The sequence below is a fragment of the Providencia sp. PROV174 genome (assembly GCF_028480685.1).
In the GTDB taxonomy this organism is placed as follows: Bacteria; Pseudomonadota; Gammaproteobacteria; order Enterobacterales; family Enterobacteriaceae; genus Providencia; species Providencia rettgeri.
Genome location: NZ_JAMPOT010000007.1, coordinates 343,940 through 401,610 on the forward strand (window position 1 = coordinate 343,940; position 57,671 = coordinate 401,610).

General features: G+C 41.6%; 45 protein-coding genes and 2 pseudogenes (2 of these 47 running past the window's edge). 18 read left to right on the top strand and 29 right to left on the bottom strand.

Annotated features, from left to right (window positions below):
- The 13 genes and pseudogenes from trhP to purM all read right to left on the bottom strand — a co-directional run.
- Positions 1-1,265: the 5' portion of a prephenate-dependent tRNA uridine(34) hydroxylase TrhP gene (gene trhP / locus PSE60_RS05325; RefSeq protein WP_272664741.1), read on the bottom strand. 121 nt of this gene lie to the left of the window's left edge; 1,265 of the gene's 1,386 nt are visible here — the first part of the coding sequence; its start codon is at positions 1,263-1,265; the stop codon falls past the left edge of the window.
- A 128-nt stretch (positions 1,266-1,393) separates the two neighbouring features.
- Entirely contained in the window at positions 1,394-2,089 is a 696-nt protein-coding gene (gene baeR / locus PSE60_RS05330) for a two-component system response regulator BaeR (protein WP_210836330.1), read from the bottom strand.
- On the bottom strand, positions 2,086-3,474 hold the full coding sequence (gene baeS / locus PSE60_RS05335) for a two-component system sensor histidine kinase BaeS (RefSeq protein ID WP_272664742.1): 1,389 nt from the start codon (positions 3,472-3,474) through the stop codon (positions 2,086-2,088). The genes baeR and baeS overlap by 4 nt, the downstream gene beginning before the upstream one ends.
- Positions 3,464-6,565, bottom strand: coding sequence for a multidrug efflux RND transporter permease subunit MdtC (mdtC, locus tag PSE60_RS05340; protein WP_210836326.1), 3,102 nt, complete (start codon positions 6,563-6,565; stop codon positions 3,464-3,466). The genes baeS and mdtC overlap by 11 nt, the downstream gene beginning before the upstream one ends.
- Positions 6,565-9,687 carry an MdtB/MuxB family multidrug efflux RND transporter permease subunit gene (locus PSE60_RS05345; RefSeq protein ID WP_272664743.1) on the bottom strand — a complete coding sequence of 1,041 codons (3,123 nt, stop codon included), beginning with the start codon at positions 9,685-9,687 and terminating at the stop codon, positions 6,565-6,567. Before PSE60_RS05345 ends, mdtC begins: the two co-directional genes overlap by 1 nt.
- Positions 9,687-10,931, bottom strand: a complete 1,245-nt coding sequence (locus PSE60_RS05350; protein ID WP_210836324.1) for an MdtA/MuxA family multidrug efflux RND transporter periplasmic adaptor subunit — start codon at positions 10,929-10,931, stop codon at positions 9,687-9,689. Before PSE60_RS05350 ends, PSE60_RS05345 begins: the two co-directional genes overlap by 1 nt.
- Positions 10,932-11,177: 246 nt before the next feature.
- Positions 11,178-12,530 (bottom strand): MFS transporter, encoded by a 1,353-nt coding sequence (locus PSE60_RS05355; protein WP_272664744.1) that lies wholly within the window; start codon positions 12,528-12,530, stop codon positions 11,178-11,180.
- Between the two features lie 584 nt (positions 12,531-13,114).
- Positions 13,115-14,401: pseudogene (gene mgtE, locus PSE60_RS05360) on the bottom strand (magnesium transporter); the annotation flags it as partial.
- 360 nt (positions 14,402-14,761) lie between these two features.
- Positions 14,762-16,291, bottom strand: coding sequence for an exopolyphosphatase (locus PSE60_RS05365; protein WP_272664745.1), 1,530 nt, complete (start codon positions 16,289-16,291; stop codon positions 14,762-14,764).
- 4 nt (positions 16,292-16,295) lie between these two features.
- Positions 16,296-18,365 carry a polyphosphate kinase 1 gene (gene ppk1 / locus PSE60_RS05370; RefSeq protein ID WP_210836319.1) on the bottom strand — a complete coding sequence of 690 codons (2,070 nt, stop codon included), beginning with the start codon at positions 18,363-18,365 and terminating at the stop codon, positions 16,296-16,298.
- 54 nt (positions 18,366-18,419) lie between these two features.
- A complete protein-coding gene (gene speG, locus PSE60_RS05375) occupies positions 18,420-19,007 on the bottom strand; it encodes a spermidine N1-acetyltransferase (RefSeq protein WP_272664746.1) in 588 nt (195 codons plus the stop codon).
- Between the two features lie 234 nt (positions 19,008-19,241).
- On the bottom strand, positions 19,242-19,880 hold the full coding sequence (gene purN / locus PSE60_RS05380; protein WP_272664747.1) for a phosphoribosylglycinamide formyltransferase: 639 nt from the start codon (positions 19,878-19,880) through the stop codon (positions 19,242-19,244).
- A complete protein-coding gene (gene purM, locus PSE60_RS05385; protein ID WP_272664748.1) occupies positions 19,880-20,920 on the bottom strand; it encodes a phosphoribosylformylglycinamidine cyclo-ligase in 1,041 nt (346 codons plus the stop codon). Before purM ends, purN begins: the two co-directional genes overlap by 1 nt.
- A 353-nt stretch (positions 20,921-21,273) precedes the next feature.
- Here purM and upp point away from each other — a divergent pair, with 353 nt between their 5' ends.
- From upp to hda, 3 genes are all read left to right on the top strand, one after another.
- Positions 21,274-21,900 carry a uracil phosphoribosyltransferase gene (upp, locus tag PSE60_RS05390; RefSeq protein ID WP_004253541.1) on the top strand — a complete coding sequence of 209 codons (627 nt, stop codon included), beginning with the start codon at positions 21,274-21,276 and terminating at the stop codon, positions 21,898-21,900.
- 98 nt (positions 21,901-21,998) lie between these two features.
- On the top strand, positions 21,999-23,294 hold the full coding sequence (uraA, locus tag PSE60_RS05395; RefSeq protein ID WP_272664749.1) for a uracil permease: 1,296 nt from the start codon (positions 21,999-22,001) through the stop codon (positions 23,292-23,294).
- Between the two features lie 127 nt (positions 23,295-23,421).
- Positions 23,422-24,123, top strand: a complete 702-nt coding sequence (hda, locus tag PSE60_RS05400; RefSeq protein WP_036957653.1) for a DnaA inactivator Hda — start codon at positions 23,422-23,424, stop codon at positions 24,121-24,123.
- A gap of 43 nt (positions 24,124-24,166) precedes the next feature.
- Here hda and arsC read toward each other — a convergent pair whose 3' ends face one another.
- Together arsC and PSE60_RS05410 are read right to left on the bottom strand one after the other, a co-directional pair.
- A complete protein-coding gene (gene arsC, locus PSE60_RS05405; protein WP_272664750.1) occupies positions 24,167-24,523 on the bottom strand; it encodes an arsenate reductase (glutaredoxin) in 357 nt (118 codons plus the stop codon).
- A 12-nt stretch (positions 24,524-24,535) separates the two neighbouring features.
- On the bottom strand, positions 24,536-25,999 hold the full coding sequence (locus PSE60_RS05410; RefSeq protein WP_272664751.1) for a beta-barrel assembly-enhancing protease: 1,464 nt from the start codon (positions 25,997-25,999) through the stop codon (positions 24,536-24,538).
- Positions 26,000-26,194: 195 nt separating this feature from the next.
- Here PSE60_RS05410 and PSE60_RS05415 point away from each other — a divergent pair, with 195 nt between their 5' ends.
- The gene (locus tag PSE60_RS05415) at positions 26,195-27,259 is read left to right on the top strand and encodes an AI-2E family transporter (protein WP_272664752.1); all 1,065 of its coding nucleotides are present in this window, start codon (positions 26,195-26,197) and stop codon (positions 27,257-27,259) included.
- A gap of 47 nt (positions 27,260-27,306) precedes the next feature.
- On the opposite strand, the gene bcp is transcribed toward PSE60_RS05415, so the two are convergent.
- Positions 27,307-27,777, bottom strand: a complete 471-nt coding sequence (gene bcp, locus PSE60_RS05420) for a thioredoxin-dependent thiol peroxidase (RefSeq protein WP_004253548.1) — start codon at positions 27,775-27,777, stop codon at positions 27,307-27,309.
- Positions 27,778-27,791: 14 nt separating this feature from the next.
- Positions 27,792-28,349 (bottom strand): glycine cleavage system transcriptional repressor, encoded by a 558-nt coding sequence (locus PSE60_RS05425; RefSeq protein WP_004253549.1) that lies wholly within the window; start codon positions 28,347-28,349, stop codon positions 27,792-27,794.
- A gap of 287 nt (positions 28,350-28,636) precedes the next feature.
- On the opposite strand from PSE60_RS05425, the gene dapA reads away from it, so the two are divergent.
- From dapA to purC, 3 genes are all read left to right on the top strand, one after another.
- Positions 28,637-29,545, top strand: coding sequence for a 4-hydroxy-tetrahydrodipicolinate synthase (gene dapA, locus PSE60_RS05430; protein WP_004911368.1), 909 nt, complete (start codon positions 28,637-28,639; stop codon positions 29,543-29,545).
- A 16-nt stretch (positions 29,546-29,561) separates the two neighbouring features.
- The gene (bamC, locus tag PSE60_RS05435; protein WP_004911365.1) at positions 29,562-30,614 is read left to right on the top strand and encodes an outer membrane protein assembly factor BamC; all 1,053 of its coding nucleotides are present in this window, start codon (positions 29,562-29,564) and stop codon (positions 30,612-30,614) included.
- 526 nt (positions 30,615-31,140) lie between these two features.
- Entirely contained in the window at positions 31,141-31,854 is a 714-nt protein-coding gene (purC, locus tag PSE60_RS05440; RefSeq protein WP_004911363.1) for a phosphoribosylaminoimidazolesuccinocarboxamide synthase, read from the top strand.
- A gap of 232 nt (positions 31,855-32,086) precedes the next feature.
- Here the strand turns inward: purC and PSE60_RS05445 are convergent.
- From PSE60_RS05445 to PSE60_RS05465, 5 genes and pseudogenes are all read right to left on the bottom strand, one after another.
- Positions 32,087-32,728 (bottom strand): annotated as a pseudogene (locus PSE60_RS05445) (energy-coupling factor ABC transporter ATP-binding protein); the annotation flags it as partial.
- Positions 32,715-33,578: an energy-coupling factor ABC transporter ATP-binding protein gene (locus tag PSE60_RS05450; RefSeq protein WP_272664754.1), complete on the bottom strand. Its 864-nt coding sequence runs from the start codon at positions 33,576-33,578 to the stop codon at positions 32,715-32,717. The gene PSE60_RS05450 and the pseudogene PSE60_RS05445, both read right to left, overlap by 14 nt.
- Positions 33,569-34,273, bottom strand: coding sequence for an energy-coupling factor transporter transmembrane component T (locus PSE60_RS05455; protein WP_272664755.1), 705 nt, complete (start codon positions 34,271-34,273; stop codon positions 33,569-33,571). The genes PSE60_RS05450 and PSE60_RS05455 overlap by 10 nt, the downstream gene beginning before the upstream one ends.
- On the bottom strand, positions 34,274-34,855 hold the full coding sequence (locus PSE60_RS05460) for an ECF transporter S component (RefSeq protein WP_272664756.1): 582 nt from the start codon (positions 34,853-34,855) through the stop codon (positions 34,274-34,276).
- A 36-nt stretch (positions 34,856-34,891) separates the two neighbouring features.
- On the bottom strand, positions 34,892-35,317 hold the full coding sequence (locus tag PSE60_RS05465; protein WP_210836291.1) for a PPC domain-containing DNA-binding protein: 426 nt from the start codon (positions 35,315-35,317) through the stop codon (positions 34,892-34,894).
- 583 nt (positions 35,318-35,900) lie between these two features.
- Here PSE60_RS05465 and PSE60_RS05470 point away from each other — a divergent pair.
- On the top strand, positions 35,901-36,353 hold the full coding sequence (locus PSE60_RS05470; RefSeq protein WP_004911348.1) for a DUF441 domain-containing protein: 453 nt from the start codon (positions 35,901-35,903) through the stop codon (positions 36,351-36,353).
- A gap of 7 nt (positions 36,354-36,360) precedes the next feature.
- Positions 36,361-38,382 (top strand): tRNA(Met) cytidine acetyltransferase TmcA, encoded by a 2,022-nt coding sequence (locus PSE60_RS05475; RefSeq protein WP_272664757.1) that lies wholly within the window; start codon positions 36,361-36,363, stop codon positions 38,380-38,382.
- On the opposite strand, the gene PSE60_RS05480 is transcribed toward PSE60_RS05475, so the two are convergent.
- Together PSE60_RS05480 and PSE60_RS05485 are read right to left on the bottom strand one after the other, a co-directional pair.
- On the bottom strand, positions 38,363-38,554 hold the full coding sequence (locus PSE60_RS05480; RefSeq protein WP_272664758.1) for a hypothetical protein: 192 nt from the start codon (positions 38,552-38,554) through the stop codon (positions 38,363-38,365). The genes PSE60_RS05475 and PSE60_RS05480 overlap by 20 nt on opposite strands.
- Before the next feature lie 147 nt (positions 38,555-38,701).
- Positions 38,702-38,953: a hypothetical protein gene (locus PSE60_RS05485; protein ID WP_272664759.1), complete on the bottom strand. Its 252-nt coding sequence runs from the start codon at positions 38,951-38,953 to the stop codon at positions 38,702-38,704.
- Between the two features lie 243 nt (positions 38,954-39,196).
- On the opposite strand from PSE60_RS05485, the gene PSE60_RS05490 reads away from it, so the two are divergent.
- Positions 39,197-39,589 carry a DUF454 family protein gene (locus PSE60_RS05490; RefSeq protein WP_272664760.1) on the top strand — a complete coding sequence of 131 codons (393 nt, stop codon included), beginning with the start codon at positions 39,197-39,199 and terminating at the stop codon, positions 39,587-39,589.
- Positions 39,590-39,649: 60 nt separating this feature from the next.
- On the opposite strand, the gene PSE60_RS05495 is transcribed toward PSE60_RS05490, so the two are convergent.
- The 4 genes from PSE60_RS05495 to PSE60_RS05510 form a co-directional block, all read right to left on the bottom strand.
- The gene (locus tag PSE60_RS05495) at positions 39,650-40,318 is read right to left on the bottom strand and encodes a M15 family metallopeptidase (RefSeq protein ID WP_272664761.1); all 669 of its coding nucleotides are present in this window, start codon (positions 40,316-40,318) and stop codon (positions 39,650-39,652) included.
- Positions 40,315-41,445 carry a succinyl-diaminopimelate desuccinylase gene (gene dapE / locus PSE60_RS05500; protein ID WP_272664802.1) on the bottom strand — a complete coding sequence of 377 codons (1,131 nt, stop codon included), beginning with the start codon at positions 41,443-41,445 and terminating at the stop codon, positions 40,315-40,317. The genes PSE60_RS05495 and dapE overlap by 4 nt, the downstream gene beginning before the upstream one ends.
- A gap of 13 nt (positions 41,446-41,458) precedes the next feature.
- Positions 41,459-41,830, bottom strand: a complete 372-nt coding sequence (locus PSE60_RS05505; protein WP_247605480.1) for an ArsC family reductase — start codon at positions 41,828-41,830, stop codon at positions 41,459-41,461.
- A gap of 146 nt (positions 41,831-41,976) precedes the next feature.
- Entirely contained in the window at positions 41,977-42,597 is a 621-nt protein-coding gene (locus tag PSE60_RS05510) for a LuxR C-terminal-related transcriptional regulator (RefSeq protein ID WP_210840249.1), read from the bottom strand.
- A 543-nt stretch (positions 42,598-43,140) separates the two neighbouring features.
- Here PSE60_RS05510 and maeB point away from each other — a divergent pair.
- The 5 genes from maeB (at position 43,141) to PSE60_RS05535 (ending at position 51,899) form a co-directional block, all read left to right on the top strand.
- Complete coding sequence (gene maeB / locus PSE60_RS05515) at positions 43,141-45,420, top strand: NADP-dependent oxaloacetate-decarboxylating malate dehydrogenase (RefSeq protein ID WP_272664762.1); 2,280 nt, start codon at positions 43,141-43,143, stop codon at positions 45,418-45,420.
- Positions 45,421-45,539: 119 nt separating this feature from the next.
- On the top strand, positions 45,540-46,406 hold the full coding sequence (locus PSE60_RS05520; RefSeq protein ID WP_272664763.1) for a ChaN family lipoprotein: 867 nt from the start codon (positions 45,540-45,542) through the stop codon (positions 46,404-46,406).
- A gap of 145 nt (positions 46,407-46,551) precedes the next feature.
- Positions 46,552-47,355, top strand: a complete 804-nt coding sequence (locus tag PSE60_RS05525; protein WP_272664764.1) for a cell envelope integrity protein TolA — start codon at positions 46,552-46,554, stop codon at positions 47,353-47,355.
- Positions 47,356-47,367: 12 nt separating this feature from the next.
- Positions 47,368-49,500 (top strand): S9 family peptidase, encoded by a 2,133-nt coding sequence (locus PSE60_RS05530; protein WP_272664765.1) that lies wholly within the window; start codon positions 47,368-47,370, stop codon positions 49,498-49,500.
- A 140-nt stretch (positions 49,501-49,640) separates the two neighbouring features.
- Positions 49,641-51,899, top strand: coding sequence for a TonB-dependent receptor domain-containing protein (locus PSE60_RS05535; protein ID WP_272664766.1), 2,259 nt, complete (start codon positions 49,641-49,643; stop codon positions 51,897-51,899).
- A 62-nt stretch (positions 51,900-51,961) separates the two neighbouring features.
- On the opposite strand, the gene xseA is transcribed toward PSE60_RS05535, so the two are convergent.
- Positions 51,962-53,329 (bottom strand): exodeoxyribonuclease VII large subunit, encoded by a 1,368-nt coding sequence (gene xseA, locus PSE60_RS05540; RefSeq protein WP_272664767.1) that lies wholly within the window; start codon positions 53,327-53,329, stop codon positions 51,962-51,964.
- 169 nt (positions 53,330-53,498) lie between these two features.
- On the opposite strand from xseA, the gene guaB reads away from it, so the two are divergent.
- The 3 genes from guaB to PSE60_RS05555 form a co-directional block, all read left to right on the top strand.
- Complete coding sequence (gene guaB / locus PSE60_RS05545) at positions 53,499-54,965, top strand: IMP dehydrogenase (RefSeq protein ID WP_272664768.1); 1,467 nt, start codon at positions 53,499-53,501, stop codon at positions 54,963-54,965.
- An 85-nt stretch (positions 54,966-55,050) separates the two neighbouring features.
- On the top strand, positions 55,051-56,628 hold the full coding sequence (gene guaA / locus PSE60_RS05550; protein WP_210838476.1) for a glutamine-hydrolyzing GMP synthase: 1,578 nt from the start codon (positions 55,051-55,053) through the stop codon (positions 56,626-56,628).
- A 310-nt stretch (positions 56,629-56,938) separates the two neighbouring features.
- Positions 56,939-57,671 carry the 5' portion of a tyrosine-type recombinase/integrase gene (locus PSE60_RS05555; protein WP_272664769.1) on the top strand. The gene runs 479 nt beyond the window's last position, so 733 of the gene's 1,212 nt are visible here — the first part of the coding sequence; its start codon is at positions 56,939-56,941; its stop codon lies beyond the right edge, outside the window.

Consider the following 57,671-nt stretch of genomic DNA (forward strand, 5'->3'; position numbering starts at 1 on the left):
ACATGGCCGTTGCCTGGTGCAACATCAATCGTTTCGCCTTTGCGGTTTGCTAAAGCGTCTAAGGTAAAGACAATATTACCCGCAGGTGTCATCATCTCTAAGCTATCTCCAACGCTAAATTTATTTTTTACATCAACTTCAGCCATACCATTGACACGTTTGCCGGTAAATTCACCCACAAATTGCTGAGTTTCAGAAACAGAGTAGCCATATTCATAGGTTTGGTAGGCATCGTGGGTATGGCGACGTAAGAAGCCTTCAGTATAACCACGGTGCGCTAATCCTTCTAAAGTGGAGAGTAACGTTGGGTCAAAGGGTTTTCCAGCGACAGCATCGTCAATTGCACGCCTATAGACTTGCGCAGTACGAGCACAGTAATAAAACGATTTTGTACGGCCTTCAATTTTTAATGAGTGAACACCCATTTTTGTTAAATTTTCTACGTGCTCGATTGCGCGTAAATCCTTTGAGTTCATGATATAAGTGCCATGTTCATCTTCAAAGGCAGTCATATATTCGCCAGGTCGTTTGGCTTCTTCTATCATAAAGACTTTATCTGTTGGCGCACCCGCACCTAAGGTTGGCGTCACATTTTGTACTGGGATGGGCTCATGGATATGGACAATGTTACCCACATCGTCTTCTTTACCTTCTTGTACGTTGTATTCCCAGCGGCAAGCATTGGTGCAAGTCCCTTGGTTAGGGTCGCGTTTATTAATATAACCGGAAAGTAAACAACGGCCGGAATAGGCCATACAGAGCGCACCGTGAACAAACACTTCAAGCTCAATTTCCGGTACTTGTTGGCGGATTTCCGCAATTTCTTCAAGAGATAATTCGCGAGATAAAATCACGCGTGTTAAGCCCATTTGTTTCCAGAACTTCACCGAAGCCCAGTTAACCGCATTGGCCTGTACAGATAAATGAATATCCATCTCAGGAAACGCTTCACGAACCATCATAATAAGGCCAGGATCAGACATAATCAGTGCATCTGGGCCCATTTCTATGACGGGGGTTAAATCACGAATAAAGGTTTTTAATTTTGCATTATGAGGGGCAATATTCACAACCACATAAAACTTTTTACCCAGCTCATGGGCTTCTTGAATGCCTTTGGCTAAGTTTTCGTGATTAAATTCGTTATTTCGTACGCGTAAGCTGTAACGAGGCTGGCCCGCATAAACAGCGTCTGCGCCATACGCAAAAGCGTAGCGCATATTTTTTAACGAACCGGCAGGGGATAAAAGCTCTGGTGTAAACATGGTTATTCTCTATCTGATGTCAAGTCAGCACTCACTCATACGAGAGAGTGTTTTTAAGGGATAGGGATTTTACTCCTATTTACTAAAAAAACCAAATATCCCACAAGAATAGTATGTCTATTGATTACTTAACATTCATCCCAGCGGTAGCCGAGGCCATAGATTGAACGGATAAAAGTTTTTTCGTTATCGAGGGACTCTAATTTACGGCGTAAATTTTTGACGTGGCTATCAATTGTGCGGTCCGTTACCACGCGGTGGTCGTCATACAAGATGTCCAGTAACTGGTCGCGAGAAAATACCATACCTGCATTATCAGACATAAATTTAAGCAATCGAAACTCAGCAGGTGTGAGTTCAAGTAACTGAGAGCCGTAACGTACTTGAAAGGCATTTTCATCGATAATAAGTTTGGTTTGATTATTGCTGGTCGTTATGTTTGGTTGGCAACGACGTAAAATCGTTTTGACACGAGCCACAACTTCTCGTGGGCTAAAAGGTTTACAAATATAGTCGTCAGCGCCGATTTCTAACCCTAATAAGCGATCAATCTCTTCAGTTTTTGCCGTCACCATAATAATGGGAACATCACTGAATTTTCGCAATTCACGACACACCGAAATGCCGTCCAGACCCGGTAACATTAAATCTAATAAAATGAGCGCAGGTTGGTGCTGTTTCACATAGTCAATGACTTCGTCTCCACGTGCAATTAATGCGGGTTGGTAGTTTGCAGCTTGTAAGTAATCAAACAGCAGTTGGCCTAGTTTAGGTTCATCCTCCACAACCAAAACAGGGGTGTTGCTTTGTTCAGCCATGATCATAACCCTTTATCTTTTAATTGAATCGGCAAATTGATGGTAATTTTGACACCTCCTAATGATGACGGTGCCGCAGAAATTGTACCATGGTGAGCTTCAACGATATTATAGCAAATGGCTAGCCCTAAACCAGAACCACCACTGGCGCGATTACGTGAGCCTTCAGCACGATAAAAACGCTCAAATAAATGTTGGCATTGCTCAGTTGTAAGCCCCGGGGCGCTATCTTGCCAAATTATACAGAGCTGGTCTTGGTCTTGTGTGACTTGGATGGCAATTTTACCTTGTGGATCCGTATAGCGTAAGCTGTTTTCCATTAAATTATAGAACAACTGGGTGATGCGATCTGGGTCTGCAAACACGTAACCTTGTGCAATAAATTGTCGTTCAACCGAAAGTTGTTGGTCTTCTAACCGCCAGCGAGCTTGGCCTATTGCCATTTCAATTAAAGGAATAATATCGGTAAGTTGCATGCGATAAACCAATGAGCCTCTATCCGATAATGAGAGCTGGTGGAGGTCATTAACTAGCTTAATTAAAGTTTGGGTTTCATTGAGTAGTGAATTGATTGTTCCGGGAGTAGCTTGGCGGACACCATCTTGCACGGCTTCTAATTCGCCTCGCAGAACTGACAACGGCGTGCGGAGTTCATGGGAAATGTCCGCCATATAGTCACGACGCATTTGTTCATTTTTTTCGAGGGTCGAGGCAAGATGGTTAAAATCTTTAGCCAGTTGCCCTAACTCATCGCGACCAGACTCGGGAACCCGTGTGGCAAAATCACCATTGGCGAGCCGGTTAGTGCCCTCGAGTAACCGCTTAATCGGTTTTAAAAAGCTACGAGCAAGGAACAATGTGGCAATCAGAGCCACAAACAAAGACAGCCCAGCGATGATCCAACTGGTATACATTTGCTTGGTATCAAAACGGCGGTCAAGGGCGCTGCTAATTCCTGTTTCATAACTGGCAACGAGCCAGCCGACGGTATCGCCATTGCTAGTCACAATAGGTTCACGAATAACTTTGCTCGGTAAGGGCGTGTCTTGCCCGAAAATCAGTCGGTCTTGTGTATCATAAACCCAGAAAATGGTTCGCCAGCGTTGGCGCATCGGGCCGCGATGTTGTTGATGTTCTACAGAGCGCAAAATGCGAAAGAAAATGCGCTCATTACCAATCAGAAAAGCCCAATTACCCATTTCTTCATATTGTTCCGCAAGGGCAGAAGAAACCAGCTCAACACGTTGTTGATCATTTTCTTTAATATAATCAATAAAACCGTGTTGAAAGCTCATGCGTACGCCTTGGTGCATAATCAACACGAGCAGCAAGCATGTCGCAAAAATAGCCAGAAAGAGCCGAGTACTTACGCTATTCAACCTAAGCTTCATGGGTATCCTCCGCAATTTGCTGTGTTACTGATTTCTTGCGCTGCCAACGTTGTCTCAAGCTATCAAAACTTAAATACACAACAGGAGTGGTAAATAAGGTCAGCAATTGGCTCATTATTAAGCCACCGACAATGGTGATCCCGAGAGGTTGACGCAATTCCGCGCCATCACCGCTACCTAACATTAACGGTAATGCACCAAAAATAGCGGCGAGTGTTGTCATTAAAATAGGGCGAAAACGTAATAAACTGGCACGGAAAATGGCTTCTTGGGCAGTTAAACCCGCGGTTCTTTGTGCTTGAATGGCGAAGTCGACCATAATAATCGCATTCTTCTTGACGATCCCAATTAACAGCATGATGCCTATTAAGGCGATTAAACTAAATGGCGTATCGAATAATTCAAGAGCTAATAATGCCCCGACACCTGCAGAGGGTAGGGTTGATAAAATAGTCAGTGGGTGAATATAACTTTCATATAATATACCTAGTACCAAATAAACGGTCACAATGGCGGCTAAAATTAAAAACAATTGTGACTGCAAGGTTTCTTGGAATATTTGTGCCGTTCCTGCAAAAGTGCCTCTCACTGTCGATGGCACGCCAAGTGCAGTCATGGTTTTTTCAATTTCGACAATGGCATCATTTAAGGTATAACCGTCCGCGACATTAAATGCGATAGTGGATGAAGCAGATAGCCCTTGGTGATTCACACTTAGCGGTGCATTTGCGGGTTGCCAACGTGCAAAATAAGACAGTGGGATAGCGTCGCCATCTTTGTTGATGACAAACATTTTGTCGAGAGCACTGACATCTTGCGTATATTCAGGAGCAACTTCCATTACGACTTTATATTGGTTCATTGCCTCATAAATAGTGGAAACTTGGCGTTGGCCAAATGCGTTGTTAAGCAAACTGTTAGCTTCACGGACATCGATACCTAGCTGGGCCATTAAGTCCCTATCGTAGGTGATCGCCATTTCCGCACCTTTGTCTTCCTTATCCGAGTTCACATCTGTCAGCTGTGGCAATTCACCGAGTGCTTTACGAATGGCGGGTTCCCAGTCACGCAATGCAGAAAGTTCATCTGCAAGCAGGGTAAACTGGTAACTGGCATTGGCCTGTCGACCGCCCACACGAATGTCTTGTACTGGCATCATAAACAGGTTAGCCCCAGGCTCATTGGCTAATTTCATGCGTAACCGATTGATGACTTCAGCTGAACTTTCAGTACGTTCACCCAGTGGTTTTAATGAGATATACATAAAACCGCTGTTGACCCGGCTACCGCCAGTAAAACCCGTGACATTATCCGTCGCTGGGTCGGCTTTAACTTGCTGCATAAAACGGGTCATTTTTTCTTTCATTGACTGGAATGAAATACTTTGGTCTGCGCGCACAAAGCCCAGCACTCGGCCAGTATCTTGTTCAGGAAAGAAAGTTTTCGGAACGGTGATATACAGGTAAACATTTAAGCCGATTGTGGCAAATAGCACTGCGAGAACACTCCGTCGATGTCCGAGCACCCAATTTAAAGCGACACCATAACTTTCTTGCAAACGCAGTAATACACGTCCAAATCCGCGATGCTTGGCTTTGACGTTGCGAGGGCGTTTCTTCAGTAAATAAGCACACATCATGGGGGTGAGCGTTAGCGAAATCACCAATGAAATACCGATAGCGGTTGCAAGGGTAATGGCAAATTCGCGAAATAAGCGCCCGACTAGCCCATCCATTAGCAATAGGGGAATAAAAACAGCCACTAAGGAAATGCTCATGGAAACGACGGTAAAGCCGACTTCATGCACGCCTTTAACCGCGGCAATAAACGGTTTTGTGCCATTTTCGATATGACGTGAGATATTTTCTAATACCACAATTGCATCATCGACCACAAAGCCAGTCGCAACCGTTAGTGCCATCAATGACAAGTTATTTAAACTAAAGCCACATAAATACATGGCCGTAAAAGTCCCAATCAATGAGACGGGGACGGCAACGGCAGGGATCAAAGTAGCGCGACCTGAACGTAAGAATAGCAGCACCACGAGGATCACCAAGGCAACGGCAATCAGTAGGGCGCGCTCAACTTCTGCTAAAGACGCGCGGATGGTCGGTGTTCTATCTTGTGCCACTTTTAACTCGATGGCGGCGGGGATCATGTCATTGAATTCAGGTAATTCATCACGAATACGGTTAACCGTTTCAATGATATTGGCACCCGCTTCACGACGAATGACAATCAAAATAGCCGGTTTACCGTCTGCCATACCTGCCGCACGCACGTTTTCAATGGAATCTTTAACATTGGCGACATCACTGAGTTTAACGGCATTGCCTTGGCTATAATGAACAATAATAGGCCGATAATCTGCGGCTTTTTTTAATTCATCATTGGTCTGTACCTGATAACGTTTTTCGTCATCATTGATATAGCCTTGCGGTTGGCGAACGTTAGCACTGCTGATGGCTGAGCGCACGGCATCAAGGGAAACCCCTTGGTTAAATAGGGCAGTTGGGTTGAGTTCAACGCGTACGGCTGGGAGCGAGCCTCCCCCCACAGAAACTTCGCTAACCCCTTCAATTTGGGCTATTCGTTGGGCTAAACGCGTCGAAGCAATATCATAAATTTCGCCAGTATTTAGGGTGTCTGAGGTCATGGTCAAAATCATAATTGGCGCATCAGACGGATTTGACTTGTAATAACGTGGACGGCTTGGCATACCGCTGGGTAGTAGGTTCTGTGCGGCATTAATTGCGGCTTGAACTTCCCGTGCAGCGTTATTAATGTCTTTGTCGAGATTGAACTCAAGGGTAATGGTGGTTCGCCCAAGCGCACTGCTTGAAGTCATTTCGCTGATCCCAGCAATACTGCCTAAAGAGCGTTCAAGTGGCGTCGCAACGGAGGACGCCATCGTTTCGGGTGATGCCCCTGGAAGTGACGCTGTCACGTTAATCACAGGGTAGTCTACTTGAGGCAACGGAGAAACGGGTAAAAACAGAAAGCTCAGGGCACCACACAAAGTAATCGCAACGCTGATAAGCGTCGTTGCTACCGGGCGGCTAATAAACAGAGCAAAGAAGCGCTTCATTATGACACCTTTGCCTTCTTCGCTTGGCGACGGTCTTTAAAGTAATGAGAAAGACGGTCGAACAATAAGTAAATAACCGGTGTGGTAAATAAAGTGAGGATTTGGCTCATAATTAAGCCACCAACCATACAAATCCCTAATGGTTGCCGTAATTCTGCACCTACACCAGTACTTAGCATCAATGGTAAGGCACCCAGCAAAGCCGCCATGGTGGTCATTAGAATTGGGCGAAAACGCAGTAAGCAAGCTTGATAGATGGCATCATAAGGGGACATTCCCTGTTCACGTTCCGCGGCAAGGGCAAAGTCAATCATCATAATGGCATTCTTTTTCACAATACCGATTAGTAAGATGATGCCGATGACCGCGATGACATCAAGGTCTTTCCCCGCCATCATTAAAGCAAGTAATGCACCAACCCCGGCTGTCGGTAGGGTAGATAAAATGGTAATCGGGTGGATAAAGCTCTCATATAAAATACCTAATACGATATACATCGCCACAATAGCAGCCGCAATTAACCAAATAGTGCTGCTCAGTGCAGCCTCAAAGGCTAAAGTCGCCCCTTGGAATTGCGTTGTAATAGATTTTGGCATCGCAATTTGTGATTCGGCTAATTTCACTGCATTGACAGCTGACTCTAGAGAAGCGCCATCCGCCACATTAAACGAAAAGGTTACAGCGGGAAATTGATCGAGGTGATTAATGGCTAATGGCCCATTACCTTCTTGAATATTCACTAAAGTACTCAGCGGTACAATGGCACCATCAGTTCCTTTTAGACGGATATCATTCAGCGCATCCATACCATCACGAGTTTGTGTGTCATGTTCTAATATCACACGATATTGATTTGACTGCGTATAGATAGTCGAAATCATTCGCTGCCCAAACGCATTATATAAGGCGTTATCAATAGCCGACATCGTGATACCAAAACGGCTTGCTGTATCACGGTTAACATTCACATAGGCAACTAACCCTTTATTTTGCCAATCACTACTGACATCGCTGAGTTCAGGTTGCTGTTTGAGCACATCTAATAACTGGGGAACCCAAGTGGTTAATTCTTCTAATGAACCAGCCTGTAAAGTAAATTGATACTGTGTGCGAGCGACTTGTGTATCGATGGTGAGATCTTGCATGGGTTGCAGATAGAGATTCACTCCAGCAATGTTATCCACGGATTGCTGGAGACGATCAATAATCGCCACCACTCTGTCTTCACGCTCATCAAGAGGTTTTAATGTAATTTGGAGGCGCGCATTGTTTAATGTCGGGTTGCTGCCATCAACACCCACATAGGTGGTGACATTGTCGACCGCAGGGTCTGCCAATAATTTTGACGCGACTTCTTGCTGCTTTTGCGCCATTGCCGCAAATGAAATAGATTGGCGGCTTTCAATTGAGCCCTGAATAATTCCACTGTCTTGCAAGGGGAAAAACCCTTTTGGGATCCACAGATACAGTATAACAGTCAGCACCATGGTACCTAGCGCCACAGAAAGGGTTAACCATTGGTGATTAAGAATACGTTTTAACCAAATTGCGTATCCAGCAACCATACGGTCAAAGAAGCGCTCACACGCTAGTTCAAAACGGTTATGTTTATGCTGCGACTCCGGTTTTAATAAACGCGCGCACATCATTGGCGTTAGCGTCAAAGAGACGACAGCAGAGATCAAAATAGCCACGGCTAGGGTAATGGCAAACTCGCGGAATAACCGGCCGACAATATCCCCCATAAACAACAGCGGGATTAATACCGCAACCAAAGAAAAGGTAAGGGAAATAATGGTAAATCCGATTTCACCAGCGCCTTTGAGTGCGGCGACTAGCGGCTTATCGCCTTGCTCTAAGTAGCGAGAAATATTTTCAATCACCACTATCGCATCATCGACCACAAAACCGGTGGCGATGGTTAAAGCCATTAGGGTGAGGTTATTGACAGAAAAACCACAAAAATACATCACTGCAAAGGTGCCAACAAGTGACAACGGTACGGCAATACCCGGTATTAAGGTGGCAATTCCATTGCGTAAAAATAAGTAAATCACCATCACTACGAGGGCGATGGCTAGCATTAATTCAAATTGGACATCATTAACAGATGCACGAATGGTACTGGTTCTATCGGTTAAAATTTCGACATTAACCGATTTAGGTAAGCTTTCAATCAATTCGGGCAATAGCGTACGAATGGTATCTGTGGTTTCAATCACGTTAGCGCCGGGCTGTCGCTGAACATTGATCACAATCGCTTGCTCATTATTGGCCCATGCACCTAAATAGGCATTTTCAGCACCTTGTGCAATCGTTGCTATATCGCCTAAACGCACAGGCGCACCATTTTGGAAGGCCACAATAAGTTGACGATAGTCGTCAAGTGACTTCATTTGGTCGTTAGCAGACAGCGTTACCGCACGTGTAGGGCCATCGAAACTCCCTTTTGCGGAGTTGACGTTCGCATTATTAATGGCAAGGCGAATTGTTTCGCTATCCAGTCCTTTAGCAGCCATGGCTTGTGGGTTGATATTCACACGAACAGCAGGGCGCTGGCCGCCAGCTAAGGTGACTAAGCCCACCCCATTCACTTGGGATATTTTCTGAGCAATTCGCGTTTCAATAATATCCTGTACTTGCGTTAACGGCATTGCATCAGAGGTGACCGCTAAGGTGAGTACAGGTGGATCTGCGGGGTTTACCTTATTATAAATTGGAGGATAGGGTAAATCCGAAGGTAGTAAGCTACTGGCGGAATTAATTGCTGCTTGAACTTCTTGTTCGGCAACCTCTAGAGGCAAGGTTAGTTGGAACATCAGCGTGATAACGGATGCCCCTCCTGAACTTTGCGATGACATCTGTTTAAGCCCCGACATTTGGCCGAACTGGGTTTCCAGTGGTGCCGTCACTGCCGAGGTCATCACATCAGGGCTAGCGCCTGGATAAAGGGTAACAACTTGAATCGTTGGGTAATCGACTTCGGGCAGGGCTGAAACAGGTAAGAAGCGATAACCGATGATCCCTGCGAGTAATATAGCCACCATGAATAATGTGGTTGCTACAGGGCGCAAAATAAATAAACGAGAAGGCCCACCGCCTTTTAACATTTCAGGCCGCATCACGCTTTCTCCGCGCTATTAGGTTTACCTTTGCGGGGCTCTTTTTTAGCGATGCCTTCAGGGGTAACGACTTCGACCGTTGTGCCATCGGTGAGTTTATCAACACCATCCGTGATGACTTTGGTATTTGCCGCGAGCCCACTTTCAATAACCACTTGTTGGCTATCTTGCATACCCACGGTTACATTGTGTTTACTGACTTTATTATCATCACTCAATATCCAAACATAATGGCCTTCATTGCCCATTTGTAGTGCAGCAGTTGGGATCACCACGGCATTCTGCAGTGTTTCAACTTGCATTTTTACGTTAACGAATTGATTAGGAAAAAGCTTTTCTTCTTCATTGGTAAAGCGGGCTTTTATTTTAAGAGTACCAGTCGCAGCATCAATTTGGTTATCAGTACTGAGTAGCTCACCACTTGCGATTAGCGCGATATTGTTTCTATCCCAAGCTTCAATCAATACTTTCTCACCAGAGGATTGTGCCTGCTGGATCGCGGGAATATCGCCTTCAGGTAAAGCAAAAAGCACATCTGCGGGTTGAGTTTGTGTGATGACGACAAGAGGGGTTGAGGTCCCGGAAGAGATAAAGTTTCCAACATCTACTTGTTTTAAACCCACGCGTCCTGAGATAGGCGCAGTAATTTTACTGTAGGTTAATTGCAGTTTGGCATTATCAACAGCCGCTTGGTCGACTTTAATACTGCCTTGCGCCTGTAATACCGCCGCTTTTTGGTTGTCTAACTCTTGTTGCGAAATCACTTTAGTGCCAGCAAGCTTTTGATAACGAGCTAAATCTAATTGTGCATTTGCTAATGTTGCTTTGTCTTTTGCCAATTGCCCCTCTGCTTGTGATAGCTGAACTTCAAATGGGCGAGGGTCAATTTGCGCCAATAAATCTCCCTTATTGACGTATTGCCCTTCAGTAAAATACAGCTGCATTAACTGGCCTTCAACACGGCTGGTTACGGTGACAACATTTGCGGCTTGGACTGTGCCTAAACCCGATAAAAAGCGCGGAACGACTTTCTGTTCAGCGACGGCAAATTGTACAGGGGCTAAAACACGTGGTGGGCGGCCCATTGCACTTCGCTGTGAATTTGGTTTTGCTACAGCATCAGTAGATTGTGTATCTGATTGTTTGTCTTGATGATAAAAATACCAAGAAGCGCCAGCTGCCGCAATAATGGCAATAAAAATGGCAGAGCGAATAAAAGGTTTACGTTGTTTTTGTTTATTCATTTTGGGTAATTCGCTTAACTCAAAAAAGTGGATGAGATCCGTCAGGCTGTATACTAAAAAACTAACAAAAAAGAGTCAGTTAGACATATTAGTAGTTTAACGTGATAGGTACAAAGAAAAATGGAGGAAATATGAATAAGTGTCAATTTCTGTACTGGTATGCTGTTGTGTGTGTAAAGGAGGGCGTGGGGGAAATTAACTTTTCTCGATGAGAATTGCACCCTAATAAATAGGGTGCAAGAGATTTTATAGACTAGAAGCGTTTAGAACCGCAGATTTTTCGTTTGAGGACTCAGAATTAACTGTCCAACCTTTCCAAGATAGTGGAATAAAGGCCACAGCAACTGCTAATAATGAGACGCCAGCGACATAATAGGCAGGTGCCATGTGAGACTGCTGTAACCAAGCACCGGTTAATATTGGTGTTAAACCACCAAAAATTGCATAAGCCACATTGTAAGCGAATGACAGGCCAGAATAGCGAATTTCAGGTGGAAATGCACGTGTACTAATAATTGGTGTCGTTGCAATCGCGCCAACAAAGAAGCCCATCAAGCCATAGTTAAAAATCAATGTACTCGCCGCAATATCACTGGATAATGACGAATAGAAGTAAATTGCTGTTACGGCTAACCCACCCCACGATAAAGTCATTGAAGCACGTGTTCCTGTTTTATCACCTAACCAACCCCAGAAGATACAGCCTAATGTTAAGGTTAATGTTGCGGCACAGTTGGCTTGCAATGCAATATTTCGGTCAATGTTATAGATCCCTTTTAACACCACATCTGGCGTCATCAAAATAGTGACAACGATAGCAGTTGATAATGACCATGTGAGTGCCGCCGTGATCATACAGGCTTGCTTATGAGATTTAATCACAGTTTTGACGGGTAATTCTTGTGACAAAGCCTTTTTCGCTGCCAGTTCTTTGAATATTGGGGTTTCTTGTAAAAAACGGCGTAAATACACAGAAATAAACCCGAAAATACCACCAAGAATAAATGGAATACGCCATGCGAAATCATGAATTTCAGTTGTGGTATAAGAGCGTTCAATAATAATAGCGACGATAGAGCCTAATAAAATACCGCCAGTGATCCCTGAAGTCAGTGTACCAACACCTAAGCCATAGCGTTGCTTTGGTGTATGCTCTGCAATAAACACCCATGCTCCTGGCATTTCACCACCAATCGCGGCACCTTGCATAATACGCATTAACAGCAGCAATAATGGGGCTGCAGCACCAATGGTTTCAAAAGTTGGCAAAAAACCAATGACAAATGTTGGGAATGCCATTAAGAAAATACTTAAGGTAAACATTTTCTTGCGGCCAATTTTATCCCCAAAGTGAGCCATAATAATGCCACCAAGAGGACGAGCAAGATAACCTGCTGCAAATAGACCCAGAGTTGCCATTAGCGCGAGAAATTCGTTATCCCCTGGAAAAAATAGTTGGGAAATAATTTTTGCGTAAAAAACAAAGATAACGAAGTCGTAAAACTCAAGGGTACCCCCTAAAGAGGATAAGCCTAATGTTTTATAGTCTTCTTTGCCCAAAGGCCTCGCAGAGGGCTGGCTGGCTGTTTGCGGTGTCATTATAGTTTCCTTCTAACTACCTGAAATACTAAATTGCATAAATTCAAAGTAATAAGCATTGGCTCATAATAATGAGCTAATCATTTTTATTGGTGCAGATAAGAGGTATAAAACGTTGGATGGGTATAACTTAGTTTAATACACAGTATCTTTTTTGCATGTGTATATTTATAGCAGGAAATTCTATATTCTGTAAACCTCAACCCTAAAAACAAGAATAACATTCCAATTAGTTTTGTTTGTCTGGATTATTGATTCGGCGTGATGATAAATAACCTTATATGATGTTAATAATATGAATTTTGCAGAATATCGTATATTTAAATTAGTCAGTTACAGTGTTAATTATATTTAATTTAATAAATTCTTACTGAAATATAGTAAACAAATATTACCTAATTATTTCTCGTTATAATTAACTTTACTCATCTCGATGAGCTAAATAACTATAAAAGCATTTAATTAATAGATAAATAATAAGTCTACTTGTGAAATTTTGGATTTTTAACGGGGTTTTGTTAGTACAGGGAGTGTTTTGTAAATGGCACGCGCCCGCCAAGAAGCAGGACGCGTGCAAAGTAAATTTAAACGAGGAACAGTGTGGCTAAGCCAAGGAAAATAAAGAATCCGCCAGTGTCTGTGATAGCGGTGATCATCACGCTAGAGCCGATAGCAGGGTCTTTGCCCATTTTCAGCATAATGAGTGGAATAAGTACCCCCATAATCGCTGCCATTAGTAGGTTCAAGATCATTGCTAATGTCATTACAGCGCCCATAGCGATATCGCCATACAGGAAGTAGGTAACGACACCCATAATTCCGCCCCAAACAACGCCATTAATAAAGGCGACGCCAAGCTCCCTTAACATTAAGAAAGAGAAACTATTATTTTGTATCTGGTGCAGGGCAATGGCGCGCACAATCATGGTGATGGTTTGGTTTCCCGTATTCCCCCCAATTCCTGCCACAATTGGCATTAATGTGGCTAACGCAACTAATTGGGAAATGGTATCTTCAAAGACGCCAATAACACGAGAAGCGACAAAAGCGGTACATAGGTTAATGGCTAACCATGTCCAACGGGTTTTAACGGCTTGGCCAACCGGGGCGAAAACGTCTTCTTCAGGGCTTAACCCCCCCATACGACGAATACTGTTATCGTTTTCTTCACTGATGTTATCAACGATATCTTCAACCGTCAGGCGGCCCATCAGTAGGCCGCTGTTATCAACAACAGCAGCAGAAATTAAGTCATAACGTTCGAACGCACTAGCGGCGTCTTCGCCTTTTTCATCGGGCAAGAAGGTCACAGTGTCAGTTTTCATGACATCGGCCACTATTTTTTCAGGGGATTGCGTCAAAATAGTGGTTAGTGGCAATTCACCTTGCAGATAATTATTGTTATCGACAACGAAAATTTTATCGGTGGCTTCTGGGATTTTGCCTCGTTGGCGTAAATAACGTTGAACCGTTTTCAGCGTCACATTTGGGCGTACGGTGACGAATTCAAAATCCATCATTTGCCCGACGCTATCTTTCGCATATTGTAAAACTTCGCGAATGCGGCTACGTAGGCTAGGCTCTAAATAGGTGAGGAGTCGGCGCATGGTGTCACGAGGTAAATGCTCAGCAATATAAGCTTGTTCGTCAACATGCAAATTAGCAACGGCGCGAAGCAGTTCTCTGTCCGACATATCCTTAATGAGGCTATCCCAAACAGACACGGAGGCCTCAACTAAGACTTCACCACGTTCGTTATTATCAACAAGACGCCATAACGCGAGACGCTCATCATAAGGGAGCATTTCTAAGATATCGGCGATATCCGCAGTATGTAAATCAAGCAGCAATTCTTTTACAAGACTAATTTTTTCACTAATTGCTTTGTCATCAATACTGACGTGTTGATCATTTTCAACAAGCGCATGGACGAACTCTTCGTCATCTAAAAATAGCGTCAGGATTTGCTGGCGAATATGTGCCAGCTTTTGAGAGTGCGGATTGACTGTTGGCACCGCATCGATTGAAAAAGCAGGTTGTGACATTTTAATCCTTAAAGCAATAGCAGCGCAAAAGCGCTTTTTATGAATTCGTCTGCGAGCGGACGAAATTTATTATCATTATTGTCGCCTATTTAAATAATATATCAAATAGTTGAGTCAAATAAGCGGTGATTTTAAAGTCATCAGTGATGTATAATAAGCATAAATCACTACAATAATGGCCGCAAATCACTTATTTTCTGCACAAATTGTTAACGACCAACCGGGGACATCTTCCCAATAGCCACTTTCCTTTTCTAAATCCAATATCATCAATGTATTTTGTACGAGATATTCAGATGGTAAATAGAGAGTCCAGTGCCCATCATCCGTTTCTATCCGTAACGAAGAGGGGATTGTGGTAGATTGGCGTTGGTTATTTAACAAAATGGCTAGCCGCAAAATTTGAATAAGCGGCATAAATTGTTTTCTTTTAAATAAATTGAATTTAGGGATATCGTCATACTTGATAGCCCTTCGATGGTTACGCACCAATGTTGCCAGTAATAACTGCTGTTCTTGGTTGAAACCCGGTAAGTTGGTATTTTGCAAAATATAAGCAGAATGGCGGTGCATACCACTATGATTAATACTTAACCCAACTTCATGGAGCATAACTGCCCATATTAAAATGGATTCCAGCTGTGGGTTAAGTTGCTTGGGGTTTTGTTGCCCCCACTGGAAATAGAGTTCTTCCATGGTTTTTAATACGCGTTTAGCTTGCTCTCTATCGATATTATAATGCTCAGCAAGGCTTAAAGCAGTACGCTGGCGGATATCTTGGTGACGGAAGCGGCCTTCCATTTCATACAAAACACCTTCACGCAATGCACCGTCAGATAAACGTAACTCTTTAATTTCTAATGAATCAAATACGGCAAGTAAAATCGCTAAGCCAGGAACAAATACGTGTTTACGTTCATTCGATAGGCCTAATATATTCAGGGTGCTAAATGACTTATATTTCAGCGCCATTTGCTTGATTTCGATAAGACGTTCCCGTGTAATAATACCGTCTTTATAACCTAATTCTTGTATCACACTATGGGCAGCTTTGATGGTGCCCGAGGCGCCCATCGCAACGTCCCAAGTTTGTTTCTTAAATAAAATTGCGGTGCTTTCTAACTTTAAGCAAGCCCCTAGGTAGGCTCGATTAAAAAATTCAGGGGTAATTTCTTCATTTGGAAAGTAAGTACGGGCAAAGCTAACACAGCCCATACGGCGACTTTCAATCAAAAGCGGCTCAAATTTTTCACCAATAACTAACTCTGTTGAACCACCACCGATATCGAGTACTAATTTACGGCCTTTTTCGGGTTGAGTGTGCTCAACTCCCATAAAAATCAATCGTGCCTCTTCTTGGCCTGAAATGATTTCAATAGGGTAAGGCATGATTTCTTTCGCGCGCTGCAAAAACAGTTTTACATTCGTTGCTACACGTAATGAGTGAGTGCCAACAATGCACACGTTTTCAGGGGGAAAGCCTTGTAACCGTTCGGCAAACAACGCGAGGCAGGCAAGCCCACGTTCCATGGCTTCTTCACTTAATTCATTGGTATCACTTAGGCCATCAGCAAGATGAACACGCTTTTTTAACCGTGTGAGAACTTGCAATGCACCGTTAACGATGCGAGCTATGACCATATGAAAACTGTTTGAACCTAAATCTATAGCCGCAATTTCTTGTGGTCTCGGCGTTGAGGCGTTGGTTATTGGCATATTTTTAAGCTCTTGTATCCGGTGTTTCGATTGATTTTAAATAATCATACACAGCAAGCTGGGCCTGGATTTTACGTTTATTTCCGCGGGGAACATAATGATTACTTAAATCTTTGTCAACATAACGTGCTTTAACAGTATCACTAAATTGCAGCTCTAAAATATCCAATACCCGTTGTTTTAAATGCGGGTCGACTAAGCTAACGGCGACTTCAATGCGGTAATCAATGTTGCGGGTCATCCAGTCAGCAGAAGAAATAAAGACTTTTTCGTCACCCGCATTGGTGAAAACATAAACACGGTCATGTTCAAGGAAGCGGTCAACAATACTGGTTACCTGAATATTTTCACTGTAGCCGACTTGGCCGGCGACTAAAGAGCACATCCCTCTGACTAACAAACGAATTTTGACACCTGCGTTGGAGGCATCGTACAGTTTGTCAGTCAATTCTTTGTCGACTAAGTTGTTAATTTTTAATGTAATGCCACTGGGCCGTTCAGCGAGCGCATTTTCGATTTCTTGGTCAATTAAGGCCATCAAACGAATACGTGTATTTTGTGGTGACACCATTAAATTATCAAAAGTCACTGGACGATAAGGATTTTCAATAAAACTAAAGACCCGTCGAACTTCGTTGGTGATCAGCTCATTTGCAGTGAGTAGGGAGTAATCGGTATAAAGCCGAGCGGTTTTTTCGTTAAAATTGCCCGTACCAATATGGGCATAACGCACTATTTGGCCTTCTTCCATGCGTGAGATAATAAATAATTTTGCATGAATTTTCAGCCCTGGTGCGGAGAAAATAACATGTACGCCCGCTTCAGTTAATCGTTTTGCCCAATGAATATTAGCGGCCTCATCAAATCGTGCTTGTAACTCAACGACCACCGTGACTTTTTTTCCATTATGGGCGGCATGAATGACAGAATCGATAATGCGTGAGTCTTTTGCAACACGGTAAATATTAATTTTTATCGATAATACATTCGGGTCAAAAGACGCTTGGCGCAATAATTCTAAAGTATGTTCAAAGGTATAGTAGGGATAATATAACAGTACATCGCGTTCGCGAATGGCATCGAAACCGTTACGGAAGTTATCAAACCAGCGGTGACGTAGCCTTGGTAATGGCTTGTTTAATAGGTTTTTATTTCCTTCATTAGGGAAATTAATAAAGTCTTTAAAATTATGGTAGCGACCACCGGCAATCACGGAGTCATCGTTGGATAGCCCCAGTTTTTCACGTAAAAGAGCAACCATTTCGTCAGGCATATCACGCTGATAGACAAAACGGACGGGTTCTGCGGTTAAACGTTGTTTTAATGTAGATGACATTATTTCGAGCAAGCTCGATTCCATCTCTGTTGCGATGTCGTACTCTGCATCACGCGTCATTTTCATCGAATAGGCATTGAGCTTATCGTAATCAAAAAAACCTTTGAAAATTTCATCGAGCGTATAGCGAAGGATATTATCAATTAGGATCATTGACTTGCGACGCTTTGGCATTTCTGGAGGCAGGTTAACAAACCGCGGGACTTTATCGGATGGAATTTCCAATAGTGCATATTGAATCTGATTGCCATTGATGATTTCAACTGCAAGATAAGTGTAGTCATCTTTTAGAAATTCAACGAGATTGGTATCAGGATTAATTAATATTGGCGTAATATGCTGCCGCAGATTCTGGCGGAAATACTGACGTAACCATATCTGTTGGCGAGGCGAAATTTGACGTTCGTTAATCAAGAAAATTTGATTGCGCGCCATTTCTAATAGTAAGTCATTGTAGAGAATGTCGAATTCTTGTTCTTGTTTAGCAACTCTTGACTGAATTCTCTTTAATAAGTGGCGAGCACCGCTTGCCGAACCGCGTTCTTCATTAATTAAAATACGGCGTTTAACATCGGCGAAGCGGACTTTATAAAACTCGTCTAGATTATTGGAATAAATTCCCAAAAAACGCATTCGCTCAATAAGAGGGTTACGCTTGTCGGCTGCTTCTTGTAAAACACGCTCGTTAAAAGACAGCCAGCTTAACTCTTTTTCATGATAGAGACGTTCTTGGGACATTCTAACTCCGTATTAGACTCTTGTTACTTTATGGCTATGATACCAGTCAGTTAGCTAAATGTGTTGTTTAATTGCTTTATCTTGGGTAATAACACTTTCAGGATTGGCAAATTGTTGCTTCATCGTAAAATATTGCTGCTGAAAAATACACATACGGATAGCGGTGTGATAACGACCATTGACAAAAAATTCGTCAATCAATTCGCCTTCAGTATGGAAGCCTAGTTTATTATAAATATGGATAGCTTTAACATTTTCTTTATCAACAATAAGATAAAGTTTATATAAGTTTAGTACGGAAAACGCGTAGTCCATTGCTAATTTTGCAGCACGACTCGCATAGCCATGCCCTTGATGGCTCGGAGCAATGATAATCTGAAACTCAGAGCGTCGGTGAATATAATCAATTTCGACTAACTCAACTAGGCCAACTTTCTCACTGTCATTTTCAACGATAAAGCGGCGTTCAGACTGGTCATGAATATGTTTATCGTAAAGATCGCTTAATTCAACAAAAGCTTCGTAAGGTTCTTCAAACCAATAGCGCATAACACTGGCATTGTTATCAAGCTGGTGAATGAATGCTAAATCTTCACGTTCAAGTGGGCGCAACCTAAACGGATGAACTTGCCCGGTCGTCATAAAAATACCTCTATTTAGTTAGGAAAATGGTTTTGTTCTTCGACTATAAGGATAACATTTATTTGCGATAAAATAATGACACAGCACAGAGAGATTATCACCTTGTTGAAAAATAGTTCACTTTACCTAACGCTAATGTTTTTTATGTAATAGCTTGCGGTCGTGTTTTTATGTGAATGCGAAGAAAAAGGGTGGTTACCCACCCTTGAAATGAAGTTTTGGTCATCACGAATATTATTCGTTAGCATAACCTTGTTGCGGTAAAATTTTGTTATTTAACATAGCCTTACCATTTTGCATTGCTAATCGGCCACTAATGAACCACTCAACGACTAATGGGTAAATCATATGTTCTTGGGTTTTTACCCGCTCGATAATATCGTCTTCGGTATCTTGTTCAAAGATAGGCACTTTGGCTTGCAAAATAACGGGTCCACCATCCAGTTCTTCGGTAACGAAATGAACGGATGTGCCATGTTCTTTATCCCCATTTTCCAGCGCCTTACGATGCGTGTGTAAACCGGGGTATTTCGGTAACAAAGAAGGGTGGATGTTGAGTAATTTACCAGCAAAGTGGTTGACGAATTGGGCTGATAAGATACGCATAAAACCCGCTAATACGACTAAATCAGGCTGATATTGGTCGACTTGTGCGAGTAATGCAGCATCATATGCTTGGCGGTCAGTATACTGTTTGGCATCTAAAAAACAGGCTGGTATTCCAGCTTGTTGTGCCCGAACAAGCCCATAAGCATTGGCTTGGTTGCTAATGACAGCAACAATGTGAGCGCCAATTGCCCCAGTGCGGCAGCTATCAATTAATGATTGCAAATTACTACCGCTGCCAGAAATGAGGACAACAATTTTTTTCATTAGCGGATCACAACCTGCTCTTCACCCGCGGGTAATGCGCCAATTGTACCGATTTGCCATGCGTTTTCACCAAGCTTGTTCAACAGAGCAAGTGCATTTTCAACTTCCTGCTGTGGCAGAGCAATAATAATTCCCACACCACAGTTGAAGGTACGGTACATTTCATGAGTGCTCACATCACCAGCTTGCTGTAGCCAGTTAAAGACAGCAGGCCATTGCCAACTGCTACCGTCAATAATGGCTTGTGTGTTGTCTGGCAGTACGCGAGGGATATTTTCCCAGAAACCACCGCCAGTAATGTGGGCAATTGCATGGATATCGCTGTTTGCGATCAGCTCTAATACATTTTTAACGTAAATGCGTGTTGGTTCTAATAAGTGGTCAGCTAAAGATTTCCCATCTAATTGAGTTTCTTCTGGATTGGTTTGACTGACTTCGAGGATCTTGCGAACCAGCGAGTAACCATTTGAATGCGGGCCACTAGAGGCTAAAGCAATTAAGGCATCTCCGGCACTCACTTTGCTACCATCGATGATTTCTGAGCGCTCAACAACTCCCACACAGAAACCAGCTACATCGTAGTCTTCGCCATGGTACATTCCCGGCATTTCGGCGGTTTCACCACCCACTAACGCACAACCTGATTGTTTACAACCTTCTGCGATACCCGTAATCACACTCGCAGCGGTATCGACATCCAGTTTACCGGTCGCGTAATAATCAAGGAAGAACAGGGGCTCTGCGCCTTGAACAATCAAGTCATTGACGCACATAGCCACGAGGTCAATTCCAATGGAGTCATGACGTTTTAAATCCATTGCTAAGCGTAATTTGGTACCGACACCGTCAGTGCCTGAAACTAAAACGGGCTCACGGTATTTCTGTGGTAGGGAACATAATGCACCGAATCCCCCAAGACCTCCCATGACTTCTGGGCGGCGGGTTTCTTTTACGACACCTTTAATACGTTCAACCAAGGCGTTACCCGCATCAATATCAACACCGGCATCTTTATAGCTGAGAGAGGTTTTATCAGTCACTACGGCCCCCAAGGCAATTACATTTTTGAGAAAAATAACATCATTGACATTATTCTAACAGGCTAGGCAAACGTTTGCGATAGCTTTGTGTTGGAAATTTTTGGGTACGTACAATCAAAGAATGGAGAACGTTATAGAAGTTGTACAGCAAAATAATCAATGTATTTATTTAAATCAAATTTGCGGTTTAGCCAATTTCAACTTAACTGAGATGAGGTATAATTTAAAAAAAATGATGTTAATCGTTGTTGTTTTGACCAAAATCAAGCGTTATCTAGTGGCAACCAAAGCTAAAAGAGGTATAATCCGGCGATTTTTTTGTCCGCCGCCGTCTTAAATAGTAGGAGAAACCCATGAAGATCGTTGAGGTAAAACACCCTCTCGTTAAACATAAACTCGGCCTGATGCGAGATCATGATATAAGCACAAAGCGCTTTCGTGAACTGGCCTCAGAGGTTGGTAGCCTACTGACTTATGAAGCAACTGCTGACCTTGAAACTGAAAAAGTGACTATCGATGGTTGGTGTGGTCCTGTAGAAATAGAACAAATTAAAGGTAAGAAAATCACTGTAGTACCAATTCTTCGTGCGGGTATTGGTATGATGAACGGTGTATTAGATAGCATTCCAAGTGCACGTATCAGTGTGGTGGGTGTTTATCGTGATGAAGAAACACTGCAGCCTGTCCCTTATTTCCAAAAACTCGCCTCTAACATTGAAGAACGTATGGCATTAGTGGTCGACCCAATGTTAGCGACGGGTGGCTCAATGATTGCTACCATTGATTTATTAAAAAATGCGGGTTGTACCTCGATTAAAATCTTAGTTCTTGTTGCAGCGCCTGAAGGTTTAAAAGCGTTGGAAGCTGCGCATCCAGATGTTGAATTATATACCGCTTCAATTGATGAGTATTTAAATGAAGAGGGATATATCGTTCCGGGTCTCGGTGATGCGGGCGACAAGATATTTGGTACTAAATAATGATAAGCCGACTGAGAAGTCGGCTTTTTTTTGATTAATTGTAGAGACTCACTGCTTATTCAGTGATTAGCCATTTCGCTAAAAGAGGATAAAGCCACATGACACGTCGCACCATCAGTGTTGAAGAAAGACCCCCATTATTACAAACTATACCACTGAGCCTTCAACACCTATTTGCTATGTTTGGCGCAACCGTTATCGTACCGATTCTGTTTGGTGTAAACCCCGCTACAATTTTGCTGTTTAATGGGATCGGAACGCTGCTGTATCTGTTTATTTGTAAAGGGCAAATACCTGCTTATTTAGGTTCAAGTTTTGCATTTATTTCCCCAGTGCTGATTTTATTACCATTAGGTTATGAACTGGCGCTTGGCGGCTTTATTATCTGTGGCGTACTATTCTGTATTGTTGCACTGATTGTTAAAGTTGCAGGAAGAGGGTGGATAAACGTCATGTTCCCCCCAGCAGCCATGGGGGCAATCGTAGCCGTAATTGGTTTAGAATTGGCTCAAACGGCTGCAGGTATGGCTGGGCTATTGCCTAAAGATGGGGCTGCGGTCGATTCGAACACGTTAATTATTTCTCTGACCACGTTATCAGTCACTATTCTCTGCGCTGTCGTTTTCCGTGGGTTTTTATCTATCATTCCAATTTTGATTGGCTTTTTAGCGGGTTATGCATTGTCCTATTTTATGGGCATTGTGGACTTTACCCCCGTTATTGAAGCGCCGTGGTTTGCTATCCCAACGTTTTATACACCGCGTTTTGAATGGTTTGCTATTTTAACCATTTTACCTGCCGCGCTAGTCGTTATTGCTGAACACGTGGGGCATTTAGTGGTGACAGCGAATATTGTTGAACGTGATTTAATGAAATCACCAGGTTTACATCGTTCAATGTTTGCAAATGGGTTTTCTACGGTAATTTCCGGTTTCTTTGGCTCGACACCAAATACGACTTATGGTGAAAACATTGGGGTTATGGCAATTACCAAGGTATACAGCACTTGGGTAATTGGTGGCGCCGCAATTATTGCTATTTTATTATCTTGTGTTGGTAAATTAGCAGCAGCTATTCAATTAGTGCCAGTTCCTGTGATGGGAGGAGTTTCACTCTTATTGTACGGGGTGATTGGTGCATCAGGTATTCGTGTGTTGATTGATTCAAAAGTCGATTATAACAAGCCTCAAAATTTGATTTTAACCTCAGTGATTTTAATTATTGGTGTCAGCGGAGCCGTTATTCATATTGGTCAAGCTGAACTCAAAGGTATGGCACTGGCGACGATAGTCGGGATCTTTATGGCATTATTATTCCGTTTTATAACGTTTGTTAGGCCTGAAAAACAGTTTGTGACATCTGAAGTCCAAGAGCTTGATAGCAATAAAAAATAAGCCACACAATTTTCCATAATGCCGTTCAATTGTTTGAACGGCATTTGGTCACCGTTCTTATTCATCTATCCGTGTTTTTTATGGTAAACTGCTAGATGAAAATTGATTTGCACAGCCAGAGGCGCTTCTGAACACACCATCACAGCTTTCATTACCACTATATCTGCCAGATGATGAAACCTTTGCGAGCTTTTATGCAGGGGAAAATGGGGCGTTGCTGTCTGCTATTCAATCTGCTATTAATCAACCACATGGCAGTTATATCTATTATTGGTCGCGTGAAGGCGGTGGGAAAAGCCATTTACTGCACGCAGCTTGTGCAGAGTTGTCTGAACAAGGTATTGCGGTTGGTTATGTTCCTTTAGATAAACGTGCGTATTTTGTTCCTGAAGTACTAGACGGTATGGAACATTTATCACTCGTTTGTATTGATAATATTCAGTGCATCGCGGGTGATGAAGAGTGGGAAATGGCGATTTTCAATTTGTATAATCGTATTTTGGAAATTGGTCGCACTTGTCTATTAATTACTGGGGACCGGCCTCCTCGGCAAATCGAACTGAAATTACCCGATTTAGCTTCTCGCCTTGATTGGGGCCAAATTTATAAACTACACCCACTGAGTGACGAAGATAAGATTTGGGCACTGCAATTACGCGCTCGTATTCGTGGTTTTGAATTACCGGAAGATGTTTGTCGTTTCGTATTAAAACGTCTAGATAGAAAAATGGGAACGTTGTTTGATATCTTAAACAAACTTGACCATGCATCAATCGTTGCTCAGCGCAAATTAACGATTCCTTTCGTAAAAGATATTTTAAAACTCTAGTTGATTAAATGAGTTGGCAGCCGTATAGCTGCCAAAATAGAGTTTATAAGATTTCACAGACCTGCTCAGGCGGACGACCTAAACGTGCTTTATCACCATTAACAACGATAGGGCGTTCAATCAATTTAGGATTTTCATGCATTGCTTTAATGAGTTGTTCCTGAGTTAAGGTGTCATCATTTAAATTCAATTCCTTATACAACTCTTTTTTGGTGCGCATTAATTGACGAGCATCTTTAAAGCCTAACATTTTAAGGAGTTTTTTGATTTCAGCAGCCGTTGGGGGCGTTTTTAAATATTCGATCACGGTGGGAACAATACCCTTATCAGTTAAAAGGGCTAAGGTTTCGCGGCTTTTAGAACAGCGTGGGTTGTGGTAAATCTTAATCGAATCCGTCATTATTATAATTCCTCACGGTTTTGCATTTTTGTCACGTAATTGTAATTTTCTAAGCTCATCAATGCGAGCGTCATAACGCTGTTGTTCATAGCTGCCTAAACGGCTTTGACGGCTAGCATCACTGAGATAATTAATTGCAGTGTCATAGTTACCCCGTAACGCCATTCCTTCTGCGTAAGCAGCAAGTTCTTCGGTACGCTTACCTTGTTTTGCGGACGCTTCTGCCAGTAAATCCCAACCAATCGGGTCATCAGGGTAATCAAACGTATATTTATTCAGTAAGGTTGTTGCTTCTTTATATTGATGATTATTAATTAATGCGTTAGCTAGGTTGACAATAAATACGGTATTTTTCGGTGATTTTCTCAAAGCATTCTGTAAACGAGAGACCGCTCTAGAGACTTGATGTTGTTCAATGTCGACATCAGTCATGCTATCGATAAACCAAGGGTTATCGGGTTGTTTCGCTAATAGCTCTGTCAGGATTTTTCCTGCCTCTGCGTACTTTTTGTCTTGAGAAAGTAGTAGCGCTTTACCGTATTGCGCTGCAATTTGTTCTTGTGCAGAACCTTTACCATAGTTTTCAATGATTTGGTCTAAAGCATGTTTTTGCTCGGTACTATACATAGCCAAAATACGAACTCGGGCTAACATAAAGTCCAGTGATGATGGCACACTCACTTTAGGGTATTGGTTCGATCGGTTTCTGGCATCAGCTAAACGGCTATCCGGCAAGGGGTGCGTTAATAGAATTTCAGGGGGCTTTGACATATAGCGAGTTTGGTCTGACATTGTTTGCATAAAATCAGCCATCGCATGCGGGTCAAAGCCAGAGCGTCTTAATGTCTGTAAACCAATACGGTCAGCTTCTTGCTCATTGGCTTGGGTAAAGCTGATCATACCTTGTTGAACCCCTGCCATTGTTCCTGTTAAAGCGGCAAAGCCGGCTTGAGGATTCGCCATCACTAACAATAAAGAACCAATGGTCCCTGCAATCGCGAGAGGAGTGGTACTTTTTTGGTCTTCCATCATTCGCGCCAGGTGCCTTTGCGTAACGTGAGATATTTCGTGCGCCATGACGGATGCTAGCTGACTTTCATTCTGGCTGTACCGGAACAATGCGGAGTGCAGCACTACATTGCCCCCAAAATAGGCGTATGCGTTAATATTGGGGTTGTTGACTAAATAGAACTTAAACGGTGTTTTAACTGAGTCGGCATTTTTCACTAACCGCATGCCAAGTTTGTTAACATATTGGGTTAACAATGGGTCATAAATAAGAGGGGTGCTGGCACGTATTTGTCGTGTGATAGCATCTCCCATAATAATTTCTTGGTTGATGCTAAGTGTGCCTCCTGCTGTAGTTCCTATATCGGGTAAGGTATCTTCAATTGCACTATAAGCAGGTAAAACTGCACCGTTCATTAGCGCAGCGATCATGAAAGCCAATAATGGATATTTTAAATTTTTCTTCATGAAACGTGAGTATCCCATACAACATTTTAATTTAGGGTAAGTACCGACTTTATTTCGGGTGTGCTTTAAGTAAGGCACCTAAAAATACGAAAAGTTTAAAACACATGATAGCAAAAGCTATCGTAAAATCTGTTCTTCGGTATAATTTTCGTTACTTTAGGAACTGTCCTTTGTGTTATTCCCTAGGAGCAATAAATGCTGGAATTGTTTTTACAGTGGTATCGTCGGCGTTTTGCTGACCCACAAGCCATAGCCCTCTTTACATTACTCGTATCAGGGTTTGTGATCATCTTCTTTTTCAGCAGTATACTGGCTCCATTGCTGGCGGCAATTGCTTTAGCTTATTTGCTTGAATGGCCAACCAATTTATTACAACGCATAGGGTTATCCCGTTCAGTTGCTGTCGGTATTATTTTGACCTTATTCGCCGGAATAAGTGCCATGGTTATTTTAATTATTGCACCAACCGCATGGCAGCAAGGGATTAATTTGATGGCCGATCTGCCAAATATGGTTAACCGTTTCAATGAATTTGCACAAAAATTGCCAGAGCAATATCCCGCATTAGTGGATGTCGGCATTATCGATATGATGGCAGATAACCTGCGTAGCCGTATGTCGGGTATTGCAGACTCTGTGGTTAAAGCGTCAGTTGCTTCATTAATAGGTATTTTTACTTTAGCAGTTTACTTAGTTCTAGTGCCGTTGATGACATTCTTTCTTTTAAAAGATAAAGAGCGTATTAGCAAAAGCTTCCTCAAGTTGTTACCGAAAAATCGTTTGTTAGTGGGTAAAGTTTGGGTCGAAATGAATGAACAAATCACCAATTATTTGCGAGGAAAAGTTACTGAAATGGTGATTGTTGGGGTGGCAACATATTTATGTTTTGCTTACTTTGACTTGCGCTATTCCGTATTGCTGTCGGTTCTTGTTGGGGTGGCGGTATTAATCCCTTATATTGGTGCGGTCGCAGCCACGATCCCCGTGGTTATTGTTGCGCTCTTTCAGTACGGTATTGGCAGTGAATTTTGGTACTTAATGTTGGCTTATTTAGTCATTCAAGGTTTGGATAGCAACGTTGTGGTGCCTTTATTATTTTCTGAAGCCGTGAATTTACATCCGCTAGTGATTATTTTATCTGTTGTGGTGTTTGGTGGGTTATGGGGCTTTTGGGGCGTGTTTTTTGCAATACCATTAGCAACACTGATTAAAGCGGTGATTCATGTATGGCCGGAAGAGCCAACGGAATCAACGAACTAGGTTAGGAATAGTGCTGTATGGGGGCATACAGCACTAAGAAGTAACGATTAAGCGTGTGTATTGATGTAATCAAGCACGATTTCGTGGTGGTTACTGGTTTTAAAATTGTCAAAGACGTGTTCTATTTTCCCAGTAGGGTCAACAAGGAAGCTAATGCGATGAATACCATCATAGGTTTTCCCCATGAATTGTTTTTCACCCCAAACCCCAAATTGCTCACATACTTGGTGGTCTTCATCTGATAATAAAGTGAAGTTCAACATCTCTTTTTCAGCGAAACGAGACAGTTTCTCTGGTTTGTCTGTGCTAATACCTAATACTTCGACACCTTTCGCTTTAAGTGTATCCATTTCATCACGTAGACCACACGCTTGAACAGTACAGCCAGGAGTCATCGCTTTAGGATAAAAGTAAACTAATACGCGCTGACCCTGGTAATCAGAAAGATTGATGAGCTCACCATCTTGGTCAGGAAGGCTAAATTGAGGCGCCTTATCACCGGCTTTCAATGGGTTCATTACATATATCTCCGTTAACTTTGCATGTTGGGGTTGTTAACAATACTTATGTTGCCTTTAGCATTTAGCATTGTACACAGTTGTTGAAATTTATTTTTTATAATTATGCCATTATCGTCCAACGGATCGTGTGCAGTAATCTGAATTTCCAGTTGAGCGGGCATATCATTATTGGCTGGTTGTGTTTTAGAAACAAGCTCCGCGATATTACATTGCGAGGTTGTGAATAAATTTGTGAATTGCTCGACAATACGAGGTGCGTCGTCGACAACAACATTCACTGTTACTGTCGATGGGTAATAGGTTGTTTGCACGCTCTGAGTTCTTTTCATTACGATGAGCAAGTCGAGCTCGGCACCTTTAGGTGGCAATGTCGCCTCTAAAAGAGTGATAGCATTCCAACTGCCTGATAACATCATAATGAAGGTGAATTCCTTGCCAAACATCGCTAAGCGACTATCTTCAATATTACAATCACACTCGCTGACGAGGCGTGTAATGGTATTCACAATGCCCGGACGATCTGTTCCCAGCGCAGTAATGACAAGAAATTGCTGTTCAGTCTTAGGCAAAGTCTATTCCTTAGTATTTTAATTATGTCAGTTAAACATTTAATTAGAATATAGCAGTAAAATTCTAGCGCTAACAACTGACTGGCTATGAGGGTAAGGAAACCATAAAAAAGGCAATCTGCCAAGGGGATAAATAGACTCTTGCGAGAAATATCAGTGAATTATTACTTCTATTTAAGTTAATGTCCTCGGCATTAACAAAATTCATTAAATTCTTGCTATTGAGTGGTTTTCTTCTTTGAAATGAAAAAGTAACATGGTAGTTCAATTATTAAGGGGGTATCGCTATGGCTAATGGAAACGCAAATTATAAAGATTTTTTAACGGGAAGCATTGTTGCAGTTATTACACCAATGGATTCGGCAGGGCGTTTAGATAAAGCCAGCCTGAAAAAGTTGGTGGATTATCATGTTGAAAGCGGAACAACTGCGATTGTTTCTGTTGGTACAACTGGCGAATCAGCAACCTTAACGCACAAAGAACATGTGGATGTCGTGAAAGCGACTCTCGAATTAGCAGATGGCCGTATTCCTATTATTGCAGGAGCTGGTGCAAATGCTACCGCTGAAGCTATTTCTTTGACAAATGAGTTTGAAAACAGCGGTGTGGTTGCTTGCCTGACGGTAACACCTTATTATAATAGGCCTTCTCAAGAAGGGCTATATCAACACTTTAAGGCAATTTCAGAAAACACCAGCTTGCCACAGATTCTTTATAATGTACCATCACGCACTGGCTGTGATATGTTGCCTGAAACTGTGGGGCGTTTAGCAAAACTGGCGAATATTGTTGCAATTAAAGAGGCAACAGGGAACTTAGCTAGGGTTCATCAAATCAAAGAACTGGTTGATGATGATTTTGTACTGTTAACAGGTGATGACGCAACGGCGCTTGATTTCATGCAACTAGGTGGTAAAGGCGTTATTTCGGTCACATCTAACGTTGCGGCCGCACAGATGGTAAAAATGTGTGACTTAGCGCTTGCAGGCAAATATACTGAGGCGCGTGAATTAAATAAAAAACTGATGGGGCTTCATCTTCAGTTATTTGTTGAACCAAATCCAATTCCAGCGAAGTGGGGCTGTCATCGCTTAGGTCTGATTGCAGATGGGACATTACGGTTGCCAATGACACCGTTAACCACCTCGGGCCAGCAAAAAGTTGAGGAAGCCTTGAAACTCGCTGGATTACTGTAAAATTTAGGGAATTTTAATGGCAACATTATTGCAAAAATCGAAGGTTATGAAGGTTGCTGGCCTGTCACTTGTTGTGTTACTGGCAGCCTGCTCCAGCGATCAGCGCTATAAACGTCAGGTCAGTGGTGATGAGGAATATCTCAATGCTGCGCCATTGAAAGTGTTGAATGTGCCACAGGGGCTTACATTACCAGAACAAAATGGTGAGTATGATATCCCTAAAGCCACATCAACAGGGGCAATTGGAAAAGCGTTAGACATTCGTCCACCAGTACTGACAATTTCGCAATTAGCGGGTTCTCGTACAGAGGATAGCGCTCAAGCAAGTCGTTTGTTGCTAGAAAATACACCTGAAAATAGTGCGCTTTGGTCACAAGTTACGATGATCTTAGAGCAAAGAGGGATTCCAGTTTCATCTAAAGACGATGGCTCTCGCTCAATTGAAACCGATTGGGTGAAATGGGATCGCGCAGATGAAAACGTACCGATTGAGAGTCGCCATAAAGTTACGGTGCAACCAGAAAACGGTATGATGGCATTAACGGTAACTAGCTTAGGCTTACGTCAAGGGGGAGAGACAATTACGGATGTTGTCGAAACTCAACGTTATAACAAGCTGTTATTGAATGAATTAACCGATAACTTATATACGTTACGTGATACTTCAAACAAAAATAGTATCCAAAATGCCTATGGTATCATTGATGTTCAAACCGGTAGTGATGATACTGGCTTACCTTTAGTTGTGGTTCGTGCGCCATTTGATGCAGTATGGGAACGCTTACCTCACACCTTAGAAAGTGTTGGTATGAAAGTGGGTGACCGTACGCGCTCAAGTGGTTCTGTGATGGTAACTTACAAAGGTTTAAGCAGCTCAGAATGGCAGGCTTTGGGTATTGATGATCCAACGGTGCCAGAAGCAGATTATAAAGTGCAGGTTGGTGACTTAAATAACCGTAGTACACTGCAATTTATCACCACCAAAGGTGTGCCTTTAACACAAAAACAAAATGATGAAATGGTTGCAGCGCTGAAAGCAGCATTTAGTAAAGCACCTGCCAAAAAGTAATAATTCAACATTTTGAGATGACTAATTAAACCGTAGCTTAAATACAAGCTGCGGTTTTTTTTATTTAAATTGGATGGAGTTGTATTGGGGTAAAGATATTAAGCTTCATACGAATAGGCTGGTGGTTATCAGCTCTGTATTTTGTTTATTTCATGCTACTCGTAATCTATATACTTAGTTAGTTATTAAATAGCATTTCATCAATTTGAATTTTCCTTCTCTGGTAGGCTAATTTTATCTTTCATGTTTTCACCTAAAACAAATGGACAAAAAATCAGTGTTTATGGTTAAGTAATCGTTTGCGTCTGCTCGGGAATTTTATTATCATGATTAACAGTGAATTATAAAATATTGAATATCAGCTAGTTAGCATTTTACATGGTGAATTTCAGTAACTGACTGAAACAGAGCAGAAAATTAACAATGAATAGGCCATTTGATTGGTTTTTGTTCTTCTGTTACTTATCTGAATCTGCTGTGCAGGTTGATTTTTGTTTAGTTTAATCACATCCCTGGAGTGTGTAAGATGCAAAAGAAAGCTGAGTTGTATCGTGGTAAGGCAAAAACAGTCTATACCACAGAGGATCCTGATCTACTGGTTCTGGAGTTCCGTAATGATACATCAGCACTCGATGGTGAGCGTATCGAGCAGTTTGACCGTAAAGGTATGGTAAATAACAAATTTAACCATTTCATTATGAGCAAATTAGAAGCAGCCGGTATTCCAACACAAATGGAAGCATTATTGTCTGACACAGAAGCTCTGGTGAAAAAGTTAGATATGGTACCTGTTGAGTGTGTGATCCGTAACCGTGCCGCAGGTTCACTAGTCAAACGCTTAGGTGTTGAAGAAGGCATGGTGTTAAATCCGCCACTATTTGACTTATTTTTAAAGGACGATGCCAAACATGACCCAATGGTGAATGAATCGTACTGTGAGACTTTTGGTTGGGTGAGCAAAGAAAACTTGGCAAAAATGCGTGAGCTAAGCTACAAAGCCAATGAAGTGCTCAGTAAAATCTTTGCGGATGCAGGGCTAATCTTAGTCGATTTTAAACTGGAATTTGGCTTGTATAAAGGCCAAGTGGTATTAGGCGATGAGTTTTCGCCAGACGGCAGCCGTTTATGGGATAAAGAAACGCTCAATAAAATGGATAAAGACCGTTTTCGTCAGAGCCTTGGTGGCCTAATCGAAGCTTACGAAGAAGTCGCACGCCGTATTGGCGTACAGCTAGATTAATCAATTTCCTATAATTTGAATGAGATTTTAGCCTGCATTGCAGGCTATTTTTTTAGTCGCTAATCGAGGGGGATTGTTGGCTAATAAAATGTGTAATCCATGATGAGAGAACGGTATCAGTGGTTTTTATTTGTAGTTGTTGACTAAGTGACATCAATGTAGGCGCGGGCAATGGGCTTTCGACTTGTAACTCTGGATGGCTTAATATTTCCGTTGGCTGACCGTCAGCGATGAGTTGGCCATTTGATAAATGCAATACGCGTTGAAAATGGCGGGCAACAAAATCAAGGTCGTGGCTAATAGAAACGACGGTTACCCCTTTTTCGCGCTGCAAGGTTAGCCAATGCTCAAATTTGCGCAGCCAAAAAGCGTCGAAGTCACGGCTTGGCTCATCAAGCAGCAATAACTTAGGTGAAACAGCCTCTAAACAGGCAACAGCAACCATCCTGCGTTGGCCTGCATGTAAATCTAAAGGGTGTTTATCTGCTACATCAACTAAGTGGCAAATTTCAAGTGCTTGCTGTACTCGCACGTGAATATCACGTTTATGATATCTCTGGCGTTTTAAACCAAAAGCAATCTCATCACGCACACAACTATGAAAAATTTGTTTTTCAACTTCTTGGAATAAAATACCGATATGGTTGGCTCTTTGTGGTGAGGAAAGAAGGTTAAGCGGTTGGCTATCAAGCTGAATATCACCTTGTGTAGGGCGCAATAACCCCGCGAGAAGGCGTAATAATGTTGATTTACCTGCACCATTATCCCCAACTAAAGCGACCCATTCACCAGAGTGAATAGATAGAGATAAAGATTGTATATTATCAATAGTAGATCTGGGCCAACGATAGCTCAGGTTTTTAATCTGTAACATTCCGCTCCTTAAACATCTGTAGCAATTGTGCTTCATTGTGGGGAATTGTTCCTCGCCAATGCCCTAATTTGGCCAGTTTACCTATAGCACGCCAAGCCTCTGGCATATTGATTGTTTCAATAGCATCAAGAAAAACATCATCCAAGCAGCCTGTAGCAACCACTTTCCCAGATTCTAAAAAGGCTTTGCCGGTACTCAACAAAAGGAATGAATCACAGAAACTGATGGCAGGTAATAAATTGCGTTCAAAAAAAATAATGCTGCAGTTTGTGTGTTCTGTATAGTGTTGCAATTGCACTAAAATGCGCTGTGTTGCACTGGGTGTTAGCCGACTAAAGGCTTCATCGAGCAAGAGAAGTTTAGGTTGCATCGCTAATGCACTTGCTAACACGACACGTTGTGCTTCACCGCCCGATAATGTCGCAGGATGGCGCTTACGTAGAGCTTCACAAAACGTGAGTGCAATCGCGTGTTCAACTCGTTGACTAATTTCACTGGGTGATAAGCCAAGGTTTTCAGGCCCAAAGGCAATTTCCTGTTCAACGGTAAACGCGCAACCCGAGAGTTGTAATTGAGGGGATTGCTGAACAAGTTGGCGTGATATAGATACCTGAACTACAGAGCTGTCAGCCAAGGGGGCTTGTAATACCTCAGCGGTTCCTTCTATTTTCCCTTGAATAAGGTCACTATGCCAACCTGCAAGTATTTGTGCTAGCGTGCTTTTCCCGCTGCCATTACCACCAAATACACATAGCCATTGGCCTGCATTAAGCTGAAGATCAATCGGCCCTAATAAGGACTGCTCCGCGCTTTGTGGAATGAAGCGCATTTGTTGTAGATTCACCACCACAGAGAGAGACCACCTTCAATAAAAATTAACAAAACTAGCCCATACCTAAGTAGGGCTTGGAATGAACTATCCGTAGGTGGGTTCAATGTCGTGCGTTTAGCACAATAGCGAAAACCACGCATGTCTAATGCGGCTCCACGAATACTCAAATCACTAAGGGTATTACTGGCAAGTGGAAATAATAGGGCGGGTAATGATATAACACGTTGCCAAAAGCGCCCATCAAGAGGGACGCCTCTTGCCAATTGTGCCTCACGGATGGTGTTTAATTGCTGACGAAATTGTTCTGCAAGCAATAACGGCCCTGCGAGTAGATATGCAAAACTAGCAGGTAAACGGCTAGCAAACAACGCACGAATAAAGCGTTCAGTCTGTACATATTGCAACCAAAGCTGAGAAGCGCTAATAATCGTTAATAACTTAAACCACAATGCCAGTGCAAATTCAGGGCGGCTATTTTTTAAGGTGTCGCCGGTTAATAGCTGGGCTAGCCAACCCCCGTGAATTAACCAAAGCCCTGCCGCCATGGGGAGCATAATCCATGTAACAATTTTCCAACGATGACGTGCAGGTCGCCAAAGTAATAAAGCAGCGAAAGTACTGCAACCAAGCACAATTAATAGCCAGCTCAGTGGTAAGAAAAGCGAACTTACACTGAGCCAAAACCAAATTGTTAGCGAGGTGAATGGATGCATTTAACTGACCTTCGCCATATTGGGATAATTACGTTGGACACGTTCTGGTAATTGTCGAACGAGTAACCAAGCAATAATGGCAGATGCAACTTTGTCCGCAATATTGGCGCCTAATACCGTAATTGCTACCGATTCTAATAAGTTATCGCCAACAGCATGGAAATACGCGACAAAGAAATCAGCTCCGCTACCGGTTGTTCCTGCAAATAAGTATGTGCGAATAGGAACAGCAACTATCATTAATGCAAAAGTAATCAATACACCGGATAAAACCACTCTTGGTAAGGTGCGAAAACCACCTGCGCGAGCTAATAACCCAGCGCTGAGGCCAATCATCATCGCAACAGGCGCAAATGCAGCGGCAATTGGCCCGCTGAGTAAACCCCATAATAAATTAGTTAATAAACCACTTAATAATGCAACCCAAGGGCCTGCTAATAACGCACAAATTAACGTTCCTATAGAATCCAGAAAAATAGGCAGTTTTAGCATTGAACTTAATTGGCCAATAACCATATTAATGGCAATAGAAAAAACAATTAAAGTCAGTGTACGACTAGAAATAATCGACGTTTTAGCCATGACAAAGTCATTCCTTACAGTAATGGAATAATAAAATTAGCGAGAAGTGATGATAAGTTCTTCATAGCCTGATAACGGGCAAGGTTCACGAATGAAATTTACCTTTTCCAGTTCCCCAATAATCAGTTCTAATGTTGTTCTAACTGTGCAACCCGGCATCATATGACCACCGAGGACTTGCCCTTGCTCATCAGAGACAGCTAAATGCAGGTGTTCGCCTTTGGCATCTAAAGTGCCAATTAATGAAACAATTTCAAATTTACCTGTTGTGTGAAAGGTATCTTCTTGGCCTGCAAAACGTAGTGCAACGTCAGTTAAGCTACCTACACTGCTAGCAATGAATGCAGCTTGTAGGCCATGCTGCTCAATTTTATGTCTTAATGTTAAAAGTGCGTCTTCGCCAGGGATTAAGCGAATAGCAATAAAGCGCGCGTTTGAATAGGGCGATAAAGATTGGTTCATATTCTTAATCCTAATAATTGTGCTTATGCAGAGCGTCGCACAACCATTCAAATCATTAAAATTATAAATAATGCTAAGTTATGATTTTTCTGTATTAATTGTCTTTGCTTATTATACGCAATTGAGATGAATTGTCTGGTTGTAAAGGTATTTAGGACTATCTTCAGCAAAAGGCACCACAAGTTGGTTTTTATAATGATAAATATAAGAAAAACGTAGAAATAAAAAAATAAACAGTGATGAATATTCCGAATATTTAGCTTAAGTTTTTTCAGGGGTGGGTATTATCTGCATTAACATGCTAATTTTTATACAATTAAGCTTGTTGCCGTGAAATATGCTGAGATGCCATCTTTCGAGAAGTATTATAGAGATAATAAAGAACAGCTAAAATGTCGCACTTTAGTTAATTAATTGTGTGGAGATAGTAAGGTTTTTTATTAATATAAAAATATCGTCGCCATAAAAATAAAAAGAGTTGGCGTTAATATTTGCTTCTTTGATGATGAGCCAATAACATGTTTTTAAATCAGCCTAGTTGCTGCTAATAAATTATAATTGTGCGTTTTACAGGGACAAATCTATGAGTCATGTTGATCCAACATTAATCATTTTACTGGTCTTAGCCGGGTTAGGTATCATTAGTCATAATATGACCGTCACCCTTGCGATGCTATTTTTATTGGTGGTCAGAATAACACCATTAAATAATTATTTTCCATGGATTGAAAAATATGGCTTAACCATTGGGATACTTATCTTAACAATCGGTGTTATGGCGCCAATTGCGAGTGGTAAAATAACGGCTAATGAGGTATTAAGCTCATTTTTGAATTGGAAATCGATTCTGGCAATTGTTATTGGGATCGCAGTTTCTTGGTTGGGTAGCCGAGGCGTCACATTAATGTCCCATCAACCATCTACGGTTGCAGGCTTACTGGTTGGAACCGTCATTGGCGTTGCTTTATTCCGTGGTGTACCGGTAGGGCCCTTAATCGCTGCTGGGATTTTGTCACTATTAATTGGTAAATCATAGTATTACGATGGTGAAATTACTTACTGTCATTATAGAACAACTGCATATAGTTGGTATGCGTCGTCTTATGGTTCTTTCTGGCGACGATGCATGGGTAGAACAACAACTCAAACAACTTCAAGTTGCTATTGATGGCGATTGGTTAACGATTTCATCAAACTTACCGCAAGGGGTTTCCCCTGAAAATGCACATCTATTATTGGGTCGTGAATTTTTACATGGCATTTTTGATGTACGTAAAGGGTTTCATAGTGAAGCACTAGCCATGCTTGCTGGCACATTAAAAGCAGGGAGCTTGTTAGTTTTATGTACGGCGCCTCAAAAAGAGTGGGCGACAAATACCGATCTAGACAGCCTGCGCTGGAATGAACAATTGGGGCTCATTTCGACACCGAATTTTGTACATCACTTGCAGCGAACTTTCCACACATCTCCCGATATTTTATTTTATAAACAAGGGAATGAGCCTGATTTTTCATTACTAAAAAACAAACCATTATGGCAAGCACCGACAGGCCAGCCAACAGAACAGCAGCAGCAAATAATTAGTCGATTATTAAGAGCAGAACATGGAGTTTGGGGTTTGATAGCGCCGAGAGGGCGCGGTAAATCGGCAATAGCAGGGATGTTAATACAACATGTTGTGGGGGAGTGTTGGTGTTGTGCTCCTGCAAAAGTGGCGACAGAAGTCTTAAGCCGGCATGCAGGCCAAAAGATTAATTTTTGGTCCCCAGATAGCTTACTCGCATACTGCCGTAGCAATGAAAATATAACCGCAGATTGGCTGATCATCGATGAAGCTTCTGCAATCCCTAATTATATTTTACGAGAACTCGTGGGGTATTTCCCTCGAGTTTTATTAACCACGACAGTCGATGGCTATGAAGGAACAGGGCGTGGATTTACGCTAAAGTTCTGTGCAAGTTTAGCCCATTTCACTTTACTGCAACTTGATAACCCAATGCGTTATGCGGCCAATGATCCTTTAGAATTATGGGTCAACGAGGCTTTATTGCTGCAAGAACCAGCCACTCAAACGGTTCTTGCTGGAAATATTGAATATAAAGCGTTAACCCAGGCATCATTAGCGGAAAATAATGAGCAATTAAAAGCGTTTTATGGCTTATTGATGAGTGCACATTATCGAACGTCACCATTAGATTTACGACGACTATTGGATGCCCAACAGCAACATTTTATGGTGGCAAAAACTGAGTCTCATGATTGCGCCTATTTAGGTGCATTATGGATGGTAGATGAAGGTCAATTGGCCGAATCATTGAGCTGGCAAATATGGGCTGGGCTTCGTCGACCAAGAGGAAATTTAGTTGTCCAATCTTTAGCAGCTCATAGTTATTTCCCTATTGCAGCACAATGGCTATCTCGCCGAGTGATGCGTATTGCCGTTGATGCGAACCACCGTAGGCGCCAAATTGGTTTGACGCTTTTAGAAAAACAGAAAGCAATTGCTATAGAGCATGGGTTAGATTTTTTATCTGTTAGTTTTGGATTAACACCGGACCTAGTCGCATTTTGGCAAAAAGCGGGCTTTCGGTTAATACGAATAGGTTCGCACAAAGAAGCGAGTAGTGGCTGTTTCACGGCAATGGCGATATTACCGCTATCAGATCGGGCAAGCCTACTTTGTCAACAAGGGGAAATGCAATTAAAACGCGATATTTATTGGCGAAATGATCTGTCTGAGTTTGCTTTAGAAACCAGTGAGCAGCAGCAATTAACCGCTGATGATTGGATAGAACTGATCGGTTTTAGTGAGTTTAAACGTCCTATTTCTGCGAGTCAAAGTGCGATTATGCGTTTATTAAGGGAAGAAACAACCGGGCTTGCGATCCTCAGACGGCACTTTGTGTCATGTGAGCCTATCGCACAGATTTGTGCGGATATTGGTATAACAGGGCAAAAGCAATGGTTACAACGAGTAAGGAAAGAGGTTGGTATACAGGTAAAACTATACCAACCAGCGCTTTTAGCTGAAATAAAGCAAAAGGTTATTTCTTCTTGTCTTTAGGCCAATCGTCTTCATCATCCCAAAGGTGGTTATTATCTTGATGTGGAGGGATTTCTGGCTTGCCATCTAAAAACTTTTTGGGGTCCAATTTCATCATTTCTTTGACTGAATTCCAGATAAGACCTACCAATAAGAGTAAAATTATCCACCAGTAGTCGGCTAACCATTGCATACATTACCTCTATGAAATTGGGTAAAAGCTAAATGTTGATTTTAAATTATTTAAAATTTATACCGTTAGAGTACCATTTACACTTTGTATGAAGCAGTATGTTTTTTCAGAGATAACTACAGAAAATACACCTACAGAGTTTATTGTTTATTTAAATACCATGGCAAATGCACCAGCAATACCAAGCAAAATATCAGAGCCTGTAAGTGCGTAGATATTTTTAACCTCTTCACCACGAATATCAGCAAAGCGTTCAAGCGCTTTTTCTGTTGAAACGGCGTCAACTTCTTCAAATTGCTTTCCATATCCGGCAGCAATTAGCTTTTGAGTCTCTTGTTCATTTGGTGTAACGATAGCAATAACTTTTCCGGCCTTCATAAAAAAAGAGTAATGATTCATGGGGCTTCCTAATAGTCTTAAGTTTAGGCTCCTGTCATTTTCTCAGGCTTAGCAAGTCATGACTGGGGCTATTAGCGCTCTTTTCGTAGTAGAACAAAGGAATAATAATCGCATCAACAGGCAAAAGCGACTTTTCATTAAGCTTGTTTACCATTAGAGTATACCATTGATATTATTATGAGTTACCACAGATTTTATGCGGTTTTTACCATTTAATTTATTTATTCGGGAGGAGGGGGAATTTTGAAAAAATTGTTCCTCATTGCTATTGGATGGTTAGCCGTTGTGCTGGCTTTTGCTGGCGTCGTTCTTCCCGTTTTGCCTACCACGCCTTTCTTATTATTGGCGGCATGGTGCTTTTCTCGTTCATCTCCACGTTTTCATCATTGGTTATTATATCGCTCTTGGTTTGGGGGGTATATTCGTCACTGGCAAAAGCATAAAGGGCTACCGAAAGGGGCAAAGCCAAAAGCAATTATATTGATAATACTTACTTTTTCACTATCAATCTGGGTTGTTAGTTATATATGGTTAAAAATAGGTTTATTGGTACTGTTGTGTTGGCTGCTTATTTTTATGTATCGACTTCCAGTTGTTGATGAACAAATTTCCAAACAAAATAAAGAAGCCCCATAAATGATGTCGCATCACCTATGAGGCGTTGGCGTTATAGAAATTGTTTTGTTAGCTTAGAAATTATTCAGGAACCCTAATATAGCGTTCAAATACATAATCTAAGTTAGTGTTTAACCAATTTTTCCCGCAAATATCTTCTTGCTTGAGAACTTGCTTAATGACTTCTGGCGTTAAAAGCTGTTCAGCTTCATGGGACAGCGGCCAGTAACTAATATGCCAAGGTTCATCGGCAACCCCTGCATTTTTTGCCGTGAAGGGACGATAAAAATCAAATGTCGCCATGTTATCCGTCAGCCAGTGGTTTAGTTCAGCAAAATAGCCGCCAGTTTCATATTCCCAAGGCTCTAATTGTAAAGTTTGCCCTGCTGGGATCCGTAATGGGTCATAAACATCTATTTCGGTTCCCCAATGATGACGGCTTGCTCCTGGTAATGCAGACCAATGTAAAATAGCTTCACACAGCTCACCTTCTGAAAGCGTTGTAATATCTAAAGGTTGGCTTTGTGCATCAAGAACAGGGCGAAGACCGGTGAATTTTTCATTCCAAATTAACTGTTGACGTGAAAAATCACGAAATGCACTTGCTGATTGTAACTTGAAGCCCGCTTTTACTGCAGCTTGTTGCATGGCTAAAAATGCCTTGGTGGCATTAAATTGTAGGCGATGAGGGCCACCAAGTGTCACTAAATGGTCCGTGGAACGGCCTGTTAGCATTGCGATGGTAATCATAATAACAATAGCTCCATGACTCGCTCATAAATTAAGGCAAGTTGTTGCAAGTCTTTGACACTAACGCATTCATCAACTTTATGTATAGTGGCATTCAATGGGCCAAGCTCAATCACTTGAGTACCCATTTGGGCGATAAAACGACCATCTGATGTTCCACCACTGGTAGATAGCTCAGCGTTAAGACCCGTCAATTCATGGATTGCTTGCAAAGTTGCAGTGACAAGTTCTTGTTTTTCAGTCAAAAATGGCTGACCAGATAATGACCATTCTATTTTATATGCCAGACCATGGCGGTCTAACATACTAGTGACCCTGTCACGTATTTGTGTGTCGGTCAATTCTGTGCTGAAACGAAAATTAAATTGAACAAATAACTCACCGGGGATCACATTACTTGCCCCAGTACCCGCATGAATATTGGCAATTTGCATGGTGGTGGCAGGGAAAAATTCGTTGCCGTTATCCCAGATAGTTGAAGTGAGCTCTTGCAAAAAAGCGGTTGCACGGTGCACCGGGTTGTCAGCTAGATGTGGATAAGCGACATGCCCCTGTGTTCCTAAAATAGTCAAATTTGCTGTAATAGAGCCTCTACGCCCATTTTTTATGATGTCGCCTAAATGAGATTGGCTTGATGGCTCACCGACTAAACAGTAATCAACGCGCTCATTACGTGCCATTAATGTTTCTACAACTTTAACCGTGCCATCTAATGCATCAGCTTCTTCATCTGAGGTGATTAAAAAGGCCAAGCGTCCTTGGTGGAGAGGGTGTTTTTCGACAAAGCGCTCTGCTGCGACAACCATTGCTGCGACAGAACCTTTCATATCAGCAGCACCACGGCCATATAAATGTTGATTAATAATTGTTGGGTTAAACGGAGGAGTTTGCCAATTTTCGCTATTGCCTGCGGGTACAACATCGGTATGACCTGCAAATGCGAGGGTTGGCCCTTGAGTGCCTCGGTGTGCCCAAAAATTTAATGTGCTACCAAAATGCATTGGTTCAATGGTAAAACCAAGTTGGTTTAAGCGCTCGGTAAGTATTGCTTGGCAGCCTTGGTCATCGGGGCTGATAGAAGGGCGTGCAATCAGTTCTTTGGCTAGTTGAATAACGGGACAATCCATTAAATCCACCTGATTATCGAATGAAGCTTTGGTAGTCATTAGCGTTAAACCCAACTAAGTATCGGTTATCTGGAGAAACAAGTATGGGTCTTTTGATCATGGCAGGCTCTGCAATTAGCACTTTTTTAGCACTGTCAGCGTCAATAACTGCATTTTTTTCATCATCAGTCAGTTTTCGCCAAGTTGTTCCTCGTTTATTGACTAATACTTCCCAATCAATATGTTCCATAAAGGTAGAAAGTAGTTCATCGCTAATACCATCAACACGATAATCATGAAATTGATAGTTAACTCCATTGTCTTCTAAGTAACGGCGTGCTTTTTTAATGGTGTCACAGTTTTTAATTCCGTACATAATATAAGGAGAGTTAGGTGTATTGGGCATATGATTTTCCTCAAAAAACTAGCGATAATCCTTACATAATGCGGCAAAACTCACTTGGGATCTAGCCCAAATGTGAGAAATATATAATAACCTTATAATGACATTAAATGTAATTTAGCTCAGATAATTAATATATTAAAAATAAATTATCTTGAACGCATATAAATTAAGCTAGCTTCAAGACGAGATCGAACGCGTAATTTTTTAAGAATATTTCGAATGTGAACTTTAACGGTTTCCTCAGAAATAAAAAGTAAGTTAGATATTTCACGATTTTTTAAACCTACAGCCATTTCATGCAAAATTTCAGACTCTCGTTTTGTCAATGCGGATAGCGGGTCATTATAATGATGACGTGAAATAAGATGTTGATAAATTTTTTCACTAAAAACTAATTGCCCTTTAGAGGCTTTTTTCATACTGTAGAATAGCATATCAAGCTCACTATTTTTTAATAAATAACCTTGTGCTCCCGCGTCAATAGCACCATATATATCTGTTTTAATCGTCGAGGCAGATAACACTAATAAGTAGCTATCATTGCAGTGTTTACGAAGTAAACGTATAGTTTCAAATGTTTTAATACCTTGAATATTAATATCTATAATAATTAGGTTAGGTTTTAACTGCCTTGCCATACTTAGAGCTTCGTAGCAACAAGCGCACTCTGCTGTGATAATAAAGTGTGTATCGGTATTGATGAGCTGCCGCAATCCCAAGCGTATAATAGGGTGCTCGTCAATAATCATTACTGTATATTTAGACATAGAGGGTTCCTTTTTATGTCTCAAATGCCAACGTCTAGTTAGGTATTTCCTATAAAATAGACAATTTAATTTCGGTACGTTTATTATATTTAATTGGGGTTTTAATAATTATATAATCAGCAGTATGGAGAAGTGAGATTTATATTAATCGTTTACTTAATATTTTATAGTTCCATACTAATAATATGGTGCTTGGTGATAATACATTAAAATCGGGAAAATCATATCTAATATTTAAATTAAAGTTAAACAGATGAACATATTTAAGGTGGAATTATATTGTATTATTATGCAATTAATTATTTATATATATTAACCTCATAAAATTAATAATAAATTATTTTTAGTTGTATCTTTTAAAATTAAAGCGAGGTTGCGATATAAACAACATAACCAAGGCGATTATGTTTTACTCAGGCAGTGACCTAACTCTATTGTAACTGAAAGATTTTTCTGGAAATTGCCAGTATGATCATGATTTGCTAGTGAGATGTGTTTATACTGTTATCGCTCTTACCTTACTTCTTTTGAAAGGACTTGACGATGGATGACAAATTAAAACAAAGTGCTCTTGATTTTCATGAGTTTCCACATCCTGGGAAAATTACGGTTACCCCAACTAAACCACTAACAACCCAGAGAGATCTCGCATTAGCATACTCACCAGGTGTTGCAGTGCCATGTCTAGAAATTGCAGATGACCCACTTAAAGCTTATCGTTACACAGCTAAAGGTAACCTTGTCGGGGTTGTCTCTAATGGTACTGCCGTCCTTGGGTTAGGTAATATTGGTGCCTTGGCTGGTAAACCAGTCATGGAAGGAAAAGGTGTACTATTTAAAAAGTTTTCTGGTGTTGATGTCTTTGATATTGAAGTTGATGAAACAGATCCAGACAAATTAGTTGATATCATTGCGTCTCTTGAGCCGACTTTTGGTGGTATTAACTTGGAAGATATCAAAGCACCAGAATGCTTTTATATTGAACAAAAGCTCCGTGAGCGGATGAAAATCCCTGTGTTCCATGATGACCAACACGGAACCGCTATCATTTGTACTGCTGCTGTTATCAATGGATTACGCATTGTAAAAAAAGAAATTGGTGATGTCCGCCTTGTAGTTTCTGGCGCTGGCGCAGCATCAATCGCTTGTATGAATTTACTCGTCGCGTTGGGGTTGAAACGCGAACATATCACCGTCTGTGATTCAAAAGGGGTGATTTATAAAGGCCGAGATGAACGCATGGATGTCACCAAAGCTGCGTATGCCATTGAAGATAACGGTCAGCGTACTTTGGCAGATGCTATTCCTAATGCGGATATTTTCTTAGGTTGTTCAGGTCCACGTCTTTTAACGCCGGAAATGGTGAAAACCATGGCAAAAGATCCGCTAATCTTAGCACTGGCCAATCCTGAACCCGAAATTTTGCCACCATTGGCGAAAGAAGTTCGCCCTGATGCCATTATTTGTACTGGCCGCTCTGATTACCCAAATCAGGTTAATAACGTGTTGTGTTTCCCATTCATTTTCCGTGGTGCGTTAGATGTCGGTGCAACAACGATTAATGAAGAAATGAAACTGGCTTGTGTGTATGCCATTGCAGACCTTGCATTGGCTGAGCAAAGCGAAGAAGTGGCTTCAGCGTATGGTAACCAAGATTTATTTTTTGGCCCTGAATACATTATTCCGAAGCCATTTGACCCACGTTTGATTGTTAAAATTGCACCGGCTGTGGCAAAAGCAGCAATGGACTCAGGGGTAGCAACGCGTCCAATTGAAGACTTCGATGTCTATATCGAAAAATTAAATCAATTTGTTTATAAGACAAATTTATTCATGAAACCTATCTTCTCTCAAGCTAAGACTGCGAAAAAACGCATTGTTTTAGCTGAAGGGGAAGAAGAGCGTGTATTACATGCTACACAAGAGCTGGTTTCTTTAGGTTTGGCTTTCCCAATCTTGGTTGGGCGCCCAAGTGTGATTGAAATGCGTATTCAAAAACTTGGCCTACACATTGAGTTAGGTAAAGATTTTGAAGTGGTTAATAACGAAAACGACCCGCGTTATAAAGAATACTGGCAAGAATATTACCAAATCATGAAACGTCGTGGTGTATCCCAGGAAATGGCGCGTCGTGCAGTGATTAATAACCCAACCTTAATTGGTGGGATCATGGTGTTACGCGGTGAAGCTGACGGGATGATTTGTGGTACCGTGGGCAGCTATGGCGAACATTATGAAGTTGTTAAAGATTTATTCGGTTTCCGCGAGGGAGTTCATGCTGCAGGTGCAATGAATGCATTGTTATTACCAACGGGCAATACGTTTATCGCAGATACTTATGTTAATGAAGACCCTTCACCGGAAGAGTTAACTGAAATCACGTTAATGGCAGCGGATACGGTAAGACGCTTCGGTATTGAGCCAAAAGTGGCTTTATTATCGCGTTCTAGCTTTGGTTCTTCAGACTGCGCATCAGCACAAAAAATGCGTGATACACTCTCGATGATCAAAGCGCGTGACCCTCATCTTGAAATTGATGGCGAAATGCATGCGGATGCCGCATTAATTGAATCTATCCGTAAAGATGTGATGCCTGATAGCCCGCTGAAAGGTTCAGCAAATTTATTAATTATGCCAAATATGGAAGCTGCACGTATTAGTTATAACTTACTGCGTGTGACAAGCTCTGATGGCGTGACTGTCGGGCCGGTATTGATGGGTGTTGCGAAACCGGTACATATCTTGACACCAATTGCGTCGGTACGCCGTATCGTGAATATGGTGGCATTAGCAGTGGTTGAAGCTCAAACCAATCCACTCTAACCGTTAATATTAATTAATGCGTGTTAAAGGCTTCTATGATTTTATAGGAGCCTTTTTTATTGAAAATGATTCTCATTATCTGTATCTTGTGAGCTTGACGACATAAGATGGAAAGCATAATGATTTCAATTAGATTGACCTCTCGAATAGCCACTTTAATGGTTGGGTTATTTTTCCTTATCGGTTGTACACAAAAAATTGAACCGACAATCGTACAATTAGATAGCCAACTAACAGTAAGCAACCAAATTATTGACTTAGCAACAGGTAAGTCTTTAACACCTCAGCAATTAGTCGAGCAGCTTGCTCAATCTCCACGTGTCATTGTCGGAGAAAAACATGATAACCATTATCACCACCAAATTGAGCAATGGCTTGCACAAGAAATGCCGAAAATACGACCTCAAGGCGCGGTTCTACTCGAAATGCTGACACCATCGCAGCAAAATAGTGTGAACCGTGTACAGGCGCAGATGCAAAATAACCCTTATATTCGTGACGAAAAGCTACAGTCCGCTTTAAATTGGAATAGCGGTTGGCCTTGGGAGCAATACGGGGCTTTAATCCGCCATTTGCTGAGTTCGCCTTATCCGCTACTGTCTGCAAACCTAGATAAAGACGAGGTGCTTGCCGCCTACGCTAAACCGTCATCAGTAACGGGGCAACATTCAGCACAACCCATTGTTCAAGAACTTATCAGTAAAACGATTGAAAGTTCTCATGGTGGGGAACTGACAGCGGAACAAGTGGCAAAAATGACCGTTATACAGCAGTTGCGTGACCGCCGTATGGCAGAGTCGTTATTAAATGGACCTACACCCGCGCTCCTATTCGCAGGTGGCTATCATGCAACAAGAGCAATTGGTGTGCCTTTACATGTGCAAGACCTCGCCCCCGAAGAACCCGTAAAAGTATTAATTATTTCAGAAAGAGGTGAAGAAATAGACCATTTACATGCTGATTTTGTGTGGTACACGCCTAAATGATGACTAAGTAATAGCAAGTTAATGATTTCAAAAAAGTTAATTTTGTGAAGTAATCTTTATTTTCAGCAAGAAATGATTTCCATTTTCATTTGTTATTAATTATCATTTGCATTTATATATGAATACGTAAGTACGTAAGATAAAAATGAGTATAACAACATTTGAAAATGAGTATTTGAAGCGAACAACGAAGATGAGTGGGGGCTTCATATTGGCAATTGCTCTTCATATTGGGGTTGTTGGGTTATATATATGGGTAACTCACAATCAACAATGGGAAGAGTTATTGCCTCCGCCATCAGTGGTAATGGAAATTTCAATTGAATCGCAAGCCGAACAATTGACAGAAGCTAACATTGGTCAACTACAAGAGTTATCGGTGGCGAGCCAGGCTCATGAAGCACCATCAGAAGAGAAAATTATCCCACCATTAACCATCAGTGAGCAGGCAGAGGTGCAAGTTGCTAAAGCGGTGAGTCCAAAACAAACAGCTGAAGTCAAAAAACAAAAGCGTGAAAAGCAGGTAGTTGAACAAAAACAAGCGACTGATTCAAAAGCCAATGATGCCCCTGTCACCAGTGATGCAGCAGCACCATTACAAACTCAGAAAATTGCCGCAGAATTTAATAGTCAGTCACAATCGATAGATAACGCGAAAAGGCTATGGGAAGCACAAGTATTGGGGAAACTAAATAAATACAAGCGATTCCCTGAAGACGCCGTAAGGCGGGGGCGAGTCGGTCAATCAACAGTAACATTTACGGTTGATCCACAAGGTTTTTTGCTTGGTAGTGACCTAGTAAGTTCATCAGGAACACGATCTTTGGATAGAGAAGCATTGCAGGTGCTATCGAGAGCAGCACCTTTACCTGAACCCCCAGCTGAAATTTTAATCAATGGACGAGTAACTGTCAGGATACCTATTGATTTTACTCTTAATGAAAAATAGATTGGATAAATTATGCGTAATAAACTCACTGAGTTTTGTTTTATTACTTTACTTGGTTTATATGCAGCAACCAGTGCTGCGGAGGATAGAATGTCAGCACCAATAGCCAAAAAACAACCTTATACCATCACCATTCACGGAGATGCCCGTGTAGATAACTATTATTGGTTAAGAGATGATCAACGCGAGTCTCCAGAAATTATCGAATATTTAACGCAAGAGAATAATTATACGCAGCAAAAACTTGCAAAAGGTGAATCGTTAAAAAAAGAAATTTACGATGAATTGTTTTCTCGTATGAAGCAGGACGATGAATCAGTTCCCTATAATTATAATGGTTATACCTATCGTTCACGAGTTGTCGCAGGTAAAAATTATTCTATCTATGAAAGACGCCCTGTAAATAGCCAAGATGAATGGGTTGTATTAGTTGATGGTAATGAACGAGCGGAAGGCTCTGAATATTATCGTATGGGAGCGTTAGCGATTTCGCCAGATAATACCACGCTAGCGATTGCTGAAGATCGCCAAGGACGTAATGAATTTGCAGTGTCATTTCGCAAAATTGATGAGAGCAAGTGGCAGGAAAATGTATTAACCAATACTTCAGGTAATATTGTCTGGGCTAATGACAACCAAACGCTATTCTATGTGAATAAAGATAAGCAAACATTACTACCTTATCAGGTGGTTAAACATCAATATGGTACACAGCAAACGCAAGACAAACTGGTGTATGAAGAAAAGGATGATACTTTTTACGTTAGTTTAGTGAAATCGACTTCAAAAGATTTTATTTTAATGGGTATCACGAGTACTGAAACCTCTGAGTACCGCTTAATTGATGCCAATCAGCCACAAAATGACGTTAAAATTTTAAAACCACGTCAAACGGGGGTTGAGTACTATCCTGACCATTTCAACGGTAAATTCTATATTCGTTCTAATCACCAGCATCCATTATTTGGTTTATATATTGCAGACAATATTTCAGCACCATGGGTAAGCTTTATTGCGCCGCGTGATGGGGTTGATCTTGAAGGTTTTGCTTTATTTAATAATTGGTTAGTTGTGGAAGAACGCCAAAATGGTTTAGTGAATATTCGCCAAATCAGTTGGTTAACGCATAAAGAAAACCAAGTGAGCTTTGATGACCCGACATACATGGCGTGGATCGGAAATAACCCTGAGCCAGATACGGATAAACTACGCTACGGTTACTCATCAATGACCACCCCGTCTTCAGTATATGAAATTAATATGCTGACTCAAGAAAAGCAGCTGTTAAAACAAGAAGAAGTTAAAGACTTTAATAAGCAAAATTACCAAAGTGAGCGTATTTGGGTTACTGCACAAGATGGGGTAAAAGTCCCGGTTTCATTGGTTTACCGTAAAGATCTTTTCAAACATGGCCAAAACCCATTGTTAGTCTATGGTTATGGCGCTTATGGATATGGCATTGACCCTTCATTTAGTTCATCTCGTTTGTCTTTACTGGATCGCGGCTTTGTTTATGCGATCGCACATATTCGTGGTGGTGGTGACTTAGGTAAAAATTGGTACATACAAGGTAAAACAATCCACAAGATGAATACCTTTACTGACTTTATTGATGCAACCAAAGGGTTATTATCAGAAGGTTATGGTAAAGCAGGACATGTGTATGCCATGGGGGGCAGTGCGGGTGGCTTATTAATGGGCGCGGTTGTGAATATGGCGCCTGATTTATACGAGGGCGTTGTTTCCGCTGTTCCATTTGTTGATGTGGTAACCACAATGTTAGACCCATCAATCCCTCTGACCACCGGGGAATACGATGAGTGGGGTAACCCTGAAAATGAAGAAGATTACTGGCGAATTAAAGCGTATAGCCCTTATGACAATATCAAAGCACAACATTACCCACATATTTTAGTGACTACTGGGTTACATGACTCTCAAGTTCAATATTGGGAACCAGCAAAATGGGTGGCTAAATTGCGGGATATTAAACAAGGCAATTCATTATTATTATTAGAAACTAATATGAATGCAGGGCATGGTGGTAAATCAGGGCGTTTTAATGCTCTAGATGATATCGCTCAAGAATATAGTTTTATTCTCATGCTTGAAAATAAAGATAAATATTTTCCATATTTAAAATAATAATTAACCTATAAAATTTAGGTGATTTCAGGCCAGCAACAATATTAATGACATTGTTGCTGAGCCTCTTCACAGGTTTTATTTGGCCTGTGCTAGCGGTGTGAGCGTATGACACACAGTACGTTTACAGGAATGGTTTAATGAATAATAAAACAATAATTATGGTTGCTAGCATTATTGCCACTAGCTCCCAAGGGATTGCTTTGGCTGAAAATACGCAGCAGCAGAATAAGCAGAAAGAAGGTGTGGTTAATTTTAGCCAATTAAAAGTCTCAGGTGCGCAGAAACAAACGCCATTAGTCAAAGCATTGGAAAAACCGGGTGCTTATAGCGCGGTGGGTACGGAAAATAAATTGCAATCAATGGATAAAATTATTCGTACCATGCCCGGAACCTATACTCAAATGGATGTCAGCCAAGGTACCGTTAATGTCAATATTCGCGGGTTGAGTGGTTTTGGTCGCGTGAATATGATGGTGGATGGTGTCACGCAAAGTTATTATGGAATTTCCCCAAGTCAATATACACATGGACAACAGCCAAATAATGATTTTGGCGCTTTAATTGACCCAAATTTTATTGTTGAAGTTGAAGTAGAGAAAGGGCAATTAAATGGAGGCAATAGTGTTAACGCTTTAGCAGGGAGTGCAAATTTTCGTACTATCGGTATTGATGATGTGATTTTTAAAGATAATGTATATGGGCTGCGTAGTAAAGCTAGTTGGGGAGATAATGGTCTCGGTTATAATGGAATGGTAGCGGTCGCAGGAAAGACATTATTGCAGGATGATGGCTATTTTGGCGGTTTAATTGCGGTTAGCGGCCATAATATTCCTGGTAGTTATAAAAATGGTGATGGGTTTGATAGTGATGAATTTGCCACCGACTCCACTTTCAAACAAAAGCCGCAATCGCAATTAGCTAAATTGAAATATAAACCTAATGACAGCCATGAATTAGAATTCAGTAGTCGTTTTTTACAAAATAAGCTCACGCGAAGAAAGATTAATAGTGAAGACTATTATATTAAATATAAATATACGCCGTTAAATGAATTAATTGATGTTGAGGTTTTAGCGAGTCATGGAAAAAATGACCAACAATTTGAAGGTGACTCATTAGGTTGGGCATTAAGGCAAGGCAAATCCAAAAATATTGGCGATGGTCTTAATCTTTCTAATACAAGCCGGTTTTCCTATGGTGATATTGATTTTGAATGGAAAATAGGTTCTAAGTTATCTAAAACGAAGTATGAGCGAGAGGTTAGTTCTGTTATTGACCAAGATACGTTGAATTATAATCCATTCTCGCCAAGTGGGTCGTTAGATCTTGCGAGCGCATATACACAATTGGAAGCCAAGTATGGGATCTATACAGCAATTTTTGATTTGAATTATATGAATTATCACTTAAAAGGTTTTAAACCTGCATGTGGTGATCAAGATTTTTGTTTTCCACAGGAAGCTGCAACTTTAAATTTACGGGGTAATGGTTTTAACCCCGGAGTTTTATTATCAGCAGAAATTATTCCTGAATTCCAGCCATTTGTCAGTTATGCGCATTCAATGAGAGCGCCGAATACGCAAGAAGTTTTTTATTCTCAAGAAGGTGGTAATTCAATGAACCCATTCTTAAAAGAAGAGAAATCACAGACATGGCAAGTTGGTTTTAATAGCTTTAAACCGGATTTAATTTTTGAAGGTGACCAATTTAATATGAAGGCATTATGGTTCCATACAAAAATTAAAGACTATATTACGAGTAAGCCTTATTTACTTTGTCGCCCAAGATCAAATGCTGAACTTGCTTGGTGTTTAATGAATGATGATGTATGGGACAAAGAATTCCCAGAATTTATGCGTAAAAGCTATATGTATGTCAATGAGCCTCATGATGTTAATCTTCGTGGCTATGAATTACAGGCTAATTATGATGCAGGTATAGTTTATTCAACATTATCCTATACCAAAGAAACTGGGGATCAACCTAACTCCATAGCTAAGGTTGCTGATTTTAGTGCGGGAGATTTCACTGAGCTTCCTGATTATTATGTGACCTTGGATTCAGGTGTGCGTCTATTGGATGAAAAATTAACCGTAGGTACAACTATTACATGGACCGGCCCTTCAAAACGAATTGGTGTAGAGTCTGTCGTTGATAATGATGGAAATGCACTAAAAGATAAGTATGAAAAACAACCTACAATCATTGATTTATATACAGACTATGAAGTTAATAAAAACTTTAAATTGATGATGACGGTTAATAATATCACGAATAAAAATTATTCGGATGCACTAAATCGTGCAAATTCTACCGCTATTATGGAAGAACGCGGTAAAAATAATGCAACAGCTAGAGGGCGTACTTATATGATTGGCGGACAGGTGCGTTTCTAATCAACATATAAATGTAACACCACTTATCTCGTTATTTTTATCGAGATAAGTGGATAAAATCATTATTTCGATACTCTTTTGGCTTTAACCTTCTCAATGCGGGTGACTTGGCTTTCAACCCAGCCATCATTCAGGCGTGTTTTCAATTGCTGGCCGACTTTCACTTGGCTGGTTTTTTTCAACACAGTGCCTTTAGCGGTTTCACTGATACTAAACCCGCGAGCTAGGGTAGCTAATGGGCTAACCGCTTCCATTTTTGAACAAGCCACGGCAAAACGTTGGCGGTAACTATTAACCAAACTCGTGACCATATTCTGCAAATGATACTGTGTCTGCTGCAACTGTCGCTGCTGTTTTTGCAATTGAGGGCGCAAATCATTTTGCAGTAAACGACGATTAACTTTTTCGAATTTAACCGTTGAATTTTGTAGTTGTCGAGTCATCGACTGCGCCAGTTTTTGTTGCAATAAATTAAGTTGATTATGTTGCCGTGCTAAACGTAATTGCGGGTGTTGTTGTTGTAGGCGGTGATGCAAGCGTGCGAACCTTTGCTGTTGTCCTGCAATATAATAATCCATTGCCATTTCAAGGTGTTGCTGTGCTGATTTTAGCTGACGGAGCATTTCTAATTGATTACGACTAACAAGTTCAGCGGCTGCAGATGGGGTGGGTGCTCTTACGTCCGCCACATAGTCGGCGATGGTCACATCAGTTTCATGGCCCACAGCACTAATTATCGGCAATTGGCTGGCAAAAATCGCTCTAGCAACGATTTCTTCATTAAATGCCCATAAATCTTCGAGTGAACCGCCTCCGCGACCGACGATTAACACATCACATTCTTGACGCAAATTTGCTAGCTCAATCATCCGAGCAATTTGTGCTGGTGCCATCTCACCTTGAACGGCCGTTGGGTAGATGATGATAGGTAGGGAAGGGTCGCGACGACGTAAAATATTTAAAATATCATGTAAGGCTGCACCCGTTGCAGAGGTAATGATACCGACGGATTTAGCTGGGCTAGGTAGCGTTTTTTTATGAATAATATCAAACAAACCTTGGGCACTTAGTATTTGTTTTAATAGCTCAAAACGCTGTTGCAGTAAGCCTTCACCGGCGGGCTGCATGCTTTCAATGATTAGTTGGTAGTCGCCACGCGGTTCGTACAAGGTGACAGTCGCTCTGACTAACACCTGTTGGCCATTCTGAGGACGGAAGCTGACCCGTGTATTTTGTCCACGAAACATGGCCGCACGAACCTGAGCCCGATCATCTTTTAAGGTTAGATACCAATGACCGGAGCTGGGCTGCGAAAAATTAGAAATTTCAGCTGTTAACCAAATACGCCCCATTTGGCTATCGAGAAGTTCTCGAACCGATTGGTTAAGCTTGCTAACAGAGTAAATTGCGTTATTTTGTGAAGTCGACATGTGAGCCAGATCAAATTTTAAAACAATGACTTAATCGCTAGATACTAACGCAGCTATAGGAGTTATCAAGTTTTTTTTCAAAAAAAGGCTGGAAGCAACCGATTACGGTGTGTATAATGCCGCGGCAATATTTAACCCTTTCATAACGCTGCCTGGTGGGATATTGCCTATGTTACGCATTAAAAAAGAAGCTCTAACTTTCGACGATGTTTTACTCGTCCCTGCACACTCAACTGTATTGCCAAATACGGCAGACCTCTCTACTCAACTGACTGCAAAAATCCGCCTGAACATTCCTATGCTCTCTGCAGCGATGGATACCGTCACCGAATCTGATCTGGCTATCGCACTTGCTCAAGAAGGTGGTATTGGCTTTATTCATAAAAATATGTCTATTGAGCGCCAAGCTGAAGAAGTTCGCCGCGTGAAAAAACATGAAAGTGGTGTGGTTACTGATCCTGTCACCGTAACACCTGATACCACCATTCGTGAAGTCCAAGAGATGGCTGAACGCAATGGTTTCGCGGGTTATCCGGTTGTTGCTAAAGACAATTCACTCGTCGGTATCATTACGGGCCGTGATGTTCGTTTCGTCACAGACTTAGACCAACCTGTTACTGCGGTGATGACGCCAAAAGAACGTTTAGTCACCGTGAAAGAAGGCGAAGCACGCGAAATCGTATTACAAAAAATGCACGAAAAACGCGTAGAAAAAGCCTTAGTCATTGACGATAATTTCCACCTGTTAGGCATGATCACCGTTAAAGACTTCCAAAAAGCTGAACGTAAACCAAACGCGTGTAAAGATGAACAAGGCCGTTTACGTGTTGGTGCCGCAGTAGGTGCTGGTGGCGGTAACGAAGAGCGCGTTGATGCACTGGTCGCAGCAGGTGTTGATGTTTTACTTATCGACTCATCACACGGGCACTCTGAAGGCGTTTTACAACGTATTCGTGAAACTCGCCAAAAATACCCTGAACTACAAATCATTGGTGGTAACGTCGCAACAGCAGAAGGGGCGAAAGCACTGGCTGATGCAGGTGTTAGTGCCGTTAAAGTCGGTATTGGCCCAGGTTCTATCTGTACTACGCGTATCGTCACTGGCGTGGGTGTACCACAAATTACCGCTATCGCTGAAGCGGCAGAAGCCCTTAAAGGCACGGGTATTCCTGTTATTGCGGATGGTGGGATTCGTTTCTCTGGCGATATCTCTAAAGCTATCGCGGCAGGCGCTGCGTGTGTGATGGTCGGCTCAATGTTCGCAGGAACTGAAGAGTCTCCAGGAGAAACTATTTTATTCCAAGGCCGTACTTACAAAGCATACCGTGGTATGGGCTCACTTGGTGCGATGTCTAAAGGCTCGTCAGACCGTTACTTCCAATCTGATAATGCGGCAGACAAACTAGTGCCAGAAGGTATTGAAGGCCGCGTAGCATACAAAGGCCGCTTAAAAGAAATCATTCATCAACAAATGGGTGGCTTACGCTCCTGTATGGGGCTGACAGGTTGTGGTACTATTGATGCATTGAGAACAAAAGCAGAATTTGTTCGTATCAGTGGAGCCGGTATCCAAGAAAGCCACGTCCATGATGTTACTATCACGAAAGAATCTCCAAACTATCGTTTGGGGCAATAATCGATAAAATTTCTCAGGGTGGCGCATTCGTTCGATTGCGTCACCGATTCTTATTTTTGACTTGAATTTTTGGAATTCTCCTCAAATGACAACAAATATCCATAAACATCGCATTCTTATTCTTGATTTCGGCTCGCAATATACACAGCTGATCGCCCGTCGTATCCGTGAAATTGGCGTTTACTGTGAACTCTGGGCGTGGGACGTTACAGAAGAACAAATTCGAGAATTTAATCCAAACGGTATCATTCTTTCTGGTGGGCCAGAAAGTACGACTGAATCAGATAGCCCACGAGCTCCTGATTACGTATTTAATGCAGGTGTTCCTGTATTAGGTATTTGTTATGGCATGCAAACCATGTCAATGCAACTGGGTGGCGCAGTTGAAGTCTCTGGTGAACGTGAGTTCGGTTATGCCAATGTTGAAATCACTGAGCAGTGTGAATTATTCCGTGACATTCATGACTCTATGAACGAAGCTGGCAAACCAGTACTTGATGTCTGGATGAGCCATGGTGATAAAGTTACCGCTATTCCTGCGAGTTTTAAAACTATTGCCAGTACGCCAAGCTGCCCATATGCCATCATGGCAAATGAAGAGAAGAAATTCTATGGTGTTCAGTTCCACCCAGAAGTGACTCACACTCACCAAGGCCTAAATATTTTAACGCGTTTCGTTAAAGATATTTGCCAATGTGAAGCTCTGTGGACACCTGCTGCAATCATCGAAGATACAGTTGCTCGCTTGAAAGAGCAAATTGGTGATGACCATGTACTGCTTGCGCTATCGGGTGGTGTTGACTCATCGGTTACGGCATTGCTATTAAACCGTGCAATTGGTAAACGTTTAACTTGTGTGTTCGTGGATAACGGTTTATTACGTTTAAATGAAGCAGACCAAGTGATGGAAATGTTTGCAGGTAAATTTGACCTGAATATCATTCATGCTAAAGCGGAAGATCGTTTCTTAAATGCATTAGCGGGGATCAGCGATCCAGAAGCTAAACGTAAGAAAATTGGTCATGTATTTATCGAAGTATTTGATGAAGAGTCATCTAAGCTGCCTAATATCAAATGGTTGGCTCAAGGGACTATTTACCCAGATGTTATTGAGTCAGCGGCATCAGCAACTGGCAAAGCGCATGTTATTAAGTCTCACCATAACGTCGGTGGTCTGCCGGATGACATGAAACTTGGTTTGGTTGAGCCATTAAAAGAATTGTTTAAAGATGAAGTCCGTAAAATTGGTCTCGAGTTAGGCCTCCCGTACGACATGCTGTATCGTCATCCATTCCCAGGTCCAGGTTTAGGGGTTCGCGTATTAGGTGAAGTGAAGAAAGAGTACTGTGACTTATTACGTCGTGCAGATGCTATCTTTATTGAAGAACTGCACAACGCGGATTTATATCATAAAGTTAGCCAAGCGTTTACCGTATTCTTACCTGTCCGCTCTGTTGGCGTCATGGGTGATGGCCGTAAATACGACTGGGTGGTTTCATTACGTGCAGTAGAAACTATCGACTTTATGACCGCTCATTGGGCGCACTTACCATATGATTTCCTAGGCCGCGTTTCAAACCGCATTATCAATGAAGTCAATGGGATCTCCCGCGTCGTTTATGATATCAGCGGTAAACCACCTGCAACAATCGAGTGGGAATAATCCCCCAATAAGAATCAGCTGGCACTGACTGGCAAAATAACGACTTAAGCCCATGTAAAAATGGGCTTTTTTGTTTTTAAGACTTGCCGTATCTGGCACTCATTAGCAGCGTCAAGCACAAGTTGAATGTGGTATTAAAGTCGGTATTATCGCAAGCAGATGCCATGAACACTGACTGATACCATGCGATAGTTTTTGATCATCACATGGTATTAAAAATAAGTAATTATTTGTTTTTAAAGGAATTGAATCATAGTTTCCTACAGTTGTTTTTGCATGGTATCAAAACATTAAAAAAGGATGAAAATGAATGCTGACTGATACCAAACTGAGAAATTTAAAACCGAAAGAAAAGCTCTATAAAGTGAATGACAGAGATGGGCTGTATGTCGCTGTAACGCCTGCTGGCTCTGTCTCTTTTCGTTATAACTACGCTATTAATGGCAGACAGGAAACGGTGACTTTTGGTCGTTATGGTATTGGCGGGATAACTTTAGCTGAAGCCAGAGAGCGGCTAGGGGAAGCCAAAAGAATGGTGGCAGATGGTAAGTCCCCGGCTAGAGAAAAAGCCAGAGATAAAGCGAGAATTAAAGGTGCGGAAACATTTGGTGCATGGGCTGAAAAGTGGCTTCGTGGCTATCAAATGGCAGATTCTACACGGGATATGCGGCGATCAGTTTATACCAGGGAACTCAAGGGCAAATTTTGCAACCAAAAGTTAAATGAAATCACGCACGAAGACTTACGGGCGATCACTGACACTATTGTTGAACGTGGTGCACCAGCGACTGCGGTTCATGCACGAGAAATCGTACTTCAGGTTTATCGCTGGGCGATTGAACGGGGCCAGAAGGTAGAAAATCCAGCAGACTTAGTGAGGCCTGCAAGTATTGCTAAATTTGAACCCAGAGATCGCTCGTTAACGCCAGGTGAAATTGGTTTGATGTATCGCTATCTTGAGAAGGTTGGGACAACGCCCTCAATTCGGGTAGCTGTAAAATTGCTATTGTTAACAATGGTTCGTAAAAGTGAGTTAACAAACG

What these genes read in the sequence shown, in the direction of transcription:
- bcp (WP_004253548.1), bottom strand. Translation starts at nt 27,777, where the DNA reads ATGAACCCATTGAAAGCCGGTGATAAGGCGCCTCAATTTAGCCTTCCT.
- PSE60_RS05530 (WP_272664765.1), top strand. Translation starts at nt 47,368, where the DNA reads ATGCGTAATAAACTCACTGAGTTTTGTTTTATTACTTTACTTGGTTTA.
- PSE60_RS05495 (WP_272664761.1), bottom strand. Translation starts at nt 40,318, where the DNA reads ATGATTACCATCGCAATGCTAACAGGCCGTTCCACGGACCATTTAGTG.
- mdtC (WP_210836326.1), bottom strand. Translation starts at nt 6,565, where the DNA reads ATGAAGCGCTTCTTTGCTCTGTTTATTAGCCGCCCGGTAGCAACGACG.
- PSE60_RS05460 (WP_272664756.1), bottom strand. Translation starts at nt 34,855, where the DNA reads ATGGCTAAAACGTCGATTATTTCTAGTCGTACACTGACTTTAATTGTT.
- PSE60_RS05485 (WP_272664759.1), bottom strand. Translation starts at nt 38,953, where the DNA reads ATGAATCATTACTCTTTTTTTATGAAGGCCGGAAAAGTTATTGCTATC.
- PSE60_RS05520 (WP_272664763.1), top strand. Translation starts at nt 45,540, where the DNA reads ATGATTTCAATTAGATTGACCTCTCGAATAGCCACTTTAATGGTTGGG.
- dapA (WP_004911368.1), top strand. Translation starts at nt 28,637, where the DNA reads ATGGCTAATGGAAACGCAAATTATAAAGATTTTTTAACGGGAAGCATT.
- PSE60_RS05505 (WP_247605480.1), bottom strand. Translation starts at nt 41,830, where the DNA reads ATGCCCAATACACCTAACTCTCCTTATATTATGTACGGAATTAAAAAC.
- PSE60_RS05345 (WP_272664743.1), bottom strand. Translation starts at nt 9,687, where the DNA reads ATGCGGCCTGAAATGTTAAAAGGCGGTGGGCCTTCTCGTTTATTTATT.
- PSE60_RS05465 (WP_210836291.1), bottom strand. Translation starts at nt 35,317, where the DNA reads ATGAACCAATCTTTATCGCCCTATTCAAACGCGCGCTTTATTGCTATT.
- PSE60_RS05470 (WP_004911348.1), top strand. Translation starts at nt 35,901, where the DNA reads ATGAGTCATGTTGATCCAACATTAATCATTTTACTGGTCTTAGCCGGG.
- dapE (WP_272664802.1), bottom strand. Translation starts at nt 41,445, where the DNA reads ATGGATTGTCCCGTTATTCAACTAGCCAAAGAACTGATTGCACGCCCT.
- PSE60_RS05510 (WP_210840249.1), bottom strand. Translation starts at nt 42,597, where the DNA reads ATGTCTAAATATACAGTAATGATTATTGACGAGCACCCTATTATACGC.
- PSE60_RS05480 (WP_272664758.1), bottom strand. Translation starts at nt 38,554, where the DNA reads ATGCAATGGTTAGCCGACTACTGGTGGATAATTTTACTCTTATTGGTA.
- PSE60_RS05365 (WP_272664745.1), bottom strand. Translation starts at nt 16,291, where the DNA reads ATGCCAATAACCAACGCCTCAACGCCGAGACCACAAGAAATTGCGGCT.
- ppk1 (WP_210836319.1), bottom strand. Translation starts at nt 18,365, where the DNA reads ATGTCCCAAGAACGTCTCTATCATGAAAAAGAGTTAAGCTGGCTGTCT.
- upp (WP_004253541.1), top strand. Translation starts at nt 21,274, where the DNA reads ATGAAGATCGTTGAGGTAAAACACCCTCTCGTTAAACATAAACTCGGC.
- PSE60_RS05415 (WP_272664752.1), top strand. Translation starts at nt 26,195, where the DNA reads ATGCTGGAATTGTTTTTACAGTGGTATCGTCGGCGTTTTGCTGACCCA.
- bamC (WP_004911365.1), top strand. Translation starts at nt 29,562, where the DNA reads ATGGCAACATTATTGCAAAAATCGAAGGTTATGAAGGTTGCTGGCCTG.
- guaA (WP_210838476.1), top strand. Translation starts at nt 55,051, where the DNA reads ATGACAACAAATATCCATAAACATCGCATTCTTATTCTTGATTTCGGC.
- arsC (WP_272664750.1), bottom strand. Translation starts at nt 24,523, where the DNA reads ATGACGGATTCGATTAAGATTTACCACAACCCACGCTGTTCTAAAAGC.
- PSE60_RS05355 (WP_272664744.1), bottom strand. Translation starts at nt 12,530, where the DNA reads ATGACACCGCAAACAGCCAGCCAGCCCTCTGCGAGGCCTTTGGGCAAA.
- PSE60_RS05475 (WP_272664757.1), top strand. Translation starts at nt 36,361, where the DNA reads ATGGTGAAATTACTTACTGTCATTATAGAACAACTGCATATAGTTGGT.
- guaB (WP_272664768.1), top strand. Translation starts at nt 53,499, where the DNA reads ATGTTACGCATTAAAAAAGAAGCTCTAACTTTCGACGATGTTTTACTC.
- xseA (WP_272664767.1), bottom strand. Translation starts at nt 53,329, where the DNA reads ATGTCGACTTCACAAAATAACGCAATTTACTCTGTTAGCAAGCTTAAC.
- PSE60_RS05350 (WP_210836324.1), bottom strand. Translation starts at nt 10,931, where the DNA reads ATGAATAAACAAAAACAACGTAAACCTTTTATTCGCTCTGCCATTTTT.
- speG (WP_272664746.1), bottom strand. Translation starts at nt 19,007, where the DNA reads ATGACGACCGGGCAAGTTCATCCGTTTAGGTTGCGCCCACTTGAACGT.
- PSE60_RS05525 (WP_272664764.1), top strand. Translation starts at nt 46,552, where the DNA reads ATGAGTATAACAACATTTGAAAATGAGTATTTGAAGCGAACAACGAAG.
- baeR (WP_210836330.1), bottom strand. Translation starts at nt 2,089, where the DNA reads ATGATCATGGCTGAACAAAGCAACACCCCTGTTTTGGTTGTGGAGGAT.
- purN (WP_272664747.1), bottom strand. Translation starts at nt 19,880, where the DNA reads ATGAAAAAAATTGTTGTCCTCATTTCTGGCAGCGGTAGTAATTTGCAA.
- PSE60_RS05455 (WP_272664755.1), bottom strand. Translation starts at nt 34,273, where the DNA reads ATGCATCCATTCACCTCGCTAACAATTTGGTTTTGGCTCAGTGTAAGT.
- maeB (WP_272664762.1), top strand. Translation starts at nt 43,141, where the DNA reads ATGGATGACAAATTAAAACAAAGTGCTCTTGATTTTCATGAGTTTCCA.
- uraA (WP_272664749.1), top strand. Translation starts at nt 21,999, where the DNA reads ATGACACGTCGCACCATCAGTGTTGAAGAAAGACCCCCATTATTACAA.
- baeS (WP_272664742.1), bottom strand. Translation starts at nt 3,474, where the DNA reads ATGAAGCTTAGGTTGAATAGCGTAAGTACTCGGCTCTTTCTGGCTATT.
- PSE60_RS05535 (WP_272664766.1), top strand. Translation starts at nt 49,641, where the DNA reads ATGAATAATAAAACAATAATTATGGTTGCTAGCATTATTGCCACTAGC.
- purC (WP_004911363.1), top strand. Translation starts at nt 31,141, where the DNA reads ATGCAAAAGAAAGCTGAGTTGTATCGTGGTAAGGCAAAAACAGTCTAT.
- PSE60_RS05410 (WP_272664751.1), bottom strand. Translation starts at nt 25,999, where the DNA reads ATGAAGAAAAATTTAAAATATCCATTATTGGCTTTCATGATCGCTGCG.